At 41.3% G+C, this 56,485-nt stretch carries 64 protein-coding genes and 3 riboswitches (2 of these 67 only partly in view); of the genes, 19 read left to right on the top strand and 45 right to left on the bottom strand.

Annotation, left to right across the window (positions count from 1 at the left end):
* Together ISX45_RS00620 and ISX45_RS00615 are read right to left on the bottom strand one after the other, a co-directional pair.
* Positions 1 to 471 carry the beginning of an ABC transporter permease gene (locus ISX45_RS00620; RefSeq protein WP_194519715.1) on the bottom strand. The gene continues 744 nt to the left of window position 1, outside the view, so the window shows 471 of its 1,215 coding nt (coding positions 1-471); the start codon lies at positions 469 to 471; its stop codon lies beyond the left edge, outside the window.
* Positions 464 to 1,204, bottom strand: a complete 741-nt coding sequence (locus ISX45_RS00615) for an ABC transporter ATP-binding protein (protein WP_194519714.1) — start codon at positions 1,202 to 1,204, stop codon at positions 464 to 466. Before ISX45_RS00615 ends, ISX45_RS00620 begins: the two co-directional genes overlap by 8 nt.
* A gap of 520 nt (positions 1,205 to 1,724) precedes the next feature.
* Here ISX45_RS00615 and ISX45_RS00610 point away from each other — a divergent pair.
* On the top strand, positions 1,725 to 2,153 hold the full coding sequence (locus tag ISX45_RS00610) for an HIT family protein (protein WP_220129452.1): 429 nt from the start codon (positions 1,725 to 1,727) through the stop codon (positions 2,151 to 2,153).
* 39 nt (positions 2,154 to 2,192) lie between these two features.
* Here ISX45_RS00610 and ISX45_RS00605 read toward each other — a convergent pair whose 3' ends face one another.
* Positions 2,193 to 3,026, bottom strand: coding sequence for a peptidylprolyl isomerase (locus ISX45_RS00605; protein WP_194519713.1), 834 nt, complete (start codon positions 3,024 to 3,026; stop codon positions 2,193 to 2,195).
* A 185-nt stretch (positions 3,027 to 3,211) separates the two neighbouring features.
* Here ISX45_RS00605 and ISX45_RS00600 point away from each other — a divergent pair, with 185 nt between their 5' ends.
* On the top strand, positions 3,212 to 3,298 hold the full coding sequence (locus tag ISX45_RS00600) for a YjcZ family sporulation protein (protein ID WP_099458908.1): 87 nt from the start codon (positions 3,212 to 3,214) through the stop codon (positions 3,296 to 3,298).
* 105 nt (positions 3,299 to 3,403) lie between these two features.
* On the opposite strand, the gene ISX45_RS00595 is transcribed toward ISX45_RS00600, so the two are convergent.
* Complete coding sequence (locus ISX45_RS00595; RefSeq protein WP_181555669.1) at positions 3,404 to 3,583, bottom strand: hypothetical protein; 180 nt, start codon at positions 3,581 to 3,583, stop codon at positions 3,404 to 3,406.
* Positions 3,584 to 3,787: 204 nt separating this feature from the next.
* On the opposite strand from ISX45_RS00595, the gene ISX45_RS00590 reads away from it, so the two are divergent.
* Positions 3,788 to 4,135 carry a YhaI family protein gene (locus tag ISX45_RS00590; protein ID WP_194519712.1) on the top strand — a complete coding sequence of 116 codons (348 nt, stop codon included), beginning with the start codon at positions 3,788 to 3,790 and terminating at the stop codon, positions 4,133 to 4,135.
* Here ISX45_RS00590 and ISX45_RS00585 read toward each other — a convergent pair.
* The 7 genes from ISX45_RS00585 to ISX45_RS00555 form a co-directional block, all read right to left on the bottom strand.
* On the bottom strand, positions 4,130 to 4,720 hold the full coding sequence (locus ISX45_RS00585) for an HTH-type transcriptional regulator Hpr (protein ID WP_181555850.1): 591 nt from the start codon (positions 4,718 to 4,720) through the stop codon (positions 4,130 to 4,132). The two genes, ISX45_RS00590 and ISX45_RS00585, sit on opposite strands and share 6 nt — an antisense overlap.
* A gap of 402 nt (positions 4,721 to 5,122) precedes the next feature.
* Entirely contained in the window at positions 5,123 to 5,647 is a 525-nt protein-coding gene (locus ISX45_RS00580; protein WP_194519711.1) for a tryptophan transporter, read from the bottom strand.
* 115 nt (positions 5,648 to 5,762) lie between these two features.
* A complete protein-coding gene (gene serC, locus ISX45_RS00575; protein ID WP_181555665.1) occupies positions 5,763 to 6,845 on the bottom strand; it encodes a 3-phosphoserine/phosphohydroxythreonine transaminase in 1,083 nt (360 codons plus the stop codon).
* Between the two features lie 103 nt (positions 6,846 to 6,948).
* Positions 6,949 to 7,137, bottom strand: coding sequence for a sporulation YhaL family protein (locus ISX45_RS00570; RefSeq protein WP_181555664.1), 189 nt, complete (start codon positions 7,135 to 7,137; stop codon positions 6,949 to 6,951).
* Between the two features lie 480 nt (positions 7,138 to 7,617).
* The gene (gene yhaM / locus ISX45_RS00565; RefSeq protein WP_194519710.1) at positions 7,618 to 8,565 is read right to left on the bottom strand and encodes a 3'-5' exoribonuclease YhaM; all 948 of its coding nucleotides are present in this window, start codon (positions 8,563 to 8,565) and stop codon (positions 7,618 to 7,620) included.
* A gap of 89 nt (positions 8,566 to 8,654) precedes the next feature.
* The gene (locus tag ISX45_RS00560; protein ID WP_194519709.1) at positions 8,655 to 9,893 is read right to left on the bottom strand and encodes an ABC transporter permease; all 1,239 of its coding nucleotides are present in this window, start codon (positions 9,891 to 9,893) and stop codon (positions 8,655 to 8,657) included.
* Complete coding sequence (locus tag ISX45_RS00555) at positions 9,886 to 10,785, bottom strand: ABC transporter ATP-binding protein (protein WP_181555661.1); 900 nt, start codon at positions 10,783 to 10,785, stop codon at positions 9,886 to 9,888. Before ISX45_RS00555 ends, ISX45_RS00560 begins: the two co-directional genes overlap by 8 nt.
* A gap of 154 nt (positions 10,786 to 10,939) precedes the next feature.
* Here ISX45_RS00555 and ISX45_RS00550 point away from each other — a divergent pair, with 154 nt between their 5' ends.
* Positions 10,940 to 11,125 carry a YhzD family protein gene (locus ISX45_RS00550; RefSeq protein WP_181555660.1) on the top strand — a complete coding sequence of 62 codons (186 nt, stop codon included), beginning with the start codon at positions 10,940 to 10,942 and terminating at the stop codon, positions 11,123 to 11,125.
* Positions 11,126 to 11,306: 181 nt separating this feature from the next.
* Positions 11,307 to 11,450: a hypothetical protein gene (locus ISX45_RS00545; RefSeq protein WP_194519708.1), complete on the top strand. Its 144-nt coding sequence runs from the start codon at positions 11,307 to 11,309 to the stop codon at positions 11,448 to 11,450.
* Between the two features lie 838 nt (positions 11,451 to 12,288).
* Here ISX45_RS00545 and ISX45_RS00540 read toward each other — a convergent pair.
* The 4 genes from ISX45_RS00540 to ISX45_RS00525 all read right to left on the bottom strand — a co-directional run bounded on the left by ISX45_RS00540 (position 12,289) and on the right by ISX45_RS00525 (position 16,024).
* Positions 12,289 to 13,788 (bottom strand): coproporphyrinogen III oxidase, encoded by a 1,500-nt coding sequence (locus ISX45_RS00540; protein WP_181555659.1) that lies wholly within the window; start codon positions 13,786 to 13,788, stop codon positions 12,289 to 12,291.
* Positions 13,789 to 14,182: 394 nt separating this feature from the next.
* Positions 14,183 to 15,070 carry a Cof-type HAD-IIB family hydrolase gene (locus ISX45_RS00535; RefSeq protein ID WP_194519707.1) on the bottom strand — a complete coding sequence of 296 codons (888 nt, stop codon included), beginning with the start codon at positions 15,068 to 15,070 and terminating at the stop codon, positions 14,183 to 14,185.
* A 79-nt stretch (positions 15,071 to 15,149) separates the two neighbouring features.
* Positions 15,150 to 15,503 (bottom strand): YlbF/YmcA family competence regulator, encoded by a 354-nt coding sequence (locus ISX45_RS00530; RefSeq protein WP_181555657.1) that lies wholly within the window; start codon positions 15,501 to 15,503, stop codon positions 15,150 to 15,152.
* A 116-nt stretch (positions 15,504 to 15,619) separates the two neighbouring features.
* The gene (locus ISX45_RS00525) at positions 15,620 to 16,024 is read right to left on the bottom strand and encodes a DUF445 family protein (RefSeq protein WP_194519706.1); all 405 of its coding nucleotides are present in this window, start codon (positions 16,022 to 16,024) and stop codon (positions 15,620 to 15,622) included.
* Between the two features lie 204 nt (positions 16,025 to 16,228).
* Between ISX45_RS00525 and ISX45_RS00520 the strand changes: the two genes are divergently transcribed.
* The 4 genes from ISX45_RS00520 to ISX45_RS00505 are packed head-to-tail and all read left to right on the top strand — an operon-like array spanning position 16,229 to position 20,914.
* Positions 16,229 to 17,320 (top strand): YheC/YheD family endospore coat-associated protein, encoded by a 1,092-nt coding sequence (locus ISX45_RS00520; protein WP_194519705.1) that lies wholly within the window; start codon positions 16,229 to 16,231, stop codon positions 17,318 to 17,320.
* Between the two features lie 5 nt (positions 17,321 to 17,325).
* Positions 17,326 to 18,393, top strand: a complete 1,068-nt coding sequence (locus ISX45_RS00515) for a YheC/YheD family endospore coat-associated protein (RefSeq protein ID WP_194519704.1) — start codon at positions 17,326 to 17,328, stop codon at positions 18,391 to 18,393.
* A complete protein-coding gene (locus tag ISX45_RS00510; protein ID WP_194519703.1) occupies positions 18,390 to 19,742 on the top strand; it encodes a YheC/YheD family endospore coat-associated protein in 1,353 nt (450 codons plus the stop codon). The genes ISX45_RS00515 and ISX45_RS00510 overlap by 4 nt, the downstream gene beginning before the upstream one ends.
* Entirely contained in the window at positions 19,739 to 20,914 is a 1,176-nt protein-coding gene (locus ISX45_RS00505) for a YheC/YheD family endospore coat-associated protein (RefSeq protein WP_194519702.1), read from the top strand. The genes ISX45_RS00510 and ISX45_RS00505 overlap by 4 nt, the downstream gene beginning before the upstream one ends.
* Here the strand turns inward: ISX45_RS00505 and ISX45_RS00500 are convergent.
* On the bottom strand, positions 20,871 to 21,281 hold the full coding sequence (locus ISX45_RS00500) for a hypothetical protein (RefSeq protein WP_194519701.1): 411 nt from the start codon (positions 21,279 to 21,281) through the stop codon (positions 20,871 to 20,873). The genes ISX45_RS00505 and ISX45_RS00500 overlap by 44 nt on opposite strands.
* 103 nt (positions 21,282 to 21,384) lie before the next feature.
* On the opposite strand from ISX45_RS00500, the gene ISX45_RS00495 reads away from it, so the two are divergent.
* The 3 genes from ISX45_RS00495 (at position 21,385) to ISX45_RS00485 (ending at position 23,798) form a co-directional block, all read left to right on the top strand.
* Complete coding sequence (locus tag ISX45_RS00495; protein ID WP_181555650.1) at positions 21,385 to 21,573, top strand: hypothetical protein; 189 nt, start codon at positions 21,385 to 21,387, stop codon at positions 21,571 to 21,573.
* 93 nt (positions 21,574 to 21,666) lie between these two features.
* On the top strand, positions 21,667 to 22,569 hold the full coding sequence (locus tag ISX45_RS00490) for a PucR family transcriptional regulator (protein WP_181555649.1): 903 nt from the start codon (positions 21,667 to 21,669) through the stop codon (positions 22,567 to 22,569).
* Positions 22,570 to 22,688: 119 nt separating this feature from the next.
* On the top strand, positions 22,689 to 23,798 hold the full coding sequence (locus ISX45_RS00485; protein ID WP_181555648.1) for an ABC transporter ATP-binding protein: 1,110 nt from the start codon (positions 22,689 to 22,691) through the stop codon (positions 23,796 to 23,798).
* Between the two features lie 57 nt (positions 23,799 to 23,855).
* On the opposite strand, the gene ISX45_RS00480 is transcribed toward ISX45_RS00485, so the two are convergent.
* Entirely contained in the window at positions 23,856 to 24,098 is a 243-nt protein-coding gene (locus ISX45_RS00480; RefSeq protein ID WP_181555647.1) for a hypothetical protein, read from the bottom strand.
* A gap of 244 nt (positions 24,099 to 24,342) precedes the next feature.
* Between ISX45_RS00480 and ISX45_RS00475 the strand changes: the two genes are divergently transcribed.
* Positions 24,343 to 24,555 carry an alpha/beta-type small acid-soluble spore protein gene (locus ISX45_RS00475; protein ID WP_181555646.1) on the top strand — a complete coding sequence of 71 codons (213 nt, stop codon included), beginning with the start codon at positions 24,343 to 24,345 and terminating at the stop codon, positions 24,553 to 24,555.
* A gap of 61 nt (positions 24,556 to 24,616) precedes the next feature.
* On the opposite strand, the gene ISX45_RS00470 is transcribed toward ISX45_RS00475, so the two are convergent.
* The 14 genes from ISX45_RS00470 to ISX45_RS00405 form a co-directional block, all read right to left on the bottom strand.
* Entirely contained in the window at positions 24,617 to 25,351 is a 735-nt protein-coding gene (locus ISX45_RS00470; protein WP_181555645.1) for an amino acid ABC transporter ATP-binding protein, read from the bottom strand.
* A 19-nt stretch (positions 25,352 to 25,370) separates the two neighbouring features.
* Positions 25,371 to 26,063 (bottom strand): amino acid ABC transporter permease, encoded by a 693-nt coding sequence (locus tag ISX45_RS00465; RefSeq protein WP_181555644.1) that lies wholly within the window; start codon positions 26,061 to 26,063, stop codon positions 25,371 to 25,373.
* Complete coding sequence (locus ISX45_RS00460) at positions 26,050 to 26,862, bottom strand: amino acid ABC transporter substrate-binding protein (protein ID WP_194519700.1); 813 nt, start codon at positions 26,860 to 26,862, stop codon at positions 26,050 to 26,052. The genes ISX45_RS00465 and ISX45_RS00460 overlap by 14 nt, the downstream gene beginning before the upstream one ends.
* A gap of 153 nt (positions 26,863 to 27,015) precedes the next feature.
* Entirely contained in the window at positions 27,016 to 28,281 is a 1,266-nt protein-coding gene (locus ISX45_RS00455; RefSeq protein ID WP_194519699.1) for a hemolysin family protein, read from the bottom strand.
* A gap of 345 nt (positions 28,282 to 28,626) precedes the next feature.
* Positions 28,627 to 29,652 carry a thiazole biosynthesis adenylyltransferase ThiF gene (locus tag ISX45_RS00450; protein WP_194519698.1) on the bottom strand — a complete coding sequence of 342 codons (1,026 nt, stop codon included), beginning with the start codon at positions 29,650 to 29,652 and terminating at the stop codon, positions 28,627 to 28,629.
* Positions 29,649 to 30,416 carry a thiazole synthase gene (locus ISX45_RS00445; RefSeq protein ID WP_181555849.1) on the bottom strand — a complete coding sequence of 256 codons (768 nt, stop codon included), beginning with the start codon at positions 30,414 to 30,416 and terminating at the stop codon, positions 29,649 to 29,651. Before ISX45_RS00445 ends, ISX45_RS00450 begins: the two co-directional genes overlap by 4 nt.
* A 2-nt stretch (positions 30,417 to 30,418) precedes the next feature.
* Entirely contained in the window at positions 30,419 to 30,622 is a 204-nt protein-coding gene (gene thiS, locus ISX45_RS00440) for a sulfur carrier protein ThiS (RefSeq protein ID WP_181555640.1), read from the bottom strand.
* 17 nt (positions 30,623 to 30,639) lie between these two features.
* Positions 30,640 to 31,773, bottom strand: coding sequence for a glycine oxidase ThiO (thiO, locus tag ISX45_RS00435; RefSeq protein WP_194519697.1), 1,134 nt, complete (start codon positions 31,771 to 31,773; stop codon positions 30,640 to 30,642).
* Entirely contained in the window at positions 31,763 to 32,389 is a 627-nt protein-coding gene (gene tenI / locus ISX45_RS00430; protein WP_194519696.1) for a thiazole tautomerase TenI, read from the bottom strand. Before tenI ends, thiO begins: the two co-directional genes overlap by 11 nt.
* A 16-nt stretch (positions 32,390 to 32,405) precedes the next feature.
* Positions 32,406 to 33,191: an energy-coupling factor transporter transmembrane component T family protein gene (locus ISX45_RS00425; protein WP_194519695.1), complete on the bottom strand. Its 786-nt coding sequence runs from the start codon at positions 33,189 to 33,191 to the stop codon at positions 32,406 to 32,408.
* A gap of 12 nt (positions 33,192 to 33,203) precedes the next feature.
* The gene (locus ISX45_RS00420) at positions 33,204 to 34,655 is read right to left on the bottom strand and encodes an ABC transporter ATP-binding protein (RefSeq protein WP_194519694.1); all 1,452 of its coding nucleotides are present in this window, start codon (positions 34,653 to 34,655) and stop codon (positions 33,204 to 33,206) included.
* Between the two features lie 16 nt (positions 34,656 to 34,671).
* Positions 34,672 to 35,259, bottom strand: a complete 588-nt coding sequence (locus tag ISX45_RS00415; protein WP_194519693.1) for an ECF transporter S component — start codon at positions 35,257 to 35,259, stop codon at positions 34,672 to 34,674.
* Positions 35,246 to 35,941 carry a thiaminase II gene (gene tenA, locus ISX45_RS00410; protein ID WP_181555634.1) on the bottom strand — a complete coding sequence of 232 codons (696 nt, stop codon included), beginning with the start codon at positions 35,939 to 35,941 and terminating at the stop codon, positions 35,246 to 35,248. Before tenA ends, ISX45_RS00415 begins: the two co-directional genes overlap by 14 nt.
* Positions 35,942 to 36,074: 133 nt before the next feature.
* Positions 36,075 to 36,182, bottom strand: a riboswitch (TPP riboswitch).
* 64 nt (positions 36,183 to 36,246) lie between these two features.
* The gene (locus ISX45_RS00405; RefSeq protein ID WP_194519692.1) at positions 36,247 to 36,570 is read right to left on the bottom strand and encodes a YbjQ family protein; all 324 of its coding nucleotides are present in this window, start codon (positions 36,568 to 36,570) and stop codon (positions 36,247 to 36,249) included.
* Between the two features lie 154 nt (positions 36,571 to 36,724).
* Here ISX45_RS00405 and ISX45_RS00400 point away from each other — a divergent pair, with 154 nt between their 5' ends.
* Complete coding sequence (locus ISX45_RS00400) at positions 36,725 to 37,909, top strand: class I SAM-dependent rRNA methyltransferase (protein WP_181555632.1); 1,185 nt, start codon at positions 36,725 to 36,727, stop codon at positions 37,907 to 37,909.
* 29 nt (positions 37,910 to 37,938) lie between these two features.
* On the opposite strand, the gene ISX45_RS00395 is transcribed toward ISX45_RS00400, so the two are convergent.
* The 6 genes from ISX45_RS00395 to ISX45_RS00370 form a co-directional block, all read right to left on the bottom strand.
* Positions 37,939 to 38,466, bottom strand: coding sequence for a YfiT family bacillithiol transferase (locus ISX45_RS00395; RefSeq protein ID WP_181555631.1), 528 nt, complete (start codon positions 38,464 to 38,466; stop codon positions 37,939 to 37,941).
* A gap of 338 nt (positions 38,467 to 38,804) precedes the next feature.
* A complete protein-coding gene (locus tag ISX45_RS00390) occupies positions 38,805 to 40,469 on the bottom strand; it encodes a glycoside hydrolase family 13 protein (protein ID WP_194519691.1) in 1,665 nt (554 codons plus the stop codon).
* A gap of 851 nt (positions 40,470 to 41,320) precedes the next feature.
* Complete coding sequence (locus ISX45_RS00385) at positions 41,321 to 41,485, bottom strand: hypothetical protein (RefSeq protein ID WP_194519690.1); 165 nt, start codon at positions 41,483 to 41,485, stop codon at positions 41,321 to 41,323.
* Between the two features lie 421 nt (positions 41,486 to 41,906).
* A complete protein-coding gene (gene panE / locus ISX45_RS00380) occupies positions 41,907 to 42,824 on the bottom strand; it encodes a 2-dehydropantoate 2-reductase (RefSeq protein ID WP_181555628.1) in 918 nt (305 codons plus the stop codon).
* 363 nt (positions 42,825 to 43,187) lie between these two features.
* Positions 43,188 to 43,391: a YbdD/YjiX family protein gene (locus ISX45_RS00375; protein ID WP_181555627.1), complete on the bottom strand. Its 204-nt coding sequence runs from the start codon at positions 43,389 to 43,391 to the stop codon at positions 43,188 to 43,190.
* Positions 43,384 to 45,462, bottom strand: a complete 2,079-nt coding sequence (locus ISX45_RS00370) for a carbon starvation CstA family protein (RefSeq protein WP_194519689.1) — start codon at positions 45,460 to 45,462, stop codon at positions 43,384 to 43,386. Before ISX45_RS00370 ends, ISX45_RS00375 begins: the two co-directional genes overlap by 8 nt.
* Positions 45,463 to 45,783: 321 nt before the next feature.
* Here ISX45_RS00370 and ISX45_RS00365 point away from each other — a divergent pair, with 321 nt between their 5' ends.
* From ISX45_RS00365 to ISX45_RS00355, 3 genes are all read left to right on the top strand, one after another.
* Positions 45,784 to 46,278 carry a hypothetical protein gene (locus ISX45_RS00365; RefSeq protein ID WP_194519688.1) on the top strand — a complete coding sequence of 165 codons (495 nt, stop codon included), beginning with the start codon at positions 45,784 to 45,786 and terminating at the stop codon, positions 46,276 to 46,278.
* A gap of 132 nt (positions 46,279 to 46,410) precedes the next feature.
* Positions 46,411 to 46,607, top strand: a riboswitch (cobalamin riboswitch).
* A 124-nt stretch (positions 46,608 to 46,731) separates the two neighbouring features.
* The gene (locus ISX45_RS00360; RefSeq protein ID WP_194519687.1) at positions 46,732 to 49,017 is read left to right on the top strand and encodes a ribonucleoside-diphosphate reductase subunit alpha; all 2,286 of its coding nucleotides are present in this window, start codon (positions 46,732 to 46,734) and stop codon (positions 49,015 to 49,017) included.
* A gap of 20 nt (positions 49,018 to 49,037) precedes the next feature.
* Complete coding sequence (locus tag ISX45_RS00355; RefSeq protein WP_181555623.1) at positions 49,038 to 50,078, top strand: ribonucleotide-diphosphate reductase subunit beta; 1,041 nt, start codon at positions 49,038 to 49,040, stop codon at positions 50,076 to 50,078.
* 44 nt (positions 50,079 to 50,122) lie between these two features.
* Here ISX45_RS00355 and ISX45_RS00350 read toward each other — a convergent pair whose 3' ends face one another.
* The 3 genes from ISX45_RS00350 to ISX45_RS00340 form a co-directional block, all read right to left on the bottom strand.
* Positions 50,123 to 50,809, bottom strand: a complete 687-nt coding sequence (locus ISX45_RS00350; RefSeq protein WP_181555622.1) for a TerC family protein — start codon at positions 50,807 to 50,809, stop codon at positions 50,123 to 50,125.
* 13 nt (positions 50,810 to 50,822) lie between these two features.
* Positions 50,823 to 51,095: a YkvA family protein gene (locus ISX45_RS00345; RefSeq protein ID WP_194519686.1), complete on the bottom strand. Its 273-nt coding sequence runs from the start codon at positions 51,093 to 51,095 to the stop codon at positions 50,823 to 50,825.
* Positions 51,096 to 51,407: 312 nt separating this feature from the next.
* Positions 51,408 to 51,866 (bottom strand): flavodoxin, encoded by a 459-nt coding sequence (locus tag ISX45_RS00340; RefSeq protein ID WP_194519685.1) that lies wholly within the window; start codon positions 51,864 to 51,866, stop codon positions 51,408 to 51,410.
* A gap of 180 nt (positions 51,867 to 52,046) precedes the next feature.
* Between ISX45_RS00340 and ISX45_RS00335 the strand changes: the two genes are divergently transcribed.
* Both ISX45_RS00335 and ISX45_RS00330 read left to right on the top strand, forming a co-directional pair.
* On the top strand, positions 52,047 to 52,937 hold the full coding sequence (locus tag ISX45_RS00335) for a DMT family transporter (protein WP_194519684.1): 891 nt from the start codon (positions 52,047 to 52,049) through the stop codon (positions 52,935 to 52,937).
* A gap of 23 nt (positions 52,938 to 52,960) precedes the next feature.
* Positions 52,961 to 53,269: an antibiotic biosynthesis monooxygenase family protein gene (locus tag ISX45_RS00330; RefSeq protein WP_181555618.1), complete on the top strand. Its 309-nt coding sequence runs from the start codon at positions 52,961 to 52,963 to the stop codon at positions 53,267 to 53,269.
* A 44-nt stretch (positions 53,270 to 53,313) separates the two neighbouring features.
* On the opposite strand, the gene ISX45_RS00325 is transcribed toward ISX45_RS00330, so the two are convergent.
* The 5 genes from ISX45_RS00325 to ISX45_RS00305 form a co-directional block, all read right to left on the bottom strand.
* Positions 53,314 to 53,634 carry a DMT family transporter gene (locus tag ISX45_RS00325; RefSeq protein WP_181555617.1) on the bottom strand — a complete coding sequence of 107 codons (321 nt, stop codon included), beginning with the start codon at positions 53,632 to 53,634 and terminating at the stop codon, positions 53,314 to 53,316.
* Between the two features lie 59 nt (positions 53,635 to 53,693).
* Positions 53,694 to 53,795: riboswitch (guanidine-I (ykkC/yxkD leader) on the bottom strand.
* 188 nt (positions 53,796 to 53,983) lie between these two features.
* Positions 53,984 to 54,205 (bottom strand): DoxX family membrane protein, encoded by a 222-nt coding sequence (locus ISX45_RS20140; RefSeq protein WP_407649679.1) that lies wholly within the window; start codon positions 54,203 to 54,205, stop codon positions 53,984 to 53,986.
* A gap of 189 nt (positions 54,206 to 54,394) precedes the next feature.
* On the bottom strand, positions 54,395 to 55,255 hold the full coding sequence (locus ISX45_RS00315) for a VOC family protein (protein ID WP_323744651.1): 861 nt from the start codon (positions 55,253 to 55,255) through the stop codon (positions 54,395 to 54,397).
* 68 nt (positions 55,256 to 55,323) lie between these two features.
* On the bottom strand, positions 55,324 to 55,959 hold the full coding sequence (locus ISX45_RS00310) for an NAD(P)-dependent oxidoreductase (RefSeq protein WP_194519683.1): 636 nt from the start codon (positions 55,957 to 55,959) through the stop codon (positions 55,324 to 55,326).
* A gap of 114 nt (positions 55,960 to 56,073) precedes the next feature.
* Positions 56,074 to 56,485 carry the 3' portion of an Rrf2 family transcriptional regulator gene (locus ISX45_RS00305; RefSeq protein WP_194519682.1) on the bottom strand. It continues 29 nt past the right edge of the window, so only the last 412 of its 441 coding nucleotides appear in the window; its start codon lies beyond the right edge, outside the window; it ends in the stop codon at positions 56,074 to 56,076.

The following is a 56,485-nucleotide window of genomic DNA, read 5'->3' as shown; positions in this document are numbered from 1 at the left end:
GAAATAATTTCCCTTCCAGCTAATGAATAAATTCCAGCTCTTCACCAACAACAAAAGAAGAAAAAGAGCCCATAACGGAAATCGAGAAAATTTCAAATGAAGCGGGGCGATGACTAATACAGCCAAGAACAAAACATATGCTTGTACGATGAAATTGAACACGAAGGCACGCTGAATATAAGGACGAAGCTTGGTTTCTACCGGCAGCAAAAACACGATATCTGCATCTTGAAAAAACGTTCGAACCGAACTAGTCGTTAACATGAAAGAAAAGAAAAGTGCCGCAACCCATGCATATGGAAATTGAGAGGACAACGTTTCAACCCATCGTTCATATGCAAAAGCTCCTGCGCCGATCCCTATTAGTAAAACAAATAATAAATGATCATTAAACATGTAGCGCAAATAGCGCTTCATCTCTTGCATTTCGCGACCAAGTCGCTGCTTCCATAATTGACGGCTGTTAATCATACGCTTCTTCCTTTGTTAATTCCATATATAAATCATCCAATGTTGCCAAAGGACGGTTCAATTGTTGGCGCAGTTCCTCTAACGTCCCCTTCGCTTTCACTTTTCCATTATGCAAGATGACAAACGAGTCACAATATCTCTCCGCCGTCGCTAAAATATGGGTCGACATTAAAATGCCAGCTCCTTCTTCTTTTCGCTTTTGCATTTGCTGTAATAGCGAATGAATCCCTAGCGGATCTAGGCCAACAAACGGCTCATCGATAATATACAGAGATGGCTCTACTAAAAAGGCGCACATAATCATCACTTTTTGCTTCATCCCTTTAGAAAAATGCGCCGGGAACCATTTTAATTTTTTCTCCATACGAAATTCCTTCAATAGCGGTTCAAGCCTTTTTTCATATTCCTTTTTTGAGAGCCCATAAGCCATTGCTGTAAGCTCTAAATGCTCTTGCAATGTAAGCTCTTCATACAAAATAGGCGTTTCTGGTATGTAGGTAAATTGAGCTCGATACTGCTCAGGATTGTCAGCGAATGTTTTCCCATTAATCGTAATCGTCCCTTTTCTCGGTTCCATTAACCCGATAATATGTTTAATGGTCGTACTTTTCCCAGCACCGTTTAACCCAATCAAACCAATGATTTGATGACGATCAACGGTAAATGAAACATCTTCTAACACATTTCGTTTCGTATATCCACCACATAAATGGTTGACCTCAAGAAGTGTCATTATTGGCGTTCCTTTCTTTATAAATTGCATGATTGTATTCTTATTTTATCAAAGTCACTCCGCACTTTCCAAAAATTATATAGATGCACCTTCGTATAGATCGTTCATTTCGGGATATGATAAATAGCGAAGAGGGGACGAGGAGCAACTCATACAACGTCACGTTGTTTGGTGAAACGTCCACATTGAAATGAGGTGTTCACGAAAGACTCTTGCCTTGTCGAAGTAACACCGTCTTAGTGAAGTGAGTAAAGCAAAAACCCTTAATAAATAAGGTGTTCATTAAAGACCAGCAAGCAAATCTACAGCTAAGCAAATCCCTATAATAAGGGGATGGTCATCTTGAACAAAGAAAGACTCACGCGATAAAAACCTTTTTTGTAAATGAGGTGTTCATCAAACGTTACCTTGTTTACTAATCCTCTCCCCTTTTCATGACGAACAGGATGTAACCTTTTGCGGCTTACATCCTGTTCTTTTTATGGTAAAATATAAGCAAAAATGTCGAGAAAGGTGGCCTATGCAAGTGAGCGAGTGCATTTTTTGTAAAATTCTTAATGGCGACATTCCTGCGGCGAAAGTGTATGAAGATGAACATGTTCTTGCGTTTCTTGATATTAGCCAAGTAACAAAAGGACATACTCTCGTCATTCCAAAAGTACATAAGCAAAACATTTTCGAACTCACACCAGAAATCGCGAGCCACGTATTCGCTGCTGTTCCAAAAATTGCGAATGCGATCAAAAAGCAGTTTTCTCCTATCGGACTGAACTTGTTAAATAACAACGGGGAGCAGGCAGGACAAACGGTATTTCATTATCACGTTCACCTCATTCCGCGTTACGGCAAAGGCGATGGATTTGGCGCTGTTTGGAAATCCCATGCGAGCGACTATACCTTTGACGATTTACAAACGATCGCTGCCACAATTCAAAAAGGGATTGAATAAAAAGAAAGGGAAGCGACTTAATCGTCGCTTCCCTTTTTGTTATTGTTGGAAAACACTTTTTAAATCATCATCTTTTACTTGAACATCTGCTTCTTTTACTAATTTCTCCACTTTTGACTCCACTTTTGTTGCGTCTAACTTGCTCTTTTTCACTTCAAATTCAATTTCGTCTTTCATTTCGTTATATGATTTTTTCTTTTCTTTGTCAGTAACTTTGATAATATGGTATCCAAATTCTGTTTTCACCGGCTGACTAATTTCTCCAACCTTTAGCGAATACGCAGCATCTTCAAATTCTTTCACCATTTTTCCCGGACCAAACCAGCCTAAATCGCCGCCCTTTTGTGCAGAACCTGGGTCTTGAGAATATTCTTTCGCAAGCTTCGCAAAATCTTCACCTTTGTCCAATTTCTCTTTAATCTCTTTTGCTGTTTTTTCATCTTTCACTAAAATGTGGCTTGCTCTTATTTTTGGCTTATATTCATCATAATACTTTTTCAATTCTTTTTCTGTCACTTTAATATCTTCCATGGCTGCTTTTTGACGTAAGAGATCTAGTTTTACCATGTCGCGGATCGCTTTTTCACCATTTTGTTGTACCGCCAAATCATATTGCGTGCCATACGTTTCCTTTAAGTTCTCGATTTCTTTGTCGATTTCCTTATCAGTGACTTTATACTTCTTGCTCAATACTTTTTCATGAACAAGGTCACGAATGACATCTTTACCAAATCGCTGTTTCATCTCATTGTAAAATTCCTCTTTTGTAATGTTGCCAGCCTTTGTTTTCACAATAACTTCTGAGTCGCCATTATTGCACGCCGATAAGGCGAGCACAGAAGCGGCTGCCACAGCAATCATCCATTTTTTCATCCGTTTCACAACTCCTACATCAAATTTTTTACAAAAAGAAAAATCACAACAATAACTATAACATATTTCCCTCGAATAAAAAAACTTTTTCCATTTTAGTCTATGGCCCATACATATATTTTTTCGTTTACATATGATGAAATATCCCAAAATGAAATCGCCTTTTGGGGAAGGAGGTGTTATTCATGAGCGCACCTTATGCAGGAGGTTTCGCGTTAATCGTCGTGTTGTTCATTTTATTAATTATCGTTGGTTGTGCATGCTTGTTTTAAGAAAGGCTGGAGCGGCTTGCTTATCCGTAACTAGATTCTTGTTTGACACTGGAAAAGCTAGATACGAATAGCAAAAAAGCTGGCAGTGAGAACTGTCAGCTTTTCCTATGTAAAAAGCACCTCGAAATAAGAAGAAATTAATAAGATCGTAATGAGAACATTAATCGTCCGAAAAACGCCCGGTTGCTTTTCTTCTGGAATCTCTCTTTGCACGCAAAGCGTATTTGTTAATTTATTAATCGAAAATAAAATGACTACAGCAAGGGGTATGAAATAAAGCGTCAATGTCCAGTTCCCCTCCTATCCCTGACACAAAAATATTCATAATTTTACTCATCTACTTTACAATGTTTCTTTCCATAAATCAATATGGTTTTCAGTAAAAAATCCTGTACGCAATAAAAACTTTGGGATTGGTTGACGAGCATAAATTGGTTAAAATATACATGATACACTAAAAACTATTGACCATTTAAAGGGGTAACATATATGGGGGCGCTGGAAGAACGAATCGCAAAACTGGAATACTATCAATCATTATTAATGGAGATGATAGATGAAACGAAAAAGCCGTTTTATCATCTTGTCATCCAAGCTAATTTAACAAAAGAAGAAGTGGATGAAGTCATAGAACTTTGTGAGCATTTGAGCAAAGAATATGAAAAACAAAAAGAGGAAGGTCTCACCATTTTTACCCCGCTGTTGCTCCATTTTGCGGGAATGCTAAATCCGAACCTTCCGCTTGAAAAAACCGTCGATGCGCTCTTAAAACAACAAATGTTTGTCCCTCTCATGACAGAGTTTCAAAAACTAATAAAAGAAATCAAGCACTTATAATTGGTTCGTGACTTCTTTTTCTTGTTCGTTGCGTTTTACTAATTTTCCGTCTTTTTCAATAAAGTCTGATTTAATATTTTCAAATGATTTCTCGAAAATCTCCATAAAGTCATCGCCATAAATATTCCTGATAATACACATCATTTCTAAAATTTCTGGAAACTTACCGTATAGTTCACGCAACGGTAACGCTCCGTTAAACACAGCGTTTTGTGTTGGATCATAAGACTCCATTAATTGAAGCAATACTTGTTCTCCTTTTTCTGTCAACTCAATGTATGTGTTTCGCTTATCATCTTGCTTTTTGGAAAAAGATAATAACCCTCGCTCTTCTAACTTTTTGGAAAAGTTAAAAGCTGTTGACACATGCATGACTCCGAATTTAGCAATTTCCGAAATCGATGCTCCTTTAAAATGATACGCAATCCATAAAATATGGTGCTCATTAATATTTAAGTCAAACGGCTTAATCCATTGCTGCCAATCTTTTTCAATCGACTTCCAAAGCGCCTTGCTTAACTGGGCAATTCGTTGACTAAATAACATCGCCTCTTTTATAGAATAATGTTGTTCCGTCATTTTCATCGTTCCACCCACTCTTCCCTCACTTGATTTTTTTATCTACTATTATGCCAGTAAAATAAAAATTAATAAAGATAAAAATATTAGAATTTTTAAATTTCCTTGTCATTCTCCTCAAATTCATAGCCAAGAAATGGGAGACATATAGTGGTTGTAGGAGGAGAATAAGATGATCTATATGAAATCATTTTTTTATATACTAAGCTTTATCTTCGCTTGTCTTTCGGTAAGTACATTCCTTTCAATGTATAAAGTAAAAATGTATCCGCCTAAAAAAGTTTTAAAACAGCAAGCTACTATCTATATTGGTGGAGCGCTTCTTTCCATTTTTATCGCCTGGATTGTTGGTTACTTTTAGCTCTATAGCAAAAAACCCGACCAACGATGATCGGGTTTTTGCGATTTTTATGCCTGCGTTGCCATATTTGTCCGCTTAAAAATCGCCGAAACAATTGGATACACAATCACCATCACAACCGTGTTAATGACCGCTGTCGGCAACACAACGGCAACGAATAAGCTTGAAAAAGCCGCTCCACCCGGCAATCCAACAATCAGCAACGCAGCAGTTAAAAAGACCGTACCTGAAACGACCGTACCAACCGCTGTTAACACCGCAGCGGAGACAACCGTTTGGCCGTACTTTTTAACAAGCAAACATAATGTAAAGAATACAAATGCAGTAATCGGTTTATCGATGATATTCGGCAGCAGTCCGCCCGGAAAACTTGTCGTCATCCCTGAAATAATTCCCGTAACAACCCCGACTAGGCCGACTGCCTTTTTGTTAGGAAACAGCAAAATCCCTAAAAACATCATCGTTAGCATCATATCCGGCTTCATTCCGAAGAAAAATCCAGGAATGACCGCATGTAATACCGCCCCGATTCCTACAAGTAACGCAAGTGAAACTAGTACTCTCGTATTCATGCTCATCTCTCCTCGTCTACTCTTTCCTAAGCTTCTCCAATAGTGCTCTCATGCCTATTGCAAGAATCTCAGTCACATTATATCACTTTATCGTGTAAAAGTGAAGTGGGAATTTTCAGGCAAATCGCTTCTGAAATTGTTTCATAAACTCGGCTAGCGCTTCACAAGCTTCATAAGGAACCGCGTTATAAATCGATGCACGACAACCGCCAACCGAACGATGTCCCGCTAGTCCGACAAACCCTTGTTCTTTTGCCTCCGCTAAAAATTTCTTTGTGATTTCTTCATTCGGCAGCGTAAATGTCACATTCATAAACGAGCGACTTCCCTTTTCCGCATGTGGCGAATAAAACCCAGCGCTTGCGTCAATGGCTTCGTACACGACCGATGCTTTTTCTTTATTGCGCTTCTCAATCATTTTCACGCCTCCTTGCTCTTCGACCCATTCAAGCACGAGAGAAAGCATATAAATCGCAAACGTCGGCGGCGTGTTGTATAAGGAGTTGCTGGAGCTGTACGTACGGTAATCTAGCATCGTCGGTAAGTTTTCCGGAACGTGCTCTAGTAAATCGTTGCGAACGATGACGACCGTGACACCAGACGGTCCTAGATTTTTTTGCGCTCCCGCGTAAATAAGCGCAAATTGCTCGATGTTCACTTCGCGGCTTAAAATATCGCTCGACATATCAGCGATTAAATCAACAGGCAAGTTCGGGAATTCATGCCATTGTGTTCCGAAAATCGTGTTGTTTGATGTAATGTGTAAATACGCTGCCCGCTCGGAAAGCTGGATTTGGTCAAGTGATGGAATGTACGTATAATTCGCTTCTTTACTTGATGCTGCGATATGGGTTTGTCCCACTTTTTTCGCTTCTTTAAGCGCCTTTTCTGACCATACCCCCGTTAAAACGTAATTGCCCACTTTCTCACGAGGGAGTAAATTCATCGGCACCATTGAAAACTGCAGACTTGCTCCGCCTTGTAAAAATAAAACGTCATGTGTGTCAGGGATATTCATGAGTTTTCTTAATAACTGTTTTGCTTTGTTGTGCACCGCATCATATTCTTTGCTGCGATGGCTCAGTTCCATCACTGACATACCGGTATTTTGAAAATTGAGCAATTCTTCTTGCGCACGTTGTAACACTGGAAGTGGCAATGCAGACGGCCCTGCATTAAAATTGTATGCTCGTTTCATGTTCAATCCCCCGCTTTATCTCTTTAGTGAATAACAGTTACTATTATCCTAACACGAAAAAGAAAAAAATAAAGGAAATTTTTCAAAAAATAAAGCCCTTGATTTACAAGGACTTCGCTTCTCTCTGGCGCCGCTCTCGTTCCTTTCGAATCCGCTCCATATAAATTTCCCCTTCTTTTTCAATAAATGCTTCGTCAATTTCTCTTTCTTTGGCGGCTGTTCGCACCGTCATATAACCGCTAAAAATAATTCCGGCAACAACTAAATAAATCCACCATGGTAAACTGAACATAATCACGCCCCCCCTTTTTTTCAGCTTGTCTTACTACACTATACGCAGCAAACAATAAGGATATTCGTAAGAAAAACACAAGTGTCCTCTCAGGATGACGGGCAAATGTTCTTTACCCACAAGGGGGATTGCATCCCAAGAGGATGATTTGTCCCCAAACTGTCGAACCTTTCCGATTACAGCCATGCTTTGCGCAAGTGTTGTATCGCTGCCGATTCAAGAAGCAAACGGGTTGGTCTCTGGAGATAGGCGGTTTTTTATGATATAACAAGAAAGAGGCGGTCAATTCGACCGCCTCTTTCTTGCAGGGACAACGCAATGTTTATTCGTTTTTTCTTTTTATACCTGTTGAAGCTCCTCTTTCACATTCCGCTGCCTGCATCATTTCAACTGCTGATTCAATCATGCCTAGTCCGCTTTTTCAGGACGTTACATTATATGTACCCCTTTTCTTGTGTTTTGAAACATAAAAAAACTCTCTTATGACTGAGAAAATGTCGGTTTATAAAACGAGCGATTATCAAGCGCAAAAATTCGTTCTGTAAATTCGCCCGGTTTCACTTTTTCCAAAGCGCGGTCCATCATATTCATTTTCGCATCTAAATTGTCAATGTAATGAAGAATTTCCGCCTCTTTAATCATCGGCGGCTTCGGGCTCCCCCACTCTGCCTTGCCATGATGGCTTAGGACCATATGTTGCAATACGACGACTTCTTCTCCGGTAATCCCAAGATGCTCAGCTGCTTTACTGATTTCACTGACCATAATCGAAATATGTCCAAGCAAATTCCCTTCAAGCGTATACGACGTCGAAACTGGTCCCGATAGTTCGATGACTTTGCCGAGATCGTGCAAAATCACGCCGGCGTATAATAAGTCTTTATCCAACGACGGATAAAGATTGGCAATCGCTTTGGCTAAATCAAGCATGGACACGACATGGTACGCCAAACCGGAAATAAATTCGTGATGGTTTTTTGTCGCTGCTGGATAGTCGAAAAATCTTTGTTCGTATTTTTTTAATAAATGTCTTGTAATGCGTTGAATGTTCGGGTTTTTCATTTCGAAAATGTACTGAGTAATTTTTTCCATCATATCATCCCGCTTCAACGGCGCGACTTCAAGAAAATCGGTGACGCGCACAGGGTCGTTCTGATGAACGGGACGAATGTTGCGAATTTTCAATTGCGTACGTCCGCGATAATTGCTAATATCTCCGAATACTTTCACAATACTTTCCGGTACATATACACTTTCATCCTCTGGAGAGGCGTCCCATAACTTTGCCTCGATTTCCCCAGTTTTGTCTTGTAATATAAGAGTTAAAAACGGTTTCCCGTTACTGGCAATTCCTTTTGTCACTGATTTAATAAGCAAATATACATCGACTTGTTCGCCGACTTCATAATGAATAATGCCTTTTGCCAAACCCCTCTCCTCCGTTTCCATGTTTGCGTATATTTTAGTATACCATACTCGGGCGCGGGCAAAAAATAAGACCTTGCATGCGCAAGGCCTTATTTTTTCGTTAATTGAATCGCTTTTTTAATATCTTTGAGTGAGGTTGATTTTCCGTACATCAATACTCCGCCGCGATAAATTTTTGACCCGAAAAAGGCAAACAGTCCAATGGTAACGATTAATAAAGCAAGGCTAACAGCAATTTCCCAAAACGGAACCGGCAGCATGCCAACGCGCAAAAACATGATCATCGGCGCAAAAAACGGAATAAACGATGTTGCGGTAATGAATGAAGATTCCGGTGCATTAAGACCAAACATCGCGATAAAGAAGGCGGCGACGACAAGCAATGTCACCGGTGTAATCATCGGCTGCACTTCTTCGACCCTGCTGACTAGAGAGCCAAGTACCGCAAATAACGTGGCGTATAAAAAATAGCCAAGCAGGAAAAAGATAATTGCATACACAAACGTAGAAATCGGAATGTGTTCAAACCCAAGAAACTGCAACAATTCCTTTCCGCTGCTTTTGAGCGAGCTAAAACCAATTGCAAACAAAACAATAAATTGCGTCAAACTTACTAAAGCGACCCCAATGATTTTTCCAAACATTTGCTGTACCGGCGGAGCGCTTGAAATTAAAATCTCCATGACGCGCGACGATTTTTCTGTCGCTACTTCTGAAGCGATCATTCCTCCGTACATAAGCACGAACATGTACATTGCAAATAGCAAAATGTAGACAAGACCGCGCGCCTGATTCAGCTCTTCCTCTGTCTTTGCGTTTTTCTCTAACGCTACTTTATGAAATGGAACCGATTCGTATAACTGAGTCACTTGTTCTGGTTTTAAACCGATTTTAGCGGTGGCTAACGCGGTTTTTACTTGCTGAAGTGATTGCTCAAGCTTATTTGGTGTATCGCTATCAGCAATCGTGTTTGCGTAATACGTCGCTTTAGGCAGTTGTTTGTCATCATAAGCAAGGGAAAGAAAAGCATCCCATTTTCCTCGCTGAACGTTCTTTTTTGCTTCGTCTTCGGAACCGGTAAACGATTGAAGCCGAATATCGCTTTCCCCGCTTTTCTTTAGTTGCATTTGTAATGGCTCGTAAAGCGTCCCTGTTTGATCGATGACACCTACCGTCTTCTTTTCGTCTTTATTAAAAAATTCAATAATATGATTCAAATTCGTCAACGCAAACACAAGCAAACTTGTAATAATTGTTGTAATGATAAACGATTTCGCCTTTAGTTTTGTCACATACGTATGCCAAAGAATAATCCAAAATTTATTCATACGCCGCACCTACTTTTTCAATAAAAATATCATTTAAGGAAGGTTCCTCCAATGCAAATTTACGAATGAAGCCTTTGTTAACGATATGGGCAAGAATGTGCTGGGAAACGTCTTCGCTTTCGATTTGCAAATGAATGCCTTCTGCTGTTGTTTTTGCTTTGACAACCCCCGGAAAATCTTTTAATTCATCAAGCGGAATATCAGCATGAATGATGATGTTCTTTTTGCCAAATGACCGTTTAATTTCTTTCAAAGCGCCGTGAACAACCGGCTTGCCGCGATGCATAATGCAAAGATGCTCGCATAACTCCTCAACATGTTCCATGCGATGGCTCGAAAAAACGATCGTTGTGCCATTATTTTTTAAATCAATGACGGCTTCCTTTAACAATTCGACATTTACAGGATCAAGTCCGCTGAAAGGCTCGTCTAAAATTAACAGCTTCGGCTTATGTAATACCGCAGCGATAAATTGAATTTTTTGCTGATTCCCTTTTGACAGCTCCTCAACCCGCTTTTCGGCGTATTCCGGTACTTTAAAGCGCTCAAGCCAATATTCTATTTCTTTCAAAATGGCCTCCTTATTCAGACCGCGCAATCTTCCTAAATAAATGAGTTGTTCTTTCACTTTTAATTTCGGATACAAGCCGCGCTCTTCCGGCAAATAACCGATTAAGTGGCTCTTTGCGTAATTAATTTCGTGACCGTTCCACGTAATCGTCCCTTCAGTCGGATCTAGCAATCCTAAAATCATGCGAAATGTCGTCGTTTTCCCAGCTCCGTTCGCTCCAAGGAATCCGAACATTTCTCCTTCTGGAATGCTTAGTGTGACATCGTTTACTGCTGTCACATCGCCAAATCGCTTTGTGACATGTTCCAAACGCAAACTCATTCTCACTCCCCCAATTTTGTTAATAAAAACTAAAATTACCAACATTCTATTACACGTTTTATTGTAGCGAAAAGTTTCATTATTTAGAAGGAAAATTAAAAAAATAGCAGAATAGTAATCACAAAGAAGCATTCGACTAAGGAGGAAAACGCATATGCCTTTCTTTACACTGACTGCATTTGATAAAAGCGGGGAAAAATTATTGGATGAAATGTTTGAAGCCGTAAATGAAGAAGAAGCAAAAAAAATTGGTGAGCAAAAATTGCGTGAACATAACTGTTACGATAAAACACATCGCTGTACATCATCAAGCGGCAAGCTCATCCTTTTCCATCGCTAACATTTGCTGCGGGGGCAATCGGGTATTCTAGTGACTTTGCTTCACTAGATTTTTTACAAAGTTAGCTATGTTTATAAGTTCCTCTTTCAGTAATCCCTCCTTAAAGACTATATTTCTGCTTTAAAGATTTCAGAAGATGAATAGTGCAATCAATATGCTGTACTAGGAAAAGGCTCTAAAAATGATGGAAAATAAAAATGCTACTGCTTTGGAAAAAGATCAACAAGCATTCATGAATGAAGCAACTACAGATATTACAATAGATGGGCTAGTTCAGCCAAAAAGCTTCAATAAAATTATTTACTATGGTAATAGATTCTATTAATAAATGATATTGAAGGAAGTGGGGATAATTAAAAAAATTCATGAGACACAATCGACGGAAGAATTTCATAATGTAGGCGAAGATAAATTATTTACATCGATAGAAGACTTACAGAAAATTGAAGCGGGAAGAGTATTCAAAGGGAATGTCTTCCATTTGAGTACTCTACCTAAGAGAATTAAGTATTTAGGATATTTTATTTTTTGCTTTATTATTGTTACAGTTTTTTAATATTAATCTTAAATTTATTTTCTTTAAGGGGTTATTGGTACATCACCACGTTTTGATTATTTTTATGTTGCATTCAAACTTTCTCATAAGACTGACACTTCCTTTGGATGTCAAGGGATTTTTCTTGTTTCTCTTCTCGACTTCAAAAGGAATTAGAATGCAATAATACTACATAAAAAAGGCGATTGTATGGAAAAAGAAATGAAACCTGATTTTTATAGGGAGTAATGCGCGTAATATCTGTCATCCGCACTTTTTTGAAAGTTTTGTTTCAGCAGATTGGGCATATCCGTTGTAATGATGACTGTTTGTGGCAGCTTTGAATTTATGGACAGCAATGGCTCCCAATCCCTCGTCGTTTATGATTCGAGCCGTTGTTTCTGGAGACATACGAATCCTTTATTTACATAGCTTTTGTGTAATTTTTGGACTTTCGCAGGTTTTGCAGGACTTTTAAATACTCATTTCTAATCTGTTCAACCAATGGCTCTTTTCGTTGTTTCTGATTTCTTTTCGAATGCTGGAGCCAGGCGTAATCCCCCACGCTTCCACAAAAAATAGGCCTCAGACATCCGTCTGAAGCCCATGATAGCCGCTCCAAGAAACCTTATCGAAACAGCTCTTCCATCATTTTTAGCTTTTCGTTCGTATAGTGGACGAAATGTTCGTTATACACTTTCGGTTCTTTTGGGTTCGCAAACCGCGTAATAGTTCGTGTCTTTGGATGAACAAACTTGCTCGATGCTCCGCAGCCAAGTCCGATAATCGATTGCTGTTCTTCCATGATCATAATGTTATAAATGCTTTCTTGGCCCGGAAGCGCATAACCGACATTTTCAAGATTGCCGAGAATATTTTTTTGTCGATATAGATAATAAGGAACATAGCCGTGCTGCTTTGTCCAATCTTGGGCCGCTTTCATCATCGCGCCGATTTCGTCACGGTCCGCGACTTTATACTTCTCTTTATTCTTCGTCATCTCGGACGCCCGTTTAAAGGACAACGTATGAACGGTTAACGACTCCGGCATTAATTTTTCCGTTTCCACTAATGTATGGTTAAATTCATTGATTCCTTCCCCTGGAAGCCCGATGATTAAATCCATGTTAATGTTGTTCATTCCCATGCTGCGGGCAAGATGGAATTTTTCAATCGTTTCGTCTACCGTATGATGGCGTCCAATCGCCTTTAACGTTTCTTGAATGTATGATTGCGGGTTAATGCTAATGCGGTCAATGTTCCACTTTTTGAGCACATTCAATTTTTCTGGAGTAATCGTATCAGGGCGCCCTGCCTCAACGGTAATTTCACGGACGCGATCCACGTTTGGAAACGACTCATACATTTCCGCATACAATCGATCCATTTCTTCCGCAGTAATGCTCGTTGGCGTACCGCCACCATAGTAAATCGTTGTAATGTTAATGCCGCGCTCCTTTAAAAACCGTCCAACTTCCCTCATTTCATAATGAAGTCCGGCTAAAAACGAATCAACAGAGCCTTGGCGTCCATTAATCGCGTACGCCGGAAATGTGCAATACGCGCATTTCGTCGGACAAAACGGAATGCCGATATAGATGCTTACTTCATTCGTTAGTTCGTATAAGTCAGGAACCACAGTTAGCTGGCGATCCACAATCTGTTGCATAAGCTGAATTTTTTCTTCCGTCACTAAATAATCTTCTCGAAGCTGGCGATGCGCTTCCTCTTTGGACAGACCTGATCGCAATTTTTGATGCAACAACTTCACCGGGCGCACACCGGTCAAAATTCCCCAATGCTGAATGAGCCCGGTATATTGTTGCATAAGCGTCAAGTATACATGAAAAACGGTATTTTTTACTTGCTTAAAACGCTCTTTCTCATCGGTATATGGGCGTAGATTTTTTTCATATTCCGCTTTCAACACGTTTCCGTTCGCTGTAAGAGTTCCGCGCACAACGCATACGTCTTCTCCATTTAATAAAAACGTCACGATCATATCGGGATCATGAACCGGCTCAAACGATACGTCATTTTCTTCAAAAAATAAATCGGTAATGACTTCAAGCGGGCGCTGAAATCGTTCGACATCTCGCAGCCCATTAATTTGAATACGCAACGACATCACCTTTCATTTCAAATTCCATTTCAAACTTATTTAAGTGTACAGAAGGCCCTCATTACTCGTCAAGAGACGATTATTTCCGGTATTAAGAAAAGCGCAAGCGCCCCAATTTCTCCTAAAAACTGTCCACGTCCTGTGTGCAAACGGTGAAAGGTCTTCATCCCGGTTCCCGCGACAGACAAATGTTATTTCCTCGTAGATATGCTTGTACTTCGGAGAGAACTGGGCTTTTCTCCGAACTCTCGATCATCACTTTTTAATTCTTGAAGCAAGCGTTGCATGGATACTCATTCAAGAAGCAAACAAGGTTGGGAGCTGAAGCTAGATAGTTTTCCTCGAAAAAGAAAGCGAGATATGAAAATAAAAGCTGGGCTCGACGCTCCCAGCCTTTTACCTAACGCTTCATTTTTAGTTTTCGTAAAAACTCTGGACGTTGTTGTTTTCGGAAATGTTCTTTAATCATATACGCCACGCCGAGCTGTTCGTTAGAGCGTGTCACCCAGTCGGCGACTTTCTTCACTTCCGCCGGAGCATTCCCCATCGCCACTCCTAAGCCTGCTGCCTCAATCGCCGGAATATCATCAATTCCATCGCCAATAACAACCATTTCGTTCAATAAAATTCCTAAATGATTTCCGAGTCGTCTTAATCCCGCTAACTTCGACACCCCTTGCGGCACAATTTCCATCTTTCCGTTCGGTTGCATAATGATCTCAATATTCGGAAAGGCTTCCCTTAACACTGCAGCAGCTTCCTGTATTTCTTTCCCATTTGCAAAATATACATCGATTTTAGGAACAGTTAACGGATCATCGCGCAGCACATCACCGAGAGAATCAACAAATTGTGTTGGATAAAAAAATGGATCCCCTGACGACAATACTGTTTTAGCCACTAGATCCTTTTGAACTTTTTTCCGATTGCCGATCGAATATCGTTCATGCATTAAGCGAATATTGCAAGAGAAATTTTCCAATACTTGAACAATATTAAACGTACGTTCTTCAGGGATAACTGCTTCGTATATTTTCTCATTCAATGATTTTCCAATGATCGCTCCTTGAAATGTAATAAGCATGCTATCTAGTTTTAACGCTTTGGCGATTTTTCGCGCCGCTAATAAGTTCCGGCTCGTTATTAGTGTCACATAAACCCCTTTTTTCTTTACAAACTCGACCGCTTCTTTCGTTTCTTTTGGCAGACGACCGTTATTTTTCAAAATCGTGCCATCAATATTGAGAGCAAGCAATTTATATGCCACAGATGCCTCCCCCTTTTTCATGTTGTCACACTTGCCTTATCACTTCATAGCTATGACAATACGGACAAAAAAAGAACACCCACTATATGAGTGTTCTGATTTATTCAGCAAAAGAACGATATAATTCTTCGAGCGGTTTCATCGCAATTTGTTGAATATCCGCCATGACCATACTCATTCGTTGCTCGATCTCCATTAAATTCGCCAATTTTTCATTTCGTTGTGCCTGCGTCATTGCATTTTGCGCTTGTTCCACTTCTTCAGGGGAAATCGACGTTCCCATGAGTTGTTTTTGATGAAGCTGCATTTGCAAATCACGAAAATAAGTGAACATCCGATATGCTGTTTCATCACGGCGCACTTCTTCATACGCATGCTTTAACTGTTGAAAATCATTGCTAGAGCGAATGGCTTGTTGTAGTTGCTGAGCGAGATTATACAGTTGGGTCGACATGAGAAAGCCTCCTAATATAAAAAGTAACGTTTCACTACCACTAACGTATGCACCAATCAAGCGCGATATTCCTTTATTATAGCACAAAACTCCCAATACTTCTCCATGAATGACACTCAAATCCAAAGGCCGACGATTCCTTGTAAAATTCTAATTAATCCGCCCAACAGCGCTCCTAAATACGTAATCATTTTGAATTCGCGCTGCGAAATCGACAAAATCATTTCTTCTAGACGTTCGACAGAAAACGTTTCGACTTCGGAACGAACAATATCCGCTAATTGCAATCGCTGAACAATCTCTTCCACTTGTCCGCTCAGCCATTGTCCTCCTATGGACACCACTTTTGGAATCCATTCGTTCATGATTTTCGCTTGATATGGGACAACAACATCCGCTAATGGTTTTTCCACTGTTCTTGCAACAAATTGGTGAATCGATTGCTGTATTCGTTCTTTTCCAACTAGATCTTCGATCGCTATAAACGGATAATCAATAAGTTTGTTCCATTCTGTTAACAAAAGGCGAGCAAGTTAGTGACACCGCCAATAATTGCCCCGACAGCAACCATAAATAACAAATACAAAATCGTTTCCATGTTTCTCCCCTTTCCCACATTCCATCTATCACCAATACTAGGCGAAAAACATACGATACCATATGAAACGTTTGCTTAAATTCCCATTATAGAGCTTGTTGAACGAAAGCGTAAATGAGGGAGAACGATGAACCATCCCCACGTCATCGCTGTTTTGACGGAAATTTTTCATACAGAATCTGGCGTTCATTTTGGCTCTATTCACGAATTTTGCCAGGAATTAGCATATTACAGCCAAAAACAACAGGTAATGCTGTATGTCACTTCGTTACCAATGTATTTAAAAAATGATCAACAAGGATACTGTTGGATTGATGGAAAATGGCAGCAAATCTCTGTTCCGCGGGCGCATGTTATTTATAATCGCATTCATTCGCGAAAAACAGAGCATTCTTGTTTATTTGAACAATTAGTAAAAAAGGTAAAAGATGAGCATATTCCGATGTTTAACCATCGTTTTTTACACAAATGGGAAGTGCATCAACTTTTATCAAACTATCATTACTTACAACCGTACTTGCCCAAAACGGAGCTATTGACAACAAAAACAATATTGGATGACTTTCTCGAACAATTCCCTGTCGCTTTTATCAAACCAATTCACGGTAGTCAAGGGAGGAATATTTTTCGCATCGAAAAAACAGAAACCGATTTTCGGCTTGATTATTCAACTTTTACGAAGGATATGGTACAGCAATATTCTTCAACTTGTTCATTGTTTTTTTCGTTGAAAGAAAGAATAAAATATCCGGTCATCATTCAGCAAGGATTATCGCTAAAAACCGTTCAACGCCGCCCTGTTGACTTTCGCTTATTATGCCATCGCATCCATGGCAGCCAGTGGCAAGTAACATCCGCGATCGCCCGCATCGCTCAAGAAGGACAATTTGTCGCCAACATTGCCCGCGGTGGTGACATCGTTCCACTCTCCTCGCTGCTAAGGCAATTTTACGATAAAAAAACTGCTTCATTGCAAAAAAGCTTTTTAAAAGAATTAGCGTTAGAAGTAGCGAATGCATTGGCGAATGAAGCCGATGGGTTATATGGTGAATTCGGCATCGATTTGGCGCTTGATCATGATGGAAAACCGTGGATCATCGAAGTGAACACCAAGCCGTCGAAACAGGCGGATACGTCGACCGCTACGCAAGCGATTCGTCCTTCTGCCAAAGCCATTATTCATTATTGTTTGTCGCTTAACAAGCAAAAAAAGGAGTGAGATAATTGATTTCTCTCGGTTTTTTGACAGTGTATGAATACCAAGAGCATGACTACGTTACAGAAATCGCCAAACGGGCACATCATTATGGAATCAGCGTATATCGCTTTACTCCGCTTTCGATTGACCCACTAACGGAAAAAGTGAATGGAGAGCGCTTTGATGACGAGTCACAGTCTTGGATTTCTTGTATGTTTGACATCCCTTCGCTTTTATATGACCGATGCTTTTACCGTTCCGATGACCGTTCGAAAAAAAGCAAGCCAATTGTACAATGGCTAAAAAACCGTCCGGACGTCACGTTTTTAGGGCACGGATTCCCGAATAAGTGGGAGTTATATCAAAGTGTTAGCAACCATCCCATTCTTTCGTTTTACACGCCTAAAACCGCTCGGTTACATTCAGCCAATGACCTCACGCGAATGCTGCGAAACGAAAAGGCGGTCATTTGCAAGCCGGAACAAGGCTCTCGTGGAAGAGGAATTTATATTGTAAAAAAAGCGGGCAAACAGCTGCATGTGATAGATGCCTTTGGAGACACGATCTTACACGTTAACACAAGACAAACATTAAATCAGTGGCTTGACTCATTACACAGCACCTCACCTTATCTTATTCAGCCGCTTTTCTCCTTTCAAACGGACGAAGGAAACCCATTCGACCTTCGCTTTCTTTTACAAAAAAACGAACATGGCCAGTGGGTAGAACGAGGCAGAGGGGTGCGCATTGGCAACACCGGTACTTTCGTAGCGAACATAAGCGCAGGTGCTACCATTTATCCGTTTTCGGAATGGGTTCATCATCTTTCTCCGCACAAACGCTTGCTGATTGCGGATGGGATTGATACCATTCTTCGCTCATTACCGCCATACCTTGAACAGCAATTCGGTCCGTTGTTTGAACTTGGCCTCGATATCGGCGTCACAGGTGATGGAGCGGTATGGATCATCGATATGAACTCAAAACCGGGGCGGAAAATCGTCACAGAAACCGCGCCGCACGAAAGCGAGACATTATATCACTCTCCACTTCGCTATTGTCAGTTCCTAGCCAAAGAGGTGAATATACAATGAACATCTATGCATTAACAATTCAAAACCACGGCGAAAATACGGTTTGGCTTCCCTCTACAGCTCCCTTGTCAGGGCAAACGGACATCGCCTTCGGAAGCGTATCTACTTCTTGTCAAATTGTTTCATCTTCTGCCCTCAACAATGAGATTATCGTCACTAAAGATGTCGCAGAACGTCTACGCATTCCTTTTGCCAATCGCATTCATCTCTTCCTTGATGAAGATACCATTTATATTGGACCGTTAATTGGCATCTTTACAGCCGGATTTACGAAATCATCCATTCGACCAATTGGAAAAAGAAGCTTTTTCTTTGCGAAATTATTATCGAACGAAAAAAAGGTCGGCGGATTTGCGTTTGTATTTGGGGCTCACCATATTCATTGGGACAAAGGAACAGTCACCGGCTACTTTTACACGAAAACAGGCTGGGAACAACATGAAATTCCGTTTCCTAACGTCATTTATAACCGTCTTCCCAACCGGCGAACTGAAAATGAAACAATGTTTCAAGAAATTAAACAAAAATTAAAAACGGAATATTTTATTCCATGGTTTAATGAAAACTTTTTTAACAAATGGGACATTTATTGTTTGTTGCAACAACATCCGCTTGCTCGCGCCTATCTTCCGGACACAGCGAGCCCTCCAACAATAGAGGCAGCACAACAATTTTTGGATGAATATCAACAAGTTTATATTAAACCAGCAAACGGCAGTCTCGGGTTAGGAATTTATCAACTTATTCAGCGTAACAACTCCTATTATTGCCGATTCCGGGACCATCAAGGATGCAACCGATTACAAAAGTTTCCAACCCTTTCAGATTTATGGGGAAAATTGTTAGCAGATAAGAACATGGAGCTGTACATTCTCCAACAAGGGATTCCACTCATTGAAGTGAACGGAAGAAAAGTAGACTTTCGCATTCATACCAATAAAGACGAGCATGGAATATGGCAAGTGAGCGCCATCGCTGCCAAAATTGCGGGGAAGGGAAGCGTGACGACCCATATCAATAACGGAGGAATCGTCAAAACGGTAGAAGAAGTGTTTCCGAAAAAAGAGGAACAAACGAAAATGACAGAGCGGTTACAACACGCTGCCCTTACATTAAGCCGCTGTTTAGAGGAGCAACTTGATATGATGATCGGCGAAATCGGCTTTGACATTGGAATCGACCAACAAAACAACCTATGGTTATTCGAAGCCAATTCCAAACCCGGCCGCTCCATTTTCAAACACCCGAAATTAAAACAATACGATGAGCTAACGACCGTTCTATCACTGGAATACGCCGTATATTTAAGCAAACAAATGATTACTGCACCAGAGGCATTACTGACATGAAAACCATTTATTATAGCGTGCATACGCAAACATGGTTTCACCGAGACAAAGGGTGCACCTACACGCTCGGCCATAACAACCATGCGTTATCATTTTCTGAGCAGATTCCTTTTTTATCGTTTCGCGTCAAAGAAAGGCACGGGAAAGTCGGACCGCTCGTTGGAATACTACTGAGCGAATCGTCTATCCCCCATCTTCAAAAACGACAGAAACGTTACATCGAAATGATTAATTCCCATTTACAAACGTCCGGCGGAATCGGGATTGTCTTCACATTAAACGGAGTCCGTGCTAATACGCTTCATGGATACATCTTTTCTGAGCAAAATGAAGAATGGATCGAAACGATTACCCCGCTTCCCGATGTTGTATATAATCGAATAAAAAGCCGCAGCGAAGAAAAATCAGAGACATTTCGCCAATTCATTCAATGGCTTCATAACCATCGAATCCCATACTTTAATCCTTGTTTTTTTGCAAAATGGCAGCTGTATGAGCTGCTGCATACAAACGAACGGTTGCGCCCACATCTTCCTGCAACCGTTCAAGTGCACACAATTGATGACATTCTCACCATGCTACACACATACAAACACATTTACATGAAACCAAACGGGGGCTGGAAAGGAAAAGGTATTTTCACCTTAACGTATACCCCAACAGAAGAAATCATTTTTGAACGAATGCATGAACGAAAGCTTCTCTCTCGAATCGATGAACTGAACGAGCTTTACGAGTTAACAGAGTATATTGCTCAACAAGCGATTGATTCCGACACGTTCCATGGCAACCGTTACGATTTGCGTATCCTCGCTCATTACAACAACGGAACGCATACGATAAGCGGCATTGGCGTGAGGCTGTCACAAACCCAGCAAATGACGACGCATATTCCGAACGGGGGAAGAAAAATTCCATACCGCCTTGTCCAAGAGCGATTTCATGAATCCCTTTTACACACGATCGTTCGTGAATGCGGACTAACATTATCTGAACACTTAGGGTTTATCGGAGAATTTTCCATTGACATCGGGCGAGGAACCGACGGGCAATTATACATTTATGAGCTGAACTCTAAACCGATGATTTTTGATGAACCGGAGATTCAAACTCACGGCGCCAAACGCCTCATCGCTGTATTTGATCAGTTAAGCGGGTTTGCATCATCATAACAAATAAATTTCCGTATTCTAATGCACGCTCCAAAGCTCGGTCCGCCGCTTGTTGCGGTGCCCCAGAAAGAGCCGCTCGCAATTCATAGCACAACATTGCTTTCTTTATTTCGTTGCCAAGCGCAGCGTTGACGAGATCATTAACTGATCCATCCATGACCGCATCGTCTACGCTTTTCTCGCCATATCTTCCCGCGATTAAAAAATAAATATATTGCCATAGCTCATATTGCTTTTGCTCGTATTGTAAATAAGAGGCTAACTGTTGCTTCCATCTCTCTTCTGACAACCGTGCCATTAACTTCTCACCGAGACGTTGGGAGACACTCGTCGCCTGTAATATTTGTTTTAACGTACCAATCATCATCTTCTTTCCTCCTTGCTTGTCCAACTGCCACATATATATGAAAAAGACGGGGAACATATTCCTAAATACACATACACTATTCATATACCAAGGAGGAAAAACGATGGCAGACCACAGTCAGCAGGCTCGAAAGGACTCCCATTATGAGGGGAGAGATAAATATTATATGGACATCGACCGCATGATTAATGAAGGCATGGGCGGTGGCTACGTCCACGCACGCAGTGATGTTACAAACATTGAAGAAGCTTGTGATTTAACAAAAGAGGAACCTCCTCACGAGATATCATAATGGTAAGAACCGATTTTCTCCTTCGTTGAGAAAATCGGTTCTTCTTTCTGCTATAATAGAAGTAACGATCTGGCGGAAAGGAAAGTCATGCTCATGATTGAACAACTACAATCACATTATAGGGATGCGATGGTTATTAACATAGATCCTAAAAACCGAGAGGATTATGAATGGTTTTATACGAAAACAGGCGATCAAATCGGGATTTTAAAGCATGTATTAACAGAGCGGGAAAAACAATTGTTGTCCATTTTTTTAACACCACTGCCGAACCATGATCTCTTTATGACGAGAGAAGAACTTGCATGGTATCGGTTCATTGTACATGGAGACTCTACACAACTCAATCTTCTTTCAGAGCACGCACCTTTCTATAGATTCATTCAATTCCACATCAAGCAAACAACCGTTGACAAAGATGATTTTCGTGAAGCGGTAAAAGGATTGTTCCGCGAAAATGTTATAATTATTTGGGAACAAAATCATCGCGGAACGATTATTGAAAATAAGTATGATCAAACCGATCATGACGTACCTTTTGCTGAAATGATTGATACGCTATCAAGCGATTTTTACATTACTCTTCACGTATTTATCGGCCAAATCTATCGCTTCGATGAAAATCTTTTGCACTTATTTCGTTTAGAAAAACAATATTTTCAACTCTCACAGACTTATATTCCAAAACAAACTGTTTATACTATCGAAGACATTATCCCTATTTTATTTATTCACCAGCATCCAGAATTTGAGAAGATCAAACCATCACTTCAGTTTCTCAACACCATTGATAAAGAATTACTTGATACAGTAAAAGTGTTTTTACAATGCAACTTAAATGTCTCATTAGCGGCAAAAAAGCTATATATGCATCGCAATAGCCTTCAATATCGCATAGATAAATTTATCGAAAAGACAGGGATTGATATTAAACATTTTAAAGGAGCGGTTGCTGTGTATTTAGCCATCCTTATCAACGAATATACCGATCGCTAAATTCGTCATCATGCCTGAACCTCTTTTCATTTTTTGTGCACGTTGTCCATTTACGCCCTACGCCATTTTTCGGTACGCTTAAACCAAATGAAACCGATTTCAAAATGGAGGTGCTGGACATGGCTGAACTTCGTTTAGAGCACATCTATAAAATCTATGACAACAACGTCACTGCTGTAAAAGATTTTAATCTTCATATTCATGATAAGGAATTCATCGTCTTTGTCGGTCCGTCTGGTTGCGGTAAATCAACAACCCTTCGGATGATTGCTGGACTTGAAGAAATCTCAAAAGGCGATTTATACATCGATGGTAAGCGCATGAATGATGTTGCACCAAAGGATCGCGATATCGCAATGGTATTCCAAAACTACGCGCTTTATCCGCATATGAGCGTCTATGACAATATGGCATTTGGTTTGAAATTACGTAAATTTCCAAAAGATGAAATCGATCGACGTGTTCGTGAAGCAGCACGCATTCTTGGTCTCGAACAATACTTAGACCGCAAACCAAAAGCGCTATCCGGTGGTCAACGTCAACGCGTTGCCTTAGGTCGAGCGATTGTTCGTGATGCAAAAGTTTTCTTAATGGACGAACCGCTTTCAAACCTCGATGCAAAACTTCGCGTCCAAATGCGTTCAGAAATCGCGAAATTACATCAACGTTTAGGAACAACGACGATTTATGTTACACACGATCAGACAGAAGCGATGACGATGGCTACTCGTCTTGTCGTCATGAAAGATGGGGTTATTCAACAAGTCGGTACCCCGAAAGAAGTATATGAAAAACCAGAAAACATTTTCGTCGGCGGCTTTATCGGTTCACCGGCAATGAACTTCCTAAAAGGAACATTACAAGATGGTACTTTCGTCATTGGCAATGTCACTATCGGAGTTCCTGAAGGAAAAATGAAAGCACTTCGCGAGCAAGGTTATGTTGGTAAAGAAATCATTTTAGGCATTCGTCCGGAAGACTTCCACGATGAACCTGTGTTCATCGAAGCATCACAAAATACAAAAATTACGGCAAACGTGGAAGTCGCGGAATTACTCGGTGCTGAAACGATGATCTATTCGCAAATTAATGGTCAAGAATTTGTCGCTCGCGTTGATGCCCGCACAGAAATTAAGCCTGGTCACCAATTAGACCTTGCGTTAGATATGAATAAAGCACATTTCTTTGATGTAGAAACAGAAAAACGCATTCGTTCGAATAACGAATAATCACATCACTTTCCCCAATATGGATATACAAATGACCCTAGCTTTTGAAAGCTGGGGTTATTCTTTTATAAATCGAACTTCTTCGTGGTGGCAATGCGGACAATAAAAAAGGTGTACACATTCGTGATATCCAAACGTTGTCGGATATCCGTCTGCTCGTTTCATCATATCAATATCCATATATGGACTATAATCATCAAAATAATCTGTTACCTTCCCTTGGTCCTGTAGTTTTCCTTGGCATTGAGAACAATACATAGATAGCTCCCTCAATCCATTACAAAGCGGGCAAACATTCATAAGCGCTGCCTCCTATTTCAAACATACCTTATTTTACTATTCCCTCACGATCCCAATCGTAAAACGTAAAAAATTACCATAATGTAAGAACGAATAATAATAAAAAAACGTTTCAAACTACTAGTACCATCCCCGATAAACACGTTGGGTTCAGCCAAGTTTGGCAGCGTGCTTTATTGCGCGCAGTGCTGGTGCAACTCCAGCCAACCCAGCCATAAAAATTTCAATAAGGAGATGATCAAATATGGCTCAAAATAACAGATCTAACCAATTATTAGTTTCTGGTGCACAACAAGCAATCGATCAAATGAAGTATGAAATCGCTCAAGAATTTGGTGTAAACCTTGGTGCTGACACTACTTCTCGCGCTAACGGTTCTGTTGGTGGCGAAATTACAAAACGTTTAGTTGCAATTGCTCAACAACAACTTGGTGGTCAATTCAGCAACGTTCAATAATCAGTGAAAACTGCATATATATGGCTAAAGCCCCAAGCATTTTGCTTGGGGCTTATGTTATTTACTGAATCAATTGTAAAAATTTCTTTGTTCGTTCATGTTGAGGATTCGTAAATAGTTGTTGTGGTGTGCCGCGTTCAACAATAAATCCGCCATCCATAAAGATTACTTCATCGGCTACTTCTTTGGCAAATCGCATTTCATGTGTGACAATCACCATCGTCATTCCTTCATTTGCCAAGTCTTTCATCACCTTCAATACTTCACCGACAAGTTCTGGATCTAACGCTGACGTCGGTTCATCAAATAACATAACTTCTGGTTCCATCGCCAGCGCCCTGGCAATCCCAACACGCTGCTGTTGTCCTCCTGATAACTGAAACGGATAATGATGAGCTTTGTCCGCCAGTCCTACCTTCGTTAAAAGTGCCATTGCCTTTTGGCGCGCCTGCTCTTTTGCTTCCCGTTTCACCGTCACCGGACCTTCCATGACGTTTTCTAAGGCGGTCATATGCGGAAATAAGTTGTAATTTTGAAATACCATTCCTGTTAAGCGACGGAATTCATGAATATCTCGTTTCGTCATGTTTTGAGAAAAATCAAGCTGTCTGTCACCGATCGAGATTTTCCCTTTTGTCGGTATTTCTAGTACATTTAAGCATCGCAAAAACGTCGTTTTTCCTGATCCCGAAGGTCCAATAATGACTATGACTTTTCCTTTATCTACCGTTAAATCGATCCCTTTTAATACCTCTACATCACCAAACTGCTTATATAATCCTTGAACAGAAATCATCGTTCCTATCTCCTTGTCATTACCGCGCAATATAGCGGTTCAAACGTTCTTCAATTCGGCCTTGAACAATCGATAATAAAAAGCAAATTACCCAATAAATCAGTCCAGCTTCTGTATACAATAACAAAAATTCATAGTTCGTTGAAGCAATCTCTTGTGCTTTTCGAAACATTTCCGCGACAAGAATCAACGAAGCAAGCGACGTATCTTTCACCAAGCTAATAAACGTATTGGATAAAGGCGGAACAGAGACGCGCGCTGCTTGCGGGAACACGACACGCCGTAACGTTTGTCCATAAGTCATGCCAAGTGAATAAGCCGCCTCCCATTGACCTTTTGGAATAGATAAAATGGCAGCGCGGATAATTTCTGACGCATACGCACCAACATTTAATGAAAAACCGATAACAGCCGCCGGAAACGGGTCAATGGTAATCCCAAGATTCGGCAAGCCATAAAAGATAATAAACAACTGTACAAGTAATGGCGTTCCACGAATCGCAGACACATATACTCTTGCGATAATCTCTAACACTTTCACGCCGGAAAGGCGGGCAAGCGCCGTCAGAATCGCTAAAATCAAACCAAGTAAAAACGTGATGATCGTGAGTGGAATCGTATAATACAAAGCTCCCTTCACTAAAGGGAGAAGGGAACTTTGAGCAATGGCGGTTAACCGTTCAGGATCGAGCATAACATTACTTAGATACATCTTGACCAAACCATTTCTCTGAAATTTTTGCGTATGTTCCGTCTTGCATCATATCGTGTAGCGCCTTGTTTACTGCATCAACGAGCGTGTCGCTGCCTTTCCGGAACATGAATCCGCTTTGGGAAGCATCGCTATGAGTCGCAACAATTTTAATTGGCGCATTCGGTTTTTGCTTTAAGAAATCAAGAACCGACAACTTATCGTTAATCGTCGCATCTACTCGTTTAGAACCTAATAATTCAATCGCCTGATTAAAGCCTTCCACACCGACAATTTGCGCTCCATAGGATCGCGCTAAATCGGCATAATTACTTGTCATTGATTGCGCTGCTTTTAAACCTTTAATATCTTCAAATTTCGAAATTTTATTATTGTCTTTATGAACGACAAGCACAGCCGCGGATGTAATATACGGATCGGAGAAATCATACTTCTTTTGACGGTCAGGACGAATTCCTACTTCATTGGCAATCATATCAAAGCGTTTCGCATCTAGCCCTGCAAACATCGCATCCCATTGCGTTTCCATAAATACAGGCTTGACACCAAGACGCTTTGCTACTTCTGTCGCAATTTCAACATCAAACCCTGTTAACTTTCCGCTTTTATCATGGAAAGTAAACGGAGGATATGTACCCTCTGTACCAATGCGTAACTCCCCTGCTTTTTTCACTTGTGCCAATAAATCATTTTTTGGTTTATCGGCCCCTTCTTGCCCTTGCTGGTTACCGCAAGCAGCCAGCAACAAGAAAGAAACGGCTAACAAAAAGAACAAACTTAGCGAGAAACGTTTTTTCATTTATTCAAACCTCCATTATTCCGATTGGTGTTCATAACATATGTCATAATAAAAAAGTTTTACACAGATGTCAAATAGAATTCACGTAGCCAATTCATACGGCCGTTTGATGGTGGCAAATTTGTGTACAAAAATAAGGAGCTTTCTCGCTCCTTATATATTTTCTGCAATTGGCTCGCTTAAAGATACAAGCACTTTGCGAATTCTTCGATTTTCCACTTGCCGCACCGTCAAGGTAAGAGGGCCATAATGAAGCGTTTCACCTACATTTGGAATGCGTTCAAACATCTCGAATACCCATCCTCCCAGCGTATGGGAAGAGCTTTCCGGTTCGTCAATTTTCATGAGTTCACAAAACTCATCAAGCGGCAATTCCGCATTCAATTCATAACTATAATCATCGATTTGATGAATATTTTTTACCGCTTCATCATGTTCATCCCATATTTCCCCGACGATTTGTTCAATAATATCTTCCAATGTAATGAGCCCTGCTGTCCCGCCAAATTCGTCGACAACAATAGCCATATGCACTTTGCTTTTTTGCAATTCCGGCAACAAATCGGAAATTTTCATTGATTCGACAACAAACAGCGGTTTCCGTAATAACTCGCGAACGTTCACTTCTTTTTGTTGAATGAGTTGACTAAAAAAATCACTCTCTGATAAAATTCCGATGACGTGGTCTATATCCTCTTCATACACCGGGATACGCGAATATTTTTCCTCAAGGAAAATGTCGCGAATTTGTTCAATCGGCTGATTAACCTCAACTGCAATCATATCAGCACGCGGTGTAAAAATTTCACCAACTAAAATTTCATCAAAATCGAGTGAACGATGCACGAGCTCTTTCTCTTTATTATCAATAATCCCTTCTTCTTCACTTAAATCGATCATCACTTTGATTTCTTCTTCCGTAACTGCCGGGACAACAATCCCGTGAGTCAACCATTTTGTCCACTTTTCCTTGATCATCGCAAATAACGAGGTTATCGGAGAAAGCACCTTCACTAACGCATAAATAATTCCTGAATAGCGAAGTGAAAGCGATTCTGCACGCTCTTTCGCCATTGATTTTGGCAAAATTTCACCAAAAATAAGAAGTAACACCGTCATTACAATGGTACTAATGAACAAACCAACATTTTCGCCAAACGTATCAATTGCTACTTTCGCAGAAAGCGAGATCGCTGCAATATTTACGAGATAGTTCGCAACAAGAACCGTTAGCAAAACACGATCCAGATTTTCCGTGATATAGAGCGCCCGCTTACTGCCGCGCCGATTTTCTTCTGCATAATGTTTCAATCGTATTTTATTGACGTAAGAAAATGCACTTTCCGCCGAAGAAAAGAAAGCGGATAAAACAATAAAGAGAAGAAACAATCCAAACAGGCTCAGAGGCAATTCTCCCAAAGAATCTTCACACTCCTAAACCGTTACTTTGTTATTATTATCCATTTTTATTTATATGTATTATCATATCAAATTTTTCACCAAATGCATACTACCTAAACATGAACACAAAAAACCGCAGCTGTATAGCTGCAGTTTTTACGAGTCAATAATAGCGGCACCAATGATAAAGGCCAACGTCAGCAAAGAAGCAATATTCAATGTGATGGATAGCTCCTCCATTTTGTCCCCTCCCTTTATGATTATCCCCCATTATGATCGTAACAAGAAACAATTGTGCGTACGCATAATAATTCGTACAATTTTTTGACATGACAAACAAAAGAGCCCTTATAAAAGAGCTCTTCATCCTAAATAACGATAATATAGCGTTTTTGCTTCCTGAATATCTTTTGTTCCGTGAACGAGAGCACGCCCGTCTTGAAACACAACAAGCCGATGTTCACCAAGCGAAACGGATACAAGGTAAGGATTCGTTTCGACTTGTAACCCTTGCTTGGAAAACAATTGAGCAAGCTCGTGCAAATCGTATTCCCGCTTTGCCGCAGGACGAATTTGTACAGAATTTCGTCCGCATAAGACCGCTGTTTTCGTTTGCATGTCATACGAAAGGTATGGATACGTCGGATGGGTTCCACAAGATGGACAATCGTCTTTTTTCACTTGATCCACTCGAATCGCCGCATGCTGGTTTTTCCATAAATCAAACGAAACGAGCTTATTTCGAAGTGATTGCCAATCTTCCACAAGAATTTTTAATGCTTCCGCCACTTGATAAGCGACAACCATTTGTACAGCAGGGCTAATGATTCCAGCTGTATCACACGTTAAGCCACCAACAGGCACTGTCTCAAGCAAACAATGAAGACATGGTGTTTTCCCGGGGACAAAAGCATAACTAATGCCATAGCTGCCGACACAAGCACCATAAATCCACGGAATGCGATATTTATTCGACACATCGTTAATAATCATACGCGTTTCAAAGTTATCAGTCGCATCGATAAGAAGATTGGGATGCTGCTCTTTGACGATCGTTTCCAATTCTTGTGCCGTCGCATCACCGACAATCGCTGCAACCGTTACATCCGAATTGATTTGCTCAAGTCGCTGTTTGGCAGCGATCGCCTTTGGAAGGCGTTCTTTCGCATCTTCTTCACTATACAATTGTTGCCGTTGCAAATTGCTCCATTCGACATAATCGCGATCGATGATTGTGAGCTTGCCAATTCCTGCGCGCACGAGCGCTTCGGCGTTTCCAGTCCCTAACGCCCCTGCTCCAATTAGCAACACATGCTTTTTGGAAATCTTCTCTTGTCCGTCTTTTCCAATTGGTGCAAACAATTGTTGCCGCGAATACCGTTCATTCAAACAATGCTCATTCCTTCCATCGGACTGCTTGCCGTTGCGTACCGTTTTTTCGGAATTCTCCCCGCCTCATAACCGAGGCGTCCCGCTTCAATGGCAAGCTTCATCGCTTTTGCCATTTTCACCGGATCGGCCGCACCGGCTACAGCTGTATTTAATAGCACTCCATCTGCCCCTAATTCCATGGCAAGTGCCGCATCGGCCGGGCTTCCGATTCCCGCATCGACAATGACAGGAACCGTTGCTTGCTCAATGATGAGACTTAAGTTTAACGGATTGATAATTCCTTGCCCGGAACCAATCGGTGAGGCTCCTGGCATAATTGCGTGGCAGCCTAGTTGCTGCAGACGTTTTGCAAGCACGACATCATCCGACGTATACGGAAGCACAATGAATCCTTCTTCTAACAACATCTCCGTTGCTTTCAATGTCTCTACAGGATCAGGAAGCAGTGTTTTGTCGCAGCCGATGACCTCCACTTTAATCATATCACATAATCCTGACGCTTTGGCGAGCCGAGCAATTCGCACCGCTTCTTCGGCTGTCTTTGCACCTGCCGTATTTGGAAGAAGTTTGTATTTCGTAATCTCCAATTTTTCAAGAAAATTCGGCTGATTCGGCTCAAAAATGTTCATACGACGAACCGCAAATGTTAAAATTTCTGCACCTGATACTTCGACTGCCTCTTTTTGAACGTCAAAGCTCGGGTATTTACCTGTCCCCAGTAAAAGCCTTGATTGAAATTGATATGGTCCAATTTGTAACATCATCAACCGCCTCCTACAAAATGAACGATTTCGACTTTATCGCCGTTACATAATGTTGTCGTTTCATACTCTTGTTTTTGAATAATATTCAAGTTCACTTCCACAATGGCAATTTTGTGGTTTAATCGAAAATGAGACAGCAAATCAGAAACCGTTTTCACACTGTCTGGAAGTTGAATTGATTCGCCATTAATAATGAGTTCCATTCCTCTCCCCCTTTATGTCATAAATGTGTTACGTGACTGTTTCTTGTGACAGAAAAAGGAGCAAGGTCGATCTCCCCACTGCCTTTTCCTTCAATCAGATCAGCTACCAAAACTCCTGTAATCGGACTTAATAAAATCCCATTCCGATAATGCCCGGTCGCGATCCAAACTCTTTCATATTCAGGGTGTACGCCTATATATGGCAAACCGTCCCCCGTCTGCGGACGAATTCCTGTCCATGCTTTTTCCCATTCGGCATGGCGAATGCTTGGAATTAGCTGCTGCGCTTGTTCAAGCAACCTTTTGATTCCTTGTACCGATACTTTTTTGTCAAAGGTGTTTGGCGTAGAAGTTGCCCCGATGAGCAGCTTATTTTCTTTTTTCGGCACGATATAGCAACCGTTTTTCGCAAAAACCGTCGCTTGAACAAGCGGCCTCTCCGTTTTGACAAAGAGGCACTCGCCTTTCACTGGGTACATCGGTATTGAGATTCCTGTTCTCTCCAGAATTTGAGCGGACCATGCTCCTGCCGCAATGACAATGGCGTCTGCCGCCATCGTTCCATGGTTGGTGTACAGGAGATATGTCTTACCTTCTTTTAGAAAGTTAACGACCTCTGTATATTCACGCCATTCGGCTCCATAGACAATCGATGCTTTTGCAAAAGCGACCGATAAATCAGGGGCACTCACTTGCCCATCATTTGGAAGATACATCACACCTTTTAAATCACAGCTTACATTCGGTTCCATTTCCGTCGCTTCATGAATCGTTAGCCAACGGGCACTGCCATCGAATTTCTTCCAAAATTCATAATGACGCTGCAATGCTTCACGTTCTTCGTCCGTTACAGCTACTTTCAACATCCCTTTTTGCACGAGTCCGATATCAATGCCGGTCATCTCTTTTAATTCTTCGGCAATGCTCGGAAACATGGCGCGGCTTTTTAAAGCAAGCGGAAGGAGCGGGCTTTCGTTTGAAAATTCTGACTGTGCTCCGAGCATGCCTCCCGCCGCGCTCGAGGCTTGACCAGCCACGCGCTCTTTTTCCAATACAATAACGCGAAATTGGCGTTTTGCTAACTGAAACGCGATCGAAGCACCAACAACCCCACCGCCAATAATAGCGACATCATAATGGTTACCATTCATTGAAATCCTCTCCCCACTTTTTCACCATACGCGCATATTCCTTCACCTGAGCAAGTGGATCTTTGGCTAAAAATACCCCCGACATCACCGCGATGCCACTTGCTCCCGATTGTAATACTTGTTTGACATTGTCCGGCTGAATACCACCAATAGCAATAACCGGAATGTATATACTCGACGCAATCGTTTTTAATGTTTCTAATCCTCTCGGAGGAACTCCCCGTTTGCACTCGGTCGGAAAAACATGACCATACAGACAATAATCCGCCCCGCTTTTCTCTGCCTCCATCGCTTCTTCTAATGAATGAACCGAACAGCCGACAACAAGCGACGGAAAATGGGCTTTAACCGTTTTTGCAGACAAGCTGTGGTAAGCAAGTTGGACACCCTTCACTCCAAAAACAGCTGCCACATCGACGCGATCATTGACAATGATCTTTCTTGCCGGCACTCCGCGAGCAACAAGGGCAGAAATGAAATCAGCAAGTTCTCTTGCTGTTTTTGTTTTTTCCCGCACATGAATCGCATCGACATACGGATGAATGTGTGCCGCAATCGTCACGAATTGTTCAAGCGGCTGCATCCCCGTTGAAATGACATGAAATTGTGTGTTCATTTCAATCCCTAACCTTCTAACGTACATCTTCGACTGGAATATACGGAAAACTGATTCCAACGTAGTACGCTACTGCTGTCATAACGCTGATCAAAAGAAGGAACACAAAATCGTATTTACTAAACCCGATTTCGTAGTAAAAAGTTCGGGCCGCTCCGCTGGAAAATCGCTTTGCTTCCATCGCTACCGCAATGCGTTGAGCGCGGCGGATGCTTTGCGAAAGAAGCGGAATTGCATACCGCTTTATTTTTTCAAATATTCCGCTGTTGGCAGTGACTCCCCGCACTTTTAACGCGTTTTGTACCGTTTGAAACTCCTCAAGCATGATCGGAATGAGACGGACTCCTGCTAAAAAGCTATACGCGTATTTCGGCTTCAACTTCAGTTGCTGCATGAGCGAATAAAATAAATAAACCGGTCTTGTCGTTAACGAAAAAAGTAAACCAAGTAGCGCAAACGTTAATGCGCGAAACCCAAGATGCATGCCGCGTAAAAAACTTTCTTTTGTAATATGAACAAGGCCCCACTGAAACCATGTTGTTTTTCCTTGACCAAACAGCATCATCGAAGAGGCGGTTGAAATGAAAATAAGCAAAAACGGCAAAAAGAGCAACAACAAATACTTCATAGGGTATCCGGTATAGATAATGAACAAAAGGATAAGCGCAATAGAAAAATTCATTAAGATGTTCGGGTTATGCACGAACAATACACCGATAAATAAAACAAGCATCACAAGCAGCTTCAAGCTTGGATTCGTTCGATGAAGCCATGTCTCACGATAGCGAATGTCCCATCTCACCGTTCTTCCTCCTTACACGGACAATAAAGCGCCTTTTGTATGATCTGTCACAAGCTGTTCATCGGAAACAAGTTGTCCGTCTTCAATCACCCATCTTCGCGTCGCAAAATGCGTTACGATATTCTCATCGTGGGTGATCATCAGAATCGTCGCACCTTGCTCGCGATACGACTCTAACAGCTCTAGCAGCGCAAACGTATTTTTCGCATCTTGACCGAATGTCGGCTCATCTAACAAAAAGATTTGTTGCCCGCTTACAATCGAAGCAGCCACGCTAAGCCGGCGCTTTTGCCCCATCGATAGTTGGTACGGATGTTGGTCTTGCTGCTCTTTCAAATGAAACATTTGTAACAAGCTCTCGACGGTCTCAGCAATTTCTGTTTTAGAGCGCTTTTCAAGCCGGAGCGAATACGCCATCTCTTCCCACACTGAATTGGTGACAAATTGAAACTCCGGATTTTGGAATACAAATGCGATAAGGCGGGCGAGCGTTTTGAATTGTTCGCTTTGCTTTCCAAACAGCTCATACACCCCGTCGGTTGGAATAAGCTTCATGAGCGCATGCAATAGCGTGCTTTTTCCTGCTCCGTTTTTTCCAGTAATAGCAATCCATTCACCCGACCGAACAATCGCTTGATCAACACGAATTTTTACTTCTCGATTTCGATATCCTTGAAAACGTTCGAGACGAATCACTTCATCCTCTCGAACAGCAGGTTGACGACGTTTTCGTTGTTTGACATACTCGTCCCATATACCGGGATACCAAATTCCTTGATCAGCAATCACGTCTTTATAATCATGAAACACGGTTGCCGCTTCACCATCTGCGATGATTTCACCATGATCATTAAACAAAATGATACGGTCAACAAAATCCAGCACCTGTTCAATTTTGTGTTCAACAATAATGACTGTTTTATTATGGGCGATTTGCTTAACCGTCTTCCAAATTGATTCTGTTCCTTCGTCATCAATCATCGCTGTTGGTTCATCAAGAAACAACACGTCGGGCTGCAAGGCAAGAACAGAGGCAAGTGCGAGTCTCTGCTTCATCCCCCCGGATAATGTTTGAATATCCGTATGCGGCGTCAAGTGCAGCCCAACCTCTTTCAGCAATTCTTCAATCCGGCCTTTCATTTGTTCGCGCGGCACGCCAATATTTTCAAGTGCAAAAGCAATTTCCTCATCGACAAACGGCATGCAAAATTGGGAATCAGGGTCTTGAAATACGTATCCCCAGTTATCCGGAACTTGAACGTGTTTGGCTTTCATTGGGATATCCACCGAATGCGGAATCAATCCGGAAAGCACTTGCATCAGTGTTGATTTTCCGCATCCCGATGGACCAAGCAACAACACTTTTTCCCCTTTGTAAAACGACACTGATAAATCTTTAAACAATAACGTGTCTTTTCCGGGAAATTTCAAACGTAACTGTTCGACCGATGCAATCCGTTCCATCTGTTTGTTTCACCCTTTAACGATCTAACGCGTCGTAATCTTCCTTGGAAGCCGGTCGAACCATTTGTGTGACTCCTGTCGCTTCTAATGCTTTTACTAATGAAGAAGCAAAGACACCGGAAATAACGATGGCGCCGACAAAGCGAGCAATGAGAAATAATGCGAGATTCCAAGGAGCCAACGCTTCAATATACCCTTTGTAAAAATCCATAATCAATGAACCGATGGTAGAACTAATCGCTGCTAATGAAACAACGAAGAGATCAAAACGCTTATAGCGAAACGTCGCAAATACTGCTTCCGCACACAATCCTTGCACAACGCCGTAAAGCAATACTTCAAGTCCCCACTCGGATCCCATAATAAACTCACCGGAAGATGCAGCAATTTCCGCAAGAAGAGCTACCCCTGGCTTACGAATAATGAGAAAAGCTACGGACGCTGCGATAAACCACATTCCATAGATGAGTTGGTCCAGATGAAAGCCAAACGGTTTGACAAAATAGTAAAACGGTCCCCATAATTTATAAACAATTCCAAATACAATTGAAATCACAATCGTTGTTAAAATATCCGCTAATTTCAATCCTTTAGTTGCTGACATGCTCTGCTGTCTCCTTTCTTGTTACTGGCCATGTTTCTAGGTGATATGCCATTTCCCAAAAAGCATATTCGTACTGGCTGCTAATGATAAAATGCTGTTCCATCCGCTTTCGATCAGCTTCCGTTACAGTTTCTGCAATCTCATCCAATCGAGCAATTTGTTCTTCCACTAAACTTCGAAACCACTCGGACCCATAAGCGGCAATCCATTGTTGATAAATCGTCTCTTCCGGCTTGCAATCTTTCAAGCGCTCGCCAATCTCATAATAAAGCCAATAACACGGCAAAATCGCCGCAATCACATCTCCTAAATGCCCTTCGTAGGCAGCGCGATACAAATGTGATGTATACGCATATGCCGTCGGCGCCGGAATAAACGAAGCTTTTTCTTCTTCCGTAATTCCAAGCTGCTTCGAAAACTTTTCATGTAACGATAATTCGGCTTGATACGTATTTTGTGCATGATGTGCCATGCGAGCGGTCGTTGATAACTCATTTGCTCTTGCCGCCCCAAGCGCCTGCACTCTTGCAAAATGACTTAAATAATATGAATCTTGTAAAACATAATAACGAAAACAAGCAATATCGAGCGTCCCTTCACCGAGTTCCTTGACAAACGGGTGCTGAAAGCTCGCTTCCCAAATTGGGTTGGCAGCCTTACGCAACAGTGTTGAAAATGCCATCAAAATCCCCTCCAAAACATAAATGTATGAAACATGTAGAGCGGGCCCATATTCTGCATGTTTCATTAAATAAAAACCCACTTTCTTTACAAGCGTAAAGAAAGTGGGTTAGAAACCGTAAACAAGCAAAAGATTCCTGCCACTTCCACTTCCCTACGCTGGTATAACCCAGATCAGGTTCTAAGGGTCTCAAAGGCACACTTTGATCTCAGCCTATCTAAAGGCCCCCCTAGTGGATCGTGCTGCTTATTTAATTTTACTGTTTGAGTTTATCATATCACGGCTAGAACGGTTGTCAAGTCATTTTACTCTTCCTCAACGACTACTGCCGTTCCGTCGTACGACAAAATTTCTGACGTGTTCGCCATAATGGCGGCTGTCGTTAGCCTCACCCCAATGATCGCATTCGCCCCTTGCTGTTTCGTCTCTTCGATCATGCGGTTAATCGCAATCTGTCTCGCTTCCTCCATCATCTCGGTATACGCTTTAATCTCTCCGCCGACAATCGTTTTAAAACTCGCCATAATATCTTTTCCGATATGTTTCGATTGAACGGTATTTCCTTGAACAAACCCTTTATACTCTTTAATTTGTTTTCCCGGTATGTAATCGGTCGTCGCAATAATCACCGTATCCCTCTTTTCTTCCATCTATGTTTATCATTATTCTACGTTTATGAAAAAAGTCCTTCCAAATTACGACAAAAGCTGACAGAATTGCTTCTTTCCCAGCAATTCTGTATCATAGAAAAAGCAAATCATTACAGGTAATGGAGTGGAGAATGTGGCAAAAGTATTTCTGAAACGAAAGCGAAAAAAACGTCTCGAACAAGGCCATCCTTGGATATTCCAAAGTGAAGTTGACTATATTGAAGGAGATTTTAAACCGGGCGACTTTGTCGAGGTTTATAACCATCAAAATTACTTCTTAGCTAAAGGCTATATTAATCCAAAATCGCAAATGATTGTGCGCGTCCTTACGCAAAATCCAGAAGACGAGTTAAACGAGCAGTTTTTTCTGAACCGCATTCGCAAGGCGTGGGCGTATCGTGAGCGAATGATTCCCGGCGTTCGTTCTTGCCGTGCTATTTACGGAGAAGCTGACTTTTTGCCTGGCTTGATCGTCGATAAATACGAAGATGTGCTTGTCGTACAAATTTTGTCGCTTGGTATGGAAAAACGGAAAGATTGGATTTTAAACGGGTTGCTGGAAGTATTTAATCCAAAAGCGATTTATTTGCGCAATGATGTGTACGTCCGCGAGCTGGAAGGGCTCCAACAAGAAAAGGGATTTTGGTACGGGCAATGTGAGACGGAAGTGATGATTGAAGAAAACGGCGTTAAATATATTGTTGATATTGAAAACGGACAAAAGACCGGATTTTTCTTTGACCAGCGTCAAAACCGCGCGGCAATTAAACCGCTCATCGACAGTAACTCAACCGTATTAGACTGCTTTACCCATACAGGATCATTTATGCTCAATGCGTGCTTGTATGGAGCAAAACATGTGACCGCTGTCGATATTTCTGAACATGCCATCGAAACAGCGAAACGCAATGCTGCATTAAACGGATTTACAAACGTTGATTTCGTCGTCGCCAATGCCTTCGATTACTTGCGAGAAGCGGTTCACGAAGGGAAAAAATGGGATGTAGTCATCATTGATCCGCCAGCATTCGCCAAATCCGCTCACGCTGTCCCAAAAGCACTAGGTGGATATAAAGACATCAATCTCAACGGCTTAAAGCTTGTGAGAGACGGCGGCTTTTTCGTGACGGCAAGCTGCTCGTATCACGTCCATGCCGATATGTTCCAAGCGATGATTGAGGAAGCGGCGTTTGATGCGAAAAAGATTTTGCGGCAAATTCATTGGAGCGGCGCCGGCTACGATCATCCGAAACTGCTTGCCGCCGATGAAGGCGACTACCTAAAATTTGCGATTTACGAAGTGCATTCACGCAGATAACGGACATCAAGACTGATGTCCGTTTTTGCTTACCATCCTTTCTGCGTTCGCAAATTTCTAATGTGTGCGACATGATGCTTGCCGTGCCAAGCAAACATCGCAACACATGTATACAATTCTAACTCTGTCTTCATCGCAGGATGATAAAGCTTGCGTTTAAAATCTTCCAGTGGTAAAGATTCAAGCAAAGCTGTCCATCTTTCATGAAGCCCTTCTAGCAATTTAAGCGAAGATTCAATTGGGAAAGCACGCGCCTCCGCTGTCTCGGCCCAATCGTTCTCTTCAAAAGGTTTTACAGTAGGAAGCTCCTCCGTTACGATAAGTTTTGTACGAATAAACGCATTCATATTCGCATCAGCAAGATGATGCACAACTTGAGCAACCGTCCATCCTCCTTCACGATATGGCGTGTTTAGCTGTTCATCATTCAATCCGCTCACCGCCTCACGCAACTGCTTTGGCAGCATTCGAATATCAGAAATCCACTGCTTTACATCTTCTTCACGGAAAGACGTTGGCTTTTCAAATTTGCCGATCGGGTAGCGAATATGTTCCATTTCTCATTCCTAGTTACTAAAATCTATAAAAAAGATCTACTAGCCGCGATGGAACCAAGAAGCACCGCATAATGCTCGGACCCTCACCCAAGCTGCCATCAAAAAGAGAATCCCTTTGCCATTCCCTCGCTGTGAAAGGCACTCCGTGGTTCATTTCAACAGTAGCTTTCGTCATGTCTCCTTCAGTTCATGGCAGGATTTTAGTAACTAGGCTACACCTCCTCTTATTCTTTTTACAACTTGCTCTTTTACGAGTTCAACGGACATATACATATTTCTTTCCTTGAATTCCTTGAAGAAAAAAGGCAAGCATCATTGCTTGCCCTTTCTATCACTATTTACTTTAACAAATACACCCGCGCCTCATATGGCTTCAACTTAAAGCGTGTTGTGTTTTTATGAGGTTTTACTTCGTAGTTTTGCAACACTAAATCATCCGAAGACAATTTGATCGCATCATAACGATAAAGAGCAGGCTTGTCGCTCAAGTTGACAATAATGACGGCTTTTTCGTTCCCGAGTGTTCGTGTGTAAGCGTAAATCGCTTTATCTTTTTCTAAAATTACATCGTACGTTCCATAAATAAGAACATCATTTTCTTTGCGAAGGCGAATCATTTTTTTATAAAAGTGAAGAACGGAATTAGGATCTTTTAACTGTGTTTCTACATTAATCTCTTTGTAATTTTCATTTACACCTATCCATGGTGTTCCGGTTGTAAAACCAGCATTTGTTTCATTCGACCATTGCATCGGTGTCCGTGAATTATCTCGTCCTTTTTTCCAAATGACTTCCATGATTTCTTCATGTGAACGCCCTTTTTCCCATTCCAGTCGATAAAAGTTTTTCATTGCGACATCATCGTATTCATCAATAGTTTCAAAGCGGACATTCGTCATGCCAATCTCTTGCCCTTGATAAATAAACGGCGTTCCTTGCATCAAAAAATACATCGCGCCAAGCGCCTTCGCACTTTCGGTAAGGTATTCCTTATCGTTTCCCCACGTCGAAACGGAACGAGGCTGATCATGGTTCTCTAAAAATAATGCGTTCCAGCCTCGGTTTTCAAGACCTTTTTGCCATTTCGTCAGCGTGCGTTTCAACTGACGAATATCAACTCCACCGTCCGTTCCTTTTTCCCATAACCCTAAATGCTCAAACTGAAAAATCATATTAAAAATTCCGTTCTTTTCGCCGGCCCATTCTTCCGCCTGCTCGACTTTGACGCCATTTGCTTCCCCGACGGTCATAATATCGTATTGCGCAAACGTTTGCATTTTCAGCTCTTTTAAATACTCCATAATCCCTTCTTGGTTCATATGACCAGCGAAGGATGGAACATAATCAAGCCCTTTGGGATTCGGTAAATCCGGCAATCCGGGCTTTTTCTTAATATGAGAAATCGCATCGACGCGGAATCCATCAATACCTTTATCGAGCCACCAATTAATCATCTCATATAGTGCGCGTCGCACTTCTTCGTTTTCCCAGTTTAAATCCGGCTGCTTTGCATCAAATACATGTAAGTAATATTGATCGGTTTTCCGATCATATTCCCAAGCCGATCCGCCAAAAATACTTTCCCAGTTGTTCGGCTCTTTGCCATTTTTTCCATCGCGCCAGATGTACCAGTCACGTTTTGGATTATCCCTTGATGAACGCGATTCAATAAACCAAGGATGTTCATCACTTGTATGGTTAATGACAAGATCCAAAATAACTTTCATACCGCGTTGATGAATTTCCTCGAGCAACAAATCAAAATCTTCCATTGTTCCAAACTCTTCCATAATCGCATGATAATCGCTAATATCATAACCATTATCGGCGTTCGGTGATTGGTAAATCGGACAAATCCATATGATATCGATTCCAAGGTCTTTTAAATAATCAAGCTTTTGTATAATTCCACGAAGATCCCCGATTCCATCACCATTAGAATCCATAAAACTTCTTGGATAAATTTGATACGCTACTCCTTCTTTCCACCATACCTTGTTCAAGGCTGTATCCTCCTCTTTTACCTGTATGCGCTTTCAACATTACTCTACACTACATCACCACAATATACAATGCATTTTATGAAAAAAGGAATTTTTTATACCAAAAATGGTACTACTTACCGATTTAATGTTTAAAAGCGAATTGACCAATACGTAACAACATTTATCTAAGAGCACCATGGAACTAATAACCGCATAGCCATTTAAGAATATGATTTTGCAAGAATGGTAACGACAGCAGAAAAGGCTTCAAACGAATTGAAAAACAAGATAATTGTTTAGTGATATAGTTGATAATCAGCACTTTAAATGGAGCTGTCATTTTTTGCGATGGATCTTTCTTGAGCACAAGATTATCCAGACACGGCCAATGGCCCCCTTTAAAGTAAAGTGGAGAGACGTTAGCTTTTTTAGCTGATTATACGATGACAGCCCTGCTTATATCACAATCCACATCAATCCTATATTCGCTTTTATCTTTCATTCTTATGCTGAGTGTCTCAAAAAGAAAAGGGCTCTCCTTTTCAGTCGCATATAAACGCGAATGAAAAGATTGAATGCTGTTGGAGTGTGATTTCTATCTTATTCAAAAACGCTTGAGTATATATCTACCTCCAATAGAAAATGCGAAAATCAGTGGCACATGACTGGATATGTCACAGTTCTTGCTTTTTCACGATTTTGATAAGTTTTTCGTTCGTCATCATGGAAGCTTTTGAAATCGACCGATCACCAGTGCCTTGACTTAAAAAATTCTGGCTAGTGTGAAAGCAATTATAAATCTCGATCAAATATTTGTGGATTGACTAGATTATCATCTTCTATAAAAACAATTGCGTTTTTTAAGGACGTCATAAACCCTGCAGCAAGTTCCAAAAATTACAGCCGATGATGATCCCTTCCGCAACTCCTTCACTGATGATCTGGTCCTCTAACGCACGATTTTCTTGATCGATATCCCATTGATCATCACTCCACGTTTCCGCCAGTTCGATCGCAAAAGCCCCCTCCTCCACGGCACATCTTGAAAATAGTGAAGGGGTATCGTCAAATCCCTTTTTCATAGCAAACGCAGAAAAAGGTAAACCGCTGTAAGAACGCGTTGATTAACGCTGTTAATCTCAGAATATCTGCCTAATATTTTAGGATTTTTCTTGATTAAATCGTAATCAAATATATTTCAACAACTGATTGCAGTTAAACCAGCCGAGCGTTGTTAAAATGGCTTTCACATAGTGCCAGCAAACGCTTCATACAGGATTCACCCGGAGACGAGAAAATTCATCAATCTCATACATATGTCTTCCAAAAGAAACCATAACCCCTAACGATTCTAATCGCTGTTTGGCAGCTGCTCCGTCAAGGCAATGCTCATGCTGCTTGATGGAGCAATAATTCTTATTTTAACTTATTCGGAATCATCGATGTGTTTCCTTTTTATGCTCGGTTCTGGTCATAAATTTTCAGATTATGGTAAACCGCTTTTAATAGTGGTGTCGGAATCTTATACTCTTTTGCTAGCTTCAATAAATACCCTTGCAAATGATCCGCTTCTACCATTTGTCCTTTTTCCATGTCGCGCTGCATGGAAGACTTCATCTCTGAAGACATTTCGTTCATTTGTTCCAATTGCTTCTCCTCAATTCCATCCGCAATTGGAGCACCGTGCGCTCTCATAACAGCGCCGATTTCTTTCGCCAACGCTAATATGATGTCCTGTCCATACTCCCCGGCACGAATCGGACCGATCGGAGCACGAAATAATGTTGTAACCCCTGACATCGTCGCAATGAATAAATATTTATGCCACATATCGGTAACAATTTGCTCGCTTAAGCGAAAGCGGGCATTGCAGTTTGAAAACAACTCTTCGAGTTCATTCACTCGCTCTGTCCGTTCCCCTGACCATTCGCCAAATCTTACATCATGAGATGGACTCGTTTGAATAATCGATCCTTTCTCATCTAGTGTCGTTTCGATAAAACAGAGACCGCCTAGTACGTTCTCTTTTCCAAACTCACTCCAAAGTATATCCATATGCGCCATTCCATTGAGTAATGGCAAAATAAGTGTATTCTTGCCGACATATGGTTTCACATCCCGGATCGCTTCACGCAAATGGTAGGCCTTATTAGAAAATATGACCACATCAAATGGCTCTATCTTCTCTCCTGTTACGAGCGTTGTCGGCTTCAGCACAGCAGTCCCATGAACGCTTTGAATGACTAACCCCCGTTCTTGCAGTTGTTTCTTTCTTCTCTCACGTACAAGAAATGTGACATCAACCCCTTTTTCTAACAATCGACCACCGAAATATCCACCAACTGCCCCGGCACCAACGACTAGTATTCGCATCACTAATTCCCCCTTATGCAATGACATAAGCTACACATACCAACAGTAATACAAATGGATGAATGCAAACTAATGACAAAGCAAAACAAAATCTCGGTTTCGCCGAAAAACTGCCCACGCCCTGTAGGCCAGCGGCGAAATACCGCCATCTTGGCTCTCACGATGTGCAAATGTTTCTTCTTTGCCCTGAGCGATTGGGCGCTGAAGATAGGAAAATTTTCACTTCTTATCTTTAAACAAAGGCAGAATTACAAAATCCAAAAAATATCATTGGCCATGAGCTCGCTAACGAAATAGCAGCAAACATCAAAAAATCACATCCTCATTAAGGAAAAAGAAAGGGAAACAAACAGTCCCCTTTCTTTAACAACAACGCGATACTTTCCCACCTTTGCCGTTATATCTCGCCTCTTGTGCTTCGCAAAAAAACTCTTTTCGTGACTTAATCGGCTCTCCTGGATGATGTGTCTTCATATGCTCGACATATTTCTCGTAATTCGGTACACCAACAAGCAAATCAAGAAATTGTTTCCGATAGGCTAGAACCTTTTGAAAAAACTTACGCATAATGCTTAACCTCATCTCCTGCATCTCTTGGAATATAAGGTGACTCTTTTAATGATGCATGTTTGTTTCTTATTACTTTCATCCATATATTCAAAGACGAAATGAGCATCGCAATAACAACAAGCATGAAAATCGCACAAAGCGTAGCATCGATATAATCGTTCATAATAATTTGATTCATCTGTGCTTCATTCGTTGCTGGCGCCAAAATTTTCCCCTGACTTAAGGATTTTTTAAATTCGTTCGCATGGGCCAAAAATCCAATCTTTGGATCACCGTGAAATAATTTTTGGAATCCAGCCGTCATGGTAACCACTAAAATCCACGTCGTCGGGATTAATGTTACCCACACGTACGCCTTTTTGCCCATTTTAAATAAAATGGTTGTCCCTAATAAGAGGGCAATTCCCGCTAGCATTTGGTTCGCAATGCCAAAGAGCGGCCATAATGTATTGATACCCCCAAGTGGATCAATAACTCCTTGATACAAGAAATATCCCCAACCCAATACGCATAACGTAGTCGCAATAATATTTGCTAGTAAAGAATCGGTTTTCGCAAGCGGCTTATAGAAATGTCCAAGAATATCTTGAATCATAAAACGTCCTACGCGCGTCCCTGCATCGATAGTAGTTAAAATAAACAACGCTTCGAACAAAATCGCAAAATGATACCAAAACGCCATTAACGTTTTACCGCCAATGATTTTTGATAAAATTACCGCCATGCCAATGGCTAGCGTAGGTGCTCCTCCTGTACGAGACAATATCGTTTGTTCGCCGACATCCTTAGCAAGCTCTTGTAAAACGTCTGGAGTGACAGTAAATCCCCATGACGACACCGTTTGTGCTGCTTGCACAACATCTTGGCCGATCGCCGCTGCAGGGCTGTTGATTGCAAAATAGACTCCCGGCGTCAACACGCATGCAGCGATTAGTGCCATTACCGCTACAAAAGATTCCATCAACATCGCCCCATATCCAATCGGACGGGCATGGCTTTCAAGCTCGATCATTTTAGGTGTCGTTCCGGATGAAACGAGCGCATGGAATCCCGAAACCGCTCCGCATGCGATCGTAATAAATAAGAATGGGAACAAATCACCCGCGAAAACAGGTCCAGTACCATCGATGAATTTTGTAAGCGCTGGCATTTGCAAGTCCGGTGCAACAACAAGAATTCCTAACGCCAAACCGACAATCGTTCCAATTTTTAAGAATGTACTTAAATAATCACGCGGTGCAAGCAATAACCATACTGGCAACGCTGAAGCAACAAACCCATAAGCGATCATTAACAGCGCAATCGTTTCACCTTTAAAAGTAAACATATTCGCTAATGTTGGATGTTCCGCTACATGCTGACCGGCAACAAGCGACGCGATTAATAGCACAAATCCGATCAAGGAAGCTTCGGCTACCCGTCCCGGACGAATATAGCGCATGTAAATGCCCATAAAAATGGCAATTGGAATCGTTGCCGCAATTGTAAACATTCCCCACGGGCTTCCTACAAGCGCTTTCACAACAACGAGCGCTAATACCGCCAATAAAATAATCATGATTCCTAAAATCCCAAGCAGTGCGATAAAGCCCGTAACCGGTCCTATCTCTTCTTTAATCATTTCGCCAAGTGATTTTCCATCACGGCGCATCGACGCAAACAAAATAATGAAATCTTGTACTGCTCCAGCTAAAACAACCCCGACAATAATCCAAAGCGTTCCCGGCAAATATCCCATTTGCGATGCTAAAATTGGACCGACAAGCGGACCAGCCCCGGCAATCGCTGCAAAGTGGTGTCCGAATAATACCCACTTATTCGTCGGTACATAATCCTTTCCATCGTTAAACACTTCCGCAGGTGTTTTCCGATTGTCATCAAGTTGAAACACTTTTTGAGCAATAAATTTGCTGTAAAAACGATATGACACTGCATACACGCATACAGCAGCTACAATCAGCCAAATGGCGTTGACCGTCTCCCCGCGTTGTAACGCTAAAACGGCAAATCCAGCTGCCCCAAGGACAGAAATCAGCCCCCAAAGTAGAATTGATTTGATTCCTCTCACGCTTGTTTCCCCCTTTGTGTCTCTTCAAATCTCATTATACTAATTATTCTGAAAAATTGGAAGAATATTTCCCAAACTTCCATATGAAAATTCGGCCAATCTGTCCGTTAACGTTGCCGTACATTCGTTAAGCTAGTATCCGCTTTAGACTTTTTACTATTTTAAAAAAGCATAAAATACATCTTTTTGCAAAAAATGTAATTGAAATAACTTTTTTTATACCCAAAACGAAGGTGTCCATATAAAACCAAGGGAACGATCACCTTTTTCAGTCAAATGTCTTCTCAACCAAACAAAATTACAAGTAAAGGGTTAAAGAACGTGAAAGCGATTGAACAATTATTATGGAGCATTGCTTTACCAGGATTTGGGCAATTCCTTAACAAAAAATACTTTAAAGGCTCAGTGTTTATCCTCTTAGAATTTCTCATTAACATGCAATCTGGATTTAACGAAGCAATTCAATTAAGTTTTTTAGGGAAAAACGTCGAGGCAGCCAAAGTTATCGACTATCAATGGCTAATGTTCTATCCTTGTTTATACTTTTTCGCTATGTGGGACGCCTACAAAGATGCAGGTGGGGGAAAATCTATGTATTCCTCTCTTCCATTTGTTTTTGCCGCTTATTTTGTCACGGTAGGACTTATGTATTCACCTCACATAACCATTTTCGGTATATTTTTCGGTCCGATTTGGCTGCCGATGTTATCGGTCATTCCCGGTGCCATTATCGGATTTTCTCTTAAATCGTTGCTCACAAAATTAGATAGGTTATCAAATAAAAAACAAGAACATCTTTCCCTTCCTCTCGGATAACACGTATCCTATCAGAAGAACAAAAAAACATAGTTGAAATTTCCATTGATTTATTATATGATGGTACCAGCACCTACACCAACACAATATATTGTGTTGGTCACCCGAAAAATAAACTACATATAGTTTTCGATCAAAAACCGCAAGCAATGGTGTCCGAATGGACTTAATAGGGAATCTGGTGCGAATCCAGAACTGTCCCCGCAACTGTATGTGTGGACGAAATGGAAATTCCACTGTATACGAAGGCTCCTGCGGCGCGTATACGGGAAGGATCCAAAGTAGGAAGAAACACGAGTCAGGAGACCTGCCTTGCTTGTTACGTTTCACATTCTTCGGGGATTGAGAAGATGAAACGATGGTTTAAGAAGGGCTTTTCGTACCCTTTTTACGCTATCGTTTCATCCACTCAAACTTGAGTGGATTTTTTTATTGGGATGAGGAGGAGAAACAATGAGCTTACATACGAAAACAACAATAATCACGACGGAAACAGGACAAACAGAACCGTTTTCGCGCGAAAGACTGATTTCTTTTATCCATGACGTAACCAAAGATTTTCCGCACTTACAGACAGACGAATATGTCAATCGAATCATTCAAGCGATTGAAAGTAGAGACCGCCTTTCGTCTGAACAAATCGCTCATTTGCTTATTCTTGAAGGGCTGTCTTATATTAACGAGGAAGAGCCGGATTGGACGTTTGTTTGTGCACGAATGTATTTGAAGCGTTTGTACAAAGAAGCAGCAAAAAACCGTGGATATGACGCAAACGAGCGTTATGGTTGTCTTTATCATTTGATTACGACGCTCGTTTCGAAAGGCGTTTACAGTCCATCTCTTCTCGACAATTATTCAAAAGACGAAATCATCGAACTTTCCAAACTGATTGACCCGGAAAAAGACAAGCTATTCACGTACATTGGCATTCGCACGCTTGCGGATCGCTATCTTGCGCGTGACTTTGATCGAAACTTATATGAACTGCCACAAGAGCGATTTTTAATCATTGCGATGACATTAATGTCCCAAGAACCAAAGCAACTCCGTTTCGATTTAATCAAGGAAGCGTATTGGGCATTAAGCCATTTATACATGACCGTTGCCACGCCTACTCTTGCCAATGCCGGAAAAAGCTACGGACAATTATCGAGTTGCTTTGTAGACACAGTAGACGATAGCTTACAAGGAATTTACGACAGCAACACCGATATTGCCAATCTCTCTAAATCAGGCGGCGGAATTGGCGTCTATCTTGGTAAAATTCGTAGCCGCGGCAGCGACATCAAAGGCTTTAAAGGCGTTTCATCAGGGGTCATTCCATGGATGAAACAATTAAATAACACCGCTGTCAGCGTCGACCAATTAGGGCAGCGAAAAGGAGCCATCTCCGTTTATTTAGACGTCTGGCATAAAGATATTTTCGCCTTTTTAGACGCCAAATTAAATAACGGCGATGAGCGAATGAGAACGCATGATTTATTTACCGGCGTTTGTATTCCTGACTTGTTTATGGAACAGGTCGAGAAGCGCGGTGATTGGTATTTGTTTGATCCGCATGAAGTACGCAAAGTGATGGGATTTAGTTTGGAAGACTTTTATGACGAGGAAAAAGGCAGCGGCAGCTTCCGCGAAAAATATTGGCAATGCGTTCATGAACCGAACTTGTCCAAAGAAAAAGTGCCAGCAATTGAAATTATGAAAGGGATTATGCGCAGCCAGCTTGAATCCGGAACGCCGTTCATGTTTTACCGCGATGAAGTCAACCGAAAAAACCCGAATGCTCATCTCGGTATGATTTATTGCAGCAACCTTTGTACAGAAATCGCGCAAAACCAAAGTCCGACCATCGTCGAGCAACAATATACAAAAGACGGAAAAATTATTATCGAAAAAACACCGGGCGATTTTGTCGTCTGCAATTTATCATCCATCAATCTTGCACGTGCGGTGACCGATAATGTATTAGAACGGCTGATTCCGATTCAAATACGCATGCTCGACAATGTCATTGACTTAAATAACATTCCTGTTTTACAAGCACAGTTGACCAATCAAAAATACCGCGCTGTCGGACTTGGAACGTTCGGTTGGCATCATTTGCTCGCATTAAAAGGCATTCGCTGGGAATCGGAAGAAGCGGTTGACTATGCAGACAAGCTATACGAAAAAATTGCCTACTTAACGATTCAAGCAAGCATGGAACTCGCAAAAGAAAAAGGAAGTTATCCAGCTTTTGAAGGTTCCGATTGGCAAACAGGCGCTTATTTTGCCAAACGAGGATACGATCGCTCATCAAGCCTTGATTGGGACACTCTAAAAGAACAAGTGAAAATGAACGGCATTCGTAACGGATATTTAATGGCGATCGCTCCGAATGCGTCAACATCGATTATTGCCGGAAGTACTGCCAGCATCGATCCAATCTTTTTAAAAGTATATGCTGAAGAAAAGAAAGATTACAAAATTCCGGTTACGGTACCGGATCTAAACTCAGAAACGACTTGGTACTATAAATCTGCCTATCACATTGACCAACGCTGGAGCATCAAGCAAAATGCTGCCCGTCAGCGCCATATCGACCAAGCGATTTCCTTTAACATTTACGTCATGAACACCATTAAAGCAAAAGAGCTTCTTGACATTCATCTCACCGCTTGGAAACTCGGACTCAAAACAACGTATTATGTGCGCTCAACTTCCAGCACGATCGATGAATGTGAGTCATGCGCAAGTTAATAATAGAGGGGGAATTTGTTGTGACACATACATTAACAAAACGAGTGATTATGGATCCGGAAGCGCCAAACCGCTCAACGCGAATTATCAACGGAAAAAGCTCGAATGTCCTGAATTGGGACGACATTGCCTATCCGTGGGCATTTGCCAAATATAAACGGATGCTAGCTAACTTTTGGACGCCGTTTGAAATTAATATGTCCCAAGACGTTAAACAATTTCCGCTCTTAACCGACGATGAAAAAGATGCATTTTTAAAAATTATCGGGCTGCTAGCGCTTCTTGACAGCATTCAAACCGATTACGCCGGCAGGGTCGCCGATTACATTACCGACTCTAGCATTAATGCGCTCATGATTATGCTTGCCCAACAAGAAGTTATTCACAATCACTCGTACTCATATGTTCTTTCGAGTCTTGTAACAAAAAGCAAGCAGGATGAAGTGTTTGAGTTTTGGAGAAACGAACCGATTTTGCGAAAGCGAAACGACTTTGTCACAAACGGATACAAAGAATTTGCCGAACATCCAAATGTGGAAACTTTATTAAAATCGATTGTCTATGACGTCATTTTGGAAGGATTGTTTTTCTATTCAGGATTTGCCTTCTTTTACAACTTAGCGCGCAACCAAAAAATGGTCGCCACAAGCACAATGATTAATTACATTAACCGCGATGAGCACATTCATGTCGACTTATTCGCAAAGATTTTCAAAGAAGTGCTCAGCGAATATCCTGAATACAACACACCCGAACTCGCTGCATTCGTTCAGCAAACCTTCATGAAAGCAGCCGAGCTAGAAATCGAATGGGCCAACTATATTATTGGCAATAAAATCGACGGCATTAACATGGAAGACTTGAGCGCCTACATTAAGTTTTATGCCAATGTCCGCTGCCATCAGCTAGGCTTTGAACGCCCGTTTGAGGGTTATCGGACAAACCCTCTTCGCTGGATTAAAGCATACGAAGAAGTCGATCTCGGAAAATCGGACTTCTTTGAACAAAAATCACGACAGTATACAAAAGTGAATATTGATAACGGATTCGATGAATTATAACACAAAAAAGCCGCCAACTTGCTGTTGGCGGCTCATTTGATAAATCATCCTTGCTCTTTCAAGGCTCCTCGTTTATTTTCCCTTGCTTTTTTCATCGTACCAGCAATGATAACCCCTGCCACAACAAGTAGCTCAAATCCATACTTCACAATCGGGTTCGCAAAATATCCCTCTAAAAACGGCTCATCAACGATCATTTTCGAAGCAGTCCACGCAAGTACTCCCGCCCCGATGGTAACAATGATCGGGAATCGTTCAATCCATTTTAAGATCAATGTGCTTCCCCACACGACAATCGGAACAGAAATTAACAGTCCTAAAATCACTAATAGAGGGTTGTTGTGTGCAGCTCCTGCTACTGCTAATACATTGTCCAATCCCATTAACGCATCAGCAATAATAATCGTACGAATTGCTTCCCACATGCTGTTCCCAGCTTCCACATCATGTCCTTTTTCTTCGACAAGAAGCTTATACGCAATCCATACTAGCAACATGCCGCCAACAAGCAATAATCCCGGAATTTTCAGCAACCATACGACCGCTAATGTCGCTAAAGCCCGAATGACAATCGCTCCGACCGTTCCCCAAATAATCGCTTGCTTTTGCTGGTGCTTCGGTAAATTTCTCGCTGCCAGTCCGATAACAATCGCATTATCCCCTGCTAACACAAGGTCGATAATGACAATGGACAGAAGTGCTGACAAAAATTCCATAGAAAACAATTCCATGTATCATTCCTCCTTAAACACCGTATTTATTTTTTAAGTGAGAAGGTGCCATCTTCACAATTTGTTGGAAAATAAACATAAGTACCGTTACATCGTCTATGATTCCAAAAATACCAAGCCAATCTGGAATAAGATCAAACGGAAATACGATATATCCGACGATAAACAACATAGAGATGATCTTTTTGTAAGCAGCGACTTCCTTAGATCGAAAAAATTCTATTAAAAATGGGATAAATCGGCGGATTTTCAAAACGAATCGCAGCCTTGTGAATAATTTTCTCATCACAACCTCCTCGTGCATTAAAGAATAAAATCCACCCCCTACTATTTTTACCTATTCGCCCCCTTTCCTTTCTTTTCTAAAACAAAAAGACCTTTACCGATTTGGTAAAGGTCTTACATAAAAACAGACCTTTACCATTTGGTAAAGGTCTCGCTAACAACGCTAACGTTGCCAACAAAGCCGAGGGCATCTACCCTGAACTGACGACTTTGCTGTAAAAGCTACTCCCCTTTGACGCGGACCAACATATACGTTTGTAATTTCATGATAATGGATCCTTTTTATGCTGTCAATAAAAATTCACTATCTTCCTTATGCTTGTTCAGTTGCGACTACGCTTTGTACAAATCGCTTTCCAAACTGTTTGCATGTTTCTCTCTCTTCATTGCTTGGCGCTAATTCAATTTTTAAACCTTCCAACACAACTTCTGCGCCTATCTCTTTTAATCTGTCTATCAAAATGTCAACTGCTGCACCATATTTTTCGTAGTTGGAATCGCATGAACCAAATACGGCTGCTTTTTTTCCGGATAAATCAATATCTTCCATATCATCATAAAAATCAAGGAAATCATCCGGCAACTCCCCGTCTCCCCATGTATAAGCTCCGAGAAGAATGCCATCGTATGCTTCTAATTCCTCCGCATCCGCATCTAACACTTCCTTCACTTCTATGTCAAAGCCTTCTTCCTTAATCCCTTCGACAATGGCATCCGCCATTTCTTCCGTATTTCCTGTCATGCTTGTATAAACCATAATCAATTTCGCCATCGTGATTCCCCTTTCAAAAATAAAAACGATAATCATTATCAATTAAAATTTTATTTGATAAAGATTCTCATTGTCAATCAGAACTTTTCACATCAAACAAGAAATATACCTCCAAAATATGTTATAATCCAAAAAGATTAGTAGATGAAAGAAACCACTTTGCATCAGGAGAGGAAAACAATGAACGCAAAAGAGCTAACGGCTTTATTTCTCCTTGCCGCTCTATGGGGAGCATCCTTTTTATTTATGCGCATTTCTTCCCCTGTCATCGGTCCTGTTCTCACTATAGAACTAAGAGTGCTTTTGGCTGGTATTGTTCTGTTGCTGTATGCTTGGCTATTCAAAAAAGCGATGAATATAAAACAACATTGGAAAGAGTACCTCATCATCGGTGCTTTAAATGCAGCGATCCCGTTCACCTTCATCGCTACAGCAACCTTGCACTTAAACGCTTCATTAGCAGCTATTTTCAATTCAACGACTCCTTTGTTTACTGCTCTCGCATCTCTGTTTTTTCTAAAAGAGCCGCTCAATGCGAAAAAATGGATTGGAATCGTATTCGGAACATTCGGAGTTTTCGTTTTAATGGGATGGAGTCCTGTCCCCTTTTCCATTCAAACAACGCTTTCGGCATTATTATCAATTTTAGCAGCACTATCATACGGCTGCGCAGGAGTATATGCAAAAAAAGCATTGACGGGAGTTTCTTCATTATCATTGGCGATTGGTCAGCAATTAGGAGCGTCCATTTTATTGCTTCCTTTAGCCATTGTTCATATTCCAACGAAACCAGTTTCGTCTACGGTTATCTACTCTGTGCTCGGACTCGCGATCTTTTGTACAGCAATCGCGTACTTATTCTATTTCTATCTTCTTGCCAACGTAGGTCCAACGAAAACGTTAAGTGTCACATTCCTTGTTCCCGTATTTGGAGTCATCTGGGGAATGATTTTCTTACATGAGAAAATTACCATCGGAATGATTGCCGGCTTAGCCATCATTTTAGCGAGCATCTTTCTACTATCTGATATTAAAATCGCTGTAAAACGGCAGGAATCGTTAAAAGGATAATTTTTGAAAAGCGAGGGATCCAAATGGAAAAACCATACTATGCAGTCATTTTTACTTCTGAGCGAACAGAAGGGGATCACGGTTATGAGGAAATGGCGGACAAAATGGTCGAATTAGCCTCCAAGCAGCCAGGCTTTCTAGGAATGGAAAGCGTCCGCGACAAAACAGGACAAGGAATTACCGTTTCGTATTGGGACTCTTTAGAAGCAATCCAACGTTGGAAAGAACATGAGGCACACAAAACAGCGCAGCAGAAAGGAAAACAGGTATGGTACAAACATTTTTCTGTAAGAGTGTGTAAAGTAGAAAGAGAATATTTTTTTGAGATGTAAAAAACAAACTGGCTGCTGAATCCATAGCAGCCAGTTTGTTTTTCTCAATGTCCCGACGTCAATTTCAACCCGATCAGCCCCACCAAAATAAACAGCAAAAAAATAATCCGCGAAGCATTGACGGGCTCATTTAAAAATGCCATTCCGATAATCACCGTACTGAATGCTCCGATTCCGGTCCATACGGCATAAGCTGTTCCTATCGGCAATACTTTCGTCGCAAGTGATAAAAAGTAAAAACTGATGATCATGCCCGCAATCGTAATAACAGACGGAACGAATCGTGTAAACCCCATCGTATATTTTAAAGCAATCGCCCATACGGCCTCAAAAATGCCGGCTATCATTAAATAAACCCACGACATATCCACACTCTCCTTTCACTAAAAACAAAAAAGCCACGACAGAAATATCATCAAGATACTCCTCCCGGGCTTTTGTCCCTCCGTGTACACAGTAACCCTGCGCGTTTTCTCTCGGTCACAGACTGGTTGCAGATAACCACGGAACCCTAGAAAACTTTCAATAAATATATAGCGATTGTTCAACAAAACTTATGTTAATCTTAGCACAAATACCTTTTTCTAATCAATTAATATCTCTCGACTGTAATGAAAAGGATTGATCATAAAGACTCACACATAAGAAGGATTAGACACTTTTATTTATATTGATTTCTGTTCTCCCTTTCATCCATCGGTCCACAGAAAGCGGCTATTGTTCACTAAACGCAAGATAAACAGAGATCGCTAATAAAGTAAGATCAAACTCCCACCCTGCCGTCTCGCCATTGCCTAAAAATCCAGCAGCAAATTTTACTTTAACAATCGCTCCAACCATCAACAAAGCAAACAACACGGCAACGAGTCTTGTTCCTATACCAATGATTAAGGCAATCCCACCAACAACTTCAAGTAAAGCTACTCCGTATCCCATAAATCCTGGTAAACCAATACTGCCGAACCATCCCGCTTTGAAACTTTATAATGCCATGGAATAACAAAATCACCGCTAACGTAACGCGTAAAATAAAAGCTCCTATTTCCTGCCGTGTTATCATAAAGATCTCCATGATTATTTTTATTTGGGAAATCGTTAAAGAGAGAATTGTTAAAAAATTATTTTTTATTCTTTTACTTTCAACTGAATTTGATTGCCTGATGGATCTTTAACAAATATAGTTTGTTTCGCAAGTTCAAATGTCACTCCGATATTTTTCAGCTGTTCGGCGACCTTTTTCAGTTCATTTTGATTCGGCAATAAAATTGAGAATAAACGCAACCCAACTGCATTCTCTGGCGGTTTTGGTGCACCGATTCCAGCCCATGTATTAAGACCGATATGGTGATGATAGCCTCCCGCCGATACAAATAGTGCGTGATTTTCCATTCTTATCGTTGCTTCAAATCCCAGGCCATTACGGTAAAATTCATCTGCCTCTTGAATATTGGCAACATGCAAATGGACATGACCAATTCTCGTTCCACTTGGAAGACCTGACCAAGGGGTATTGCCAACTTCAGCAAGCAATCCGTTCACATCAAGCGGCTTGGTAACCCCTTTATACTCGCCATTCTCTGTTCTCTCCCACTCATTTTTTGGTCTGTCGGCATAAATTTCAATTCCGTTACCGTCCGGATCAGCAAGATAAACCGCTTCACTAAATTGGTGGTCAGACGCTCCTTGTAACGGATACCCCTTCTGTAGCAGATGCAGAAGCGAGCGGGCTAAGCTAGCACGATCCGGTACTAAAATGGCAAAATGATATAACCCTGTTGTGCCGCGCGGTTTCAAAACGGCATCTGCCTGTTCCTCTAAAACTAATAAAGGAGTAATGCCATCGACGGTAAGTGTTACGATGCTTCGTTCTTGCTTTAGTATTTGAAAGCCTATCATTTCACAATAAAAACGGATGGAGCGTGAAAGGTTGGACACGATCAAATGAACGTGCCCGATTGTTGTAGCTGGATGAATCATTTTTTCCACTTTTGAACTCCTCTCTTTCCACTTTTATCTTCAATTAATATAGTTTTGTTTCAAGATATAAAACCTGCTTAATACGCAACCGTAAATCGCATACGATAAAACCGTGGATTCTCTGCTTCATCAAGGATTGCAACCGCATAATCCTCAGCTGATATACGGCTTTCTCCCTGTTCATTTACAACAAGTCGATCTGTACCTGTGCGGTATTTTCCAGTCCGCTCTCCCGGTTCAATCATAGCCGCTGGGCTTACACTCGTCCAATTCAATTCTTTTTCTTGGCGGTAGATTTCTAATGCATCACGATGTGCAAGTGCAATCAGTTTGACAAAATCAGGAAATTCAGGTGTATCGACAAGCTGTACTCCCGGCTCAACCTCCAAACTACCTGCCCCTCCGACGGATAAGAGACGGCTTACTCCAGATTTTTTCACTCCGTTGATTAATGAACGGGTAGCCTCCACTAACGCCTGTTCCTCTCCCGCTTTTGGTCCAAATGCGCTAATCACTAAATCATGGCCACGAACAACACGAGCGATACTTTCTTCATCAAAAATGTTACCAGTAACTATATTTAAACGCTCACTTTCTACCTTCACACGAGATGGATCACGAACAATCGCGGTTACTTCATGCCCTCTTGATAGAGCTTCCTTTAAAATACGTTGACCAATCATTCCTGTAGCTCCAATTAACGCAATCTTCATGACGGCCATTCATCCCTTTCTATTTTATGATTTTGAAATGAAAAATGGAGGTTTTCCTTCAGTAGTACTGTGTTGTAACCATTTTTGTTACAACAATCTTAAAAAAAAATTAAATTATTGTTTTCCTTGTTCAATCTGTTTAGCCAAATTATTTACTAATTCTTCTAAGCTGATGTCTTCTAATATTTTTTCCATTGCTGCTTGCGCGCGGAGCAAAATAATTTCGAGCACAGCGTGAATATTCGCTCCTACTGGACAATTGGGATTAGGGTGCTCGTGAAATTGGAACAATTCTCCCTCTTCCACTACTTCCACGGCCCGATATATATCAAGCAACGTAATTTCCTTTGTCTCTTTCAAAAGATATGCCCCACCTGTTCCAGGCCGCACATCCACTAAACCAGCTTTTTTTAATTTCCCAATAATTCTGCGAACAACTACCGGGTTGGTGTTGACACTCCCGGCAATCCATTCTGAAGTGCAATGTGCACTCTGTTCTATCGCTAACAAAGATAAAATGTGTACT

The sequence above is a fragment of the Thermaerobacillus caldiproteolyticus genome (assembly GCF_015326725.1).
Taxonomy (GTDB): Bacteria; Bacillota; Bacilli; order Bacillales; family Anoxybacillaceae; genus Thermaerobacillus; species Thermaerobacillus caldiproteolyticus.
The sequence above is the reverse complement of the archived record's forward strand: the minus strand, read 5'-3'. Positions and strand labels throughout refer to the sequence as shown.

What these genes read in the sequence shown, in the direction of transcription:
- ISX45_RS00615 (WP_194519714.1), bottom strand. Translation starts at nt 1,204, where the DNA reads ATGACACTTCTTGAGGTCAACCATTTATGTGGTGGATATACGAAACGA.
- ISX45_RS00610 (WP_220129452.1), top strand. Translation starts at nt 1,725, where the DNA reads ATGCAAGTGAGCGAGTGCATTTTTTGTAAAATTCTTAATGGCGACATT.
- ISX45_RS00605 (WP_194519713.1), bottom strand. Translation starts at nt 3,026, where the DNA reads ATGAAAAAATGGATGATTGCTGTGGCAGCCGCTTCTGTGCTCGCCTTA.
- ISX45_RS00600 (WP_099458908.1), top strand. Translation starts at nt 3,212, where the DNA reads ATGAGCGCACCTTATGCAGGAGGTTTCGCGTTAATCGTCGTGTTGTTC.
- ISX45_RS00590 (WP_194519712.1), top strand. Translation starts at nt 3,788, where the DNA reads ATGGGGGCGCTGGAAGAACGAATCGCAAAACTGGAATACTATCAATCA.
- ISX45_RS00585 (WP_181555850.1), bottom strand. Translation starts at nt 4,720, where the DNA reads ATGAAAATGACGGAACAACATTATTCTATAAAAGAGGCGATGTTATTT.
- ISX45_RS00580 (WP_194519711.1), bottom strand. Translation starts at nt 5,647, where the DNA reads ATGAATACGAGAGTACTAGTTTCACTTGCGTTACTTGTAGGAATCGGG.
- serC (WP_181555665.1), bottom strand. Translation starts at nt 6,845, where the DNA reads ATGAAACGAGCATACAATTTTAATGCAGGGCCGTCTGCATTGCCACTT.
- ISX45_RS00570 (WP_181555664.1), bottom strand. Translation starts at nt 7,137, where the DNA reads ATGTTCAGTTTACCATGGTGGATTTATTTAGTTGTTGCCGGAATTATT.
- ISX45_RS00560 (WP_194519709.1), bottom strand. Translation starts at nt 9,893, where the DNA reads ATGAATAAATTTTGGATTATTCTTTGGCATACGTATGTGACAAAACTA.
- ISX45_RS00555 (WP_181555661.1), bottom strand. Translation starts at nt 10,785, where the DNA reads ATGAGTTTGCGTTTGGAACATGTCACAAAGCGATTTGGCGATGTGACA.
- ISX45_RS00550 (WP_181555660.1), top strand. Translation starts at nt 10,940, where the DNA reads ATGCCTTTCTTTACACTGACTGCATTTGATAAAAGCGGGGAAAAATTA.
- ISX45_RS00545 (WP_194519708.1), top strand. Translation starts at nt 11,307, where the DNA reads ATGATGGAAAATAAAAATGCTACTGCTTTGGAAAAAGATCAACAAGCA.
- ISX45_RS00540 (WP_181555659.1), bottom strand. Translation starts at nt 13,788, where the DNA reads ATGTCGTTGCGTATTCAAATTAATGGGCTGCGAGATGTCGAACGATTT.
- ISX45_RS00535 (WP_194519707.1), bottom strand. Translation starts at nt 15,070, where the DNA reads ATGAAAAAGGGGGAGGCATCTGTGGCATATAAATTGCTTGCTCTCAAT.
- ISX45_RS00530 (WP_181555657.1), bottom strand. Translation starts at nt 15,503, where the DNA reads ATGTCGACCCAACTGTATAATCTCGCTCAGCAACTACAACAAGCCATT.
- ISX45_RS00520 (WP_194519705.1), top strand. Translation starts at nt 16,229, where the DNA reads ATGAACCATCCCCACGTCATCGCTGTTTTGACGGAAATTTTTCATACA.
- ISX45_RS00510 (WP_194519703.1), top strand. Translation starts at nt 18,390, where the DNA reads ATGAACATCTATGCATTAACAATTCAAAACCACGGCGAAAATACGGTT.
- ISX45_RS00505 (WP_194519702.1), top strand. Translation starts at nt 19,739, where the DNA reads ATGAAAACCATTTATTATAGCGTGCATACGCAAACATGGTTTCACCGA.
- ISX45_RS00500 (WP_194519701.1), bottom strand. Translation starts at nt 21,281, where the DNA reads ATGATGATTGGTACGTTAAAACAAATATTACAGGCGACGAGTGTCTCC.
- ISX45_RS00495 (WP_181555650.1), top strand. Translation starts at nt 21,385, where the DNA reads ATGGCAGACCACAGTCAGCAGGCTCGAAAGGACTCCCATTATGAGGGG.
- ISX45_RS00490 (WP_181555649.1), top strand. Translation starts at nt 21,667, where the DNA reads ATGATTGAACAACTACAATCACATTATAGGGATGCGATGGTTATTAAC.
- ISX45_RS00485 (WP_181555648.1), top strand. Translation starts at nt 22,689, where the DNA reads ATGGCTGAACTTCGTTTAGAGCACATCTATAAAATCTATGACAACAAC.
- ISX45_RS00480 (WP_181555647.1), bottom strand. Translation starts at nt 24,098, where the DNA reads ATGAATGTTTGCCCGCTTTGTAATGGATTGAGGGAGCTATCTATGTAT.
- ISX45_RS00475 (WP_181555646.1), top strand. Translation starts at nt 24,343, where the DNA reads ATGGCTCAAAATAACAGATCTAACCAATTATTAGTTTCTGGTGCACAA.
- ISX45_RS00470 (WP_181555645.1), bottom strand. Translation starts at nt 25,351, where the DNA reads ATGATTTCTGTTCAAGGATTATATAAGCAGTTTGGTGATGTAGAGGTA.
- ISX45_RS00465 (WP_181555644.1), bottom strand. Translation starts at nt 26,063, where the DNA reads ATGTATCTAAGTAATGTTATGCTCGATCCTGAACGGTTAACCGCCATT.
- ISX45_RS00460 (WP_194519700.1), bottom strand. Translation starts at nt 26,862, where the DNA reads ATGAAAAAACGTTTCTCGCTAAGTTTGTTCTTTTTGTTAGCCGTTTCT.
- ISX45_RS00445 (WP_181555849.1), bottom strand. Translation starts at nt 30,416, where the DNA reads ATGTTACAAATTGGACCATATCAATTTCAATCAAGGCTTTTACTGGGG.
- thiS (WP_181555640.1), bottom strand. Translation starts at nt 30,622, where the DNA reads ATGGAACTCATTATTAATGGCGAATCAATTCAACTTCCAGACAGTGTG.
- thiO (WP_194519697.1), bottom strand. Translation starts at nt 31,773, where the DNA reads ATGAATGGTAACCATTATGATGTCGCTATTATTGGCGGTGGGGTTGTT.
- tenI (WP_194519696.1), bottom strand. Translation starts at nt 32,389, where the DNA reads ATGAACACACAATTTCATGTCATTTCAACGGGGATGCAGCCGCTTGAA.
- ISX45_RS00420 (WP_194519694.1), bottom strand. Translation starts at nt 34,655, where the DNA reads ATGGAACGGATTGCATCGGTCGAACAGTTACGTTTGAAATTTCCCGGA.
- ISX45_RS00415 (WP_194519693.1), bottom strand. Translation starts at nt 35,259, where the DNA reads ATGTCAGCAACTAAAGGATTGAAATTAGCGGATATTTTAACAACGATT.
- tenA (WP_181555634.1), bottom strand. Translation starts at nt 35,941, where the DNA reads ATGGCATTTTCAACACTGTTGCGTAAGGCTGCCAACCCAATTTGGGAA.
- ISX45_RS00395 (WP_181555631.1), bottom strand. Translation starts at nt 38,466, where the DNA reads ATGGAACATATTCGCTACCCGATCGGCAAATTTGAAAAGCCAACGTCT.
- panE (WP_181555628.1), bottom strand. Translation starts at nt 42,824, where the DNA reads ATGCGAATACTAGTCGTTGGTGCCGGGGCAGTTGGTGGATATTTCGGT.
- ISX45_RS00375 (WP_181555627.1), bottom strand. Translation starts at nt 43,391, where the DNA reads ATGCGTAAGTTTTTTCAAAAGGTTCTAGCCTATCGGAAACAATTTCTT.
- ISX45_RS00360 (WP_194519687.1), top strand. Translation starts at nt 46,732, where the DNA reads ATGAGCTTACATACGAAAACAACAATAATCACGACGGAAACAGGACAA.
- ISX45_RS00350 (WP_181555622.1), bottom strand. Translation starts at nt 50,809, where the DNA reads ATGGAATTGTTTTCTATGGAATTTTTGTCAGCACTTCTGTCCATTGTC.
- ISX45_RS00345 (WP_194519686.1), bottom strand. Translation starts at nt 51,095, where the DNA reads ATGAGAAAATTATTCACAAGGCTGCGATTCGTTTTGAAAATCCGCCGA.
- ISX45_RS00340 (WP_194519685.1), bottom strand. Translation starts at nt 51,866, where the DNA reads ATGGCGAAATTGATTATGGTTTATACAAGCATGACAGGAAATACGGAA.
- ISX45_RS00335 (WP_194519684.1), top strand. Translation starts at nt 52,047, where the DNA reads ATGAACGCAAAAGAGCTAACGGCTTTATTTCTCCTTGCCGCTCTATGG.
- ISX45_RS00330 (WP_181555618.1), top strand. Translation starts at nt 52,961, where the DNA reads ATGGAAAAACCATACTATGCAGTCATTTTTACTTCTGAGCGAACAGAA.
- ISX45_RS00325 (WP_181555617.1), bottom strand. Translation starts at nt 53,634, where the DNA reads ATGTCGTGGGTTTATTTAATGATAGCCGGCATTTTTGAGGCCGTATGG.
- ISX45_RS20140 (WP_407649679.1), bottom strand. Translation starts at nt 54,205, where the DNA reads ATGGGATACGGAGTAGCTTTACTTGAAGTTGTTGGTGGGATTGCCTTA.
- ISX45_RS00310 (WP_194519683.1), bottom strand. Translation starts at nt 55,959, where the DNA reads ATGAAGATTGCGTTAATTGGAGCTACAGGAATGATTGGTCAACGTATT.